The sequence below is a fragment of the Micromonospora sp. DT231 genome (assembly GCF_049847025.1).
Classification (GTDB): domain Bacteria; phylum Actinomycetota; class Actinomycetes; order Mycobacteriales; family Micromonosporaceae; genus Micromonospora.
Genome location: NZ_JBNCNO010000002.1, coordinates 55,785 through 111,566, shown reverse-complemented (window position 1 = coordinate 111,566; position 55,782 = coordinate 55,785). Strand labels below are relative to the sequence as shown.

At 71.7% G+C, this 55,782-nt stretch carries 60 protein-coding genes (2 of these 60 running past the window's edge); 22 read left to right on the top strand and 38 right to left on the bottom strand.

From position 1 onward, the window contains the following. Window positions 1-86, top strand: partial view of an arginine deiminase gene (locus ACPXBU_RS05320; protein WP_425756861.1) — the final stretch only. It extends 1,120 nt beyond the left edge of the window; the window shows 86 of its 1,206 coding nt (coding positions 1,121-1,206); the start codon falls outside the window, past its left edge; its stop codon occupies window positions 84-86. A 40-nt stretch (window positions 87-126) separates the two neighbouring features. Here the strand turns inward: ACPXBU_RS05320 and ACPXBU_RS05315 are convergent, their stop codons facing one another. The 14 genes from ACPXBU_RS05315 to ACPXBU_RS05250 all read right to left on the bottom strand — a co-directional run bounded on the left by ACPXBU_RS05315 (window position 127) and on the right by ACPXBU_RS05250 (window position 12,767). Then, window positions 127-1,014 (bottom strand): DUF5926 family protein, encoded by an 888-nt coding sequence (locus tag ACPXBU_RS05315; protein WP_393364869.1) that lies wholly within the window; start codon window positions 1,012-1,014, stop codon window positions 127-129. 132 nt (window positions 1,015-1,146) lie between these two features. Next, the gene (locus ACPXBU_RS05310; protein WP_425757532.1) at window positions 1,147-1,575 is read right to left on the bottom strand and encodes an ATP-binding protein; all 429 of its coding nucleotides are present in this window, start codon (window positions 1,573-1,575) and stop codon (window positions 1,147-1,149) included. A gap of 66 nt (window positions 1,576-1,641) precedes the next feature. Further along, the gene (locus ACPXBU_RS05305; RefSeq protein ID WP_425756859.1) at window positions 1,642-3,096 is read right to left on the bottom strand and encodes a PAS domain-containing sensor histidine kinase; all 1,455 of its coding nucleotides are present in this window, start codon (window positions 3,094-3,096) and stop codon (window positions 1,642-1,644) included. A gap of 45 nt (window positions 3,097-3,141) precedes the next feature. After that, window positions 3,142-3,930: a glycerophosphodiester phosphodiesterase gene (locus ACPXBU_RS05300; RefSeq protein ID WP_393364863.1), complete on the bottom strand. Its 789-nt coding sequence runs from the start codon at window positions 3,928-3,930 to the stop codon at window positions 3,142-3,144. A gap of 10 nt (window positions 3,931-3,940) precedes the next feature. Then, on the bottom strand, window positions 3,941-4,276 hold the full coding sequence (locus ACPXBU_RS05295) for a rhodanese-like domain-containing protein (protein ID WP_393364860.1): 336 nt from the start codon (window positions 4,274-4,276) through the stop codon (window positions 3,941-3,943). Between the two features lie 58 nt (window positions 4,277-4,334). Continuing rightward, entirely contained in the window at window positions 4,335-5,297 is a 963-nt protein-coding gene (locus ACPXBU_RS05290; RefSeq protein WP_425757530.1) for an LCP family protein, read from the bottom strand. A gap of 183 nt (window positions 5,298-5,480) precedes the next feature. Continuing rightward, window positions 5,481-6,743 (bottom strand): LCP family protein, encoded by a 1,263-nt coding sequence (locus ACPXBU_RS05285; RefSeq protein WP_425756856.1) that lies wholly within the window; start codon window positions 6,741-6,743, stop codon window positions 5,481-5,483. Window positions 6,744-6,925: 182 nt separating this feature from the next. Then, a complete protein-coding gene (locus ACPXBU_RS05280) occupies window positions 6,926-8,152 on the bottom strand; it encodes an LCP family protein (protein ID WP_425756854.1) in 1,227 nt (408 codons plus the stop codon). Window positions 8,153-8,228: 76 nt separating this feature from the next. Then, on the bottom strand, window positions 8,229-9,206 hold the full coding sequence (locus ACPXBU_RS05275; RefSeq protein ID WP_425756852.1) for an NAD-dependent epimerase/dehydratase family protein: 978 nt from the start codon (window positions 9,204-9,206) through the stop codon (window positions 8,229-8,231). 81 nt (window positions 9,207-9,287) lie between these two features. Further along, window positions 9,288-10,979, bottom strand: a complete 1,692-nt coding sequence (locus ACPXBU_RS05270; protein WP_393364848.1) for a solute symporter family protein — start codon at window positions 10,977-10,979, stop codon at window positions 9,288-9,290. Beyond that, entirely contained in the window at window positions 10,957-11,322 is a 366-nt protein-coding gene (locus ACPXBU_RS05265) for a DUF485 domain-containing protein (RefSeq protein ID WP_393364845.1), read from the bottom strand. The genes ACPXBU_RS05270 and ACPXBU_RS05265 overlap by 23 nt, the downstream gene beginning before the upstream one ends. Before the next feature lie 175 nt (window positions 11,323-11,497). Next, window positions 11,498-12,076, bottom strand: coding sequence for a flavin reductase family protein (locus tag ACPXBU_RS05260; protein WP_425757528.1), 579 nt, complete (start codon window positions 12,074-12,076; stop codon window positions 11,498-11,500). A 200-nt stretch (window positions 12,077-12,276) separates the two neighbouring features. Further along, entirely contained in the window at window positions 12,277-12,564 is a 288-nt protein-coding gene (locus tag ACPXBU_RS05255) for a hypothetical protein (RefSeq protein ID WP_425756850.1), read from the bottom strand. 35 nt (window positions 12,565-12,599) lie between these two features. Beyond that, a complete protein-coding gene (locus tag ACPXBU_RS05250; protein ID WP_425756849.1) occupies window positions 12,600-12,767 on the bottom strand; it encodes a hypothetical protein in 168 nt (55 codons plus the stop codon). A gap of 229 nt (window positions 12,768-12,996) precedes the next feature. On the opposite strand from ACPXBU_RS05250, the gene ACPXBU_RS05245 reads away from it, so the two are divergent. Beyond that, the gene (locus tag ACPXBU_RS05245) at window positions 12,997-13,746 is read left to right on the top strand and encodes a GntR family transcriptional regulator (RefSeq protein ID WP_425756847.1); all 750 of its coding nucleotides are present in this window, start codon (window positions 12,997-12,999) and stop codon (window positions 13,744-13,746) included. 10 nt (window positions 13,747-13,756) lie between these two features. On the opposite strand, the gene ACPXBU_RS05240 is transcribed toward ACPXBU_RS05245, so the two are convergent. Together ACPXBU_RS05240 and ACPXBU_RS05235 are read right to left on the bottom strand one after the other, a co-directional pair. Further along, entirely contained in the window at window positions 13,757-15,448 is a 1,692-nt protein-coding gene (locus ACPXBU_RS05240; protein ID WP_425757526.1) for an ABC transporter permease, read from the bottom strand. Continuing rightward, window positions 15,445-16,209, bottom strand: a complete 765-nt coding sequence (locus tag ACPXBU_RS05235; RefSeq protein ID WP_393364830.1) for an ABC transporter ATP-binding protein — start codon at window positions 16,207-16,209, stop codon at window positions 15,445-15,447. Before ACPXBU_RS05235 ends, ACPXBU_RS05240 begins: the two co-directional genes overlap by 4 nt. Before the next feature lie 115 nt (window positions 16,210-16,324). Between ACPXBU_RS05235 and ACPXBU_RS05230 the strand changes: the two genes are divergently transcribed. Both ACPXBU_RS05230 and ACPXBU_RS05225 read left to right on the top strand, forming a co-directional pair. Further along, window positions 16,325-16,792, top strand: a complete 468-nt coding sequence (locus tag ACPXBU_RS05230; RefSeq protein WP_425756845.1) for a hypothetical protein — start codon at window positions 16,325-16,327, stop codon at window positions 16,790-16,792. Continuing rightward, entirely contained in the window at window positions 16,789-17,142 is a 354-nt protein-coding gene (locus ACPXBU_RS05225; RefSeq protein WP_425756843.1) for a hypothetical protein, read from the top strand. The genes ACPXBU_RS05230 and ACPXBU_RS05225 overlap by 4 nt, the downstream gene beginning before the upstream one ends. A gap of 21 nt (window positions 17,143-17,163) precedes the next feature. Here ACPXBU_RS05225 and ACPXBU_RS05220 read toward each other — a convergent pair whose 3' ends face one another. Genes ACPXBU_RS05220 through ACPXBU_RS05210 form a run of 3 tightly spaced genes read right to left on the bottom strand, consistent with a single transcriptional unit; the run spans window position 17,164 to window position 20,574 of the window. Beyond that, window positions 17,164-18,804, bottom strand: a complete 1,641-nt coding sequence (locus ACPXBU_RS05220; protein ID WP_425756841.1) for a cation acetate symporter — start codon at window positions 18,802-18,804, stop codon at window positions 17,164-17,166. A 1-nt stretch (window position 18,805) separates the two neighbouring features. Next, a complete protein-coding gene (locus ACPXBU_RS05215; RefSeq protein ID WP_393364824.1) occupies window positions 18,806-19,219 on the bottom strand; it encodes a hypothetical protein in 414 nt (137 codons plus the stop codon). Window positions 19,220-19,263: 44 nt separating this feature from the next. Beyond that, on the bottom strand, window positions 19,264-20,574 hold the full coding sequence (locus ACPXBU_RS05210; RefSeq protein ID WP_425756840.1) for a DUF4153 domain-containing protein: 1,311 nt from the start codon (window positions 20,572-20,574) through the stop codon (window positions 19,264-19,266). Window positions 20,575-20,593: 19 nt separating this feature from the next. On the opposite strand from ACPXBU_RS05210, the gene ACPXBU_RS05205 reads away from it, so the two are divergent. Beyond that, a complete protein-coding gene (locus ACPXBU_RS05205) occupies window positions 20,594-21,049 on the top strand; it encodes a hypothetical protein (RefSeq protein ID WP_425756839.1) in 456 nt (151 codons plus the stop codon). Window positions 21,050-21,179: 130 nt separating this feature from the next. Here ACPXBU_RS05205 and ACPXBU_RS05200 read toward each other — a convergent pair whose 3' ends face one another. After that, a complete protein-coding gene (locus ACPXBU_RS05200) occupies window positions 21,180-22,253 on the bottom strand; it encodes a sensor histidine kinase (RefSeq protein WP_425756837.1) in 1,074 nt (357 codons plus the stop codon). Beyond that, entirely contained in the window at window positions 22,250-22,927 is a 678-nt protein-coding gene (locus ACPXBU_RS05195; protein ID WP_425756835.1) for a response regulator transcription factor, read from the bottom strand. Before ACPXBU_RS05195 ends, ACPXBU_RS05200 begins: the two co-directional genes overlap by 4 nt. A gap of 183 nt (window positions 22,928-23,110) precedes the next feature. Between ACPXBU_RS05195 and ACPXBU_RS05190 the strand changes: the two genes are divergently transcribed. Genes ACPXBU_RS05190 through ACPXBU_RS05180 form a run of 3 tightly spaced genes read left to right on the top strand, consistent with a single transcriptional unit; the run spans window position 23,111 to window position 25,490 of the window. Then, window positions 23,111-23,662, top strand: a complete 552-nt coding sequence (locus tag ACPXBU_RS05190; protein WP_425756833.1) for a Uma2 family endonuclease — start codon at window positions 23,111-23,113, stop codon at window positions 23,660-23,662. 60 nt (window positions 23,663-23,722) lie between these two features. Beyond that, complete coding sequence (locus ACPXBU_RS05185) at window positions 23,723-24,244, top strand: RNA polymerase sigma factor (RefSeq protein WP_425756831.1); 522 nt, start codon at window positions 23,723-23,725, stop codon at window positions 24,242-24,244. Beyond that, on the top strand, window positions 24,231-25,490 hold the full coding sequence (locus ACPXBU_RS05180) for a WD40/YVTN/BNR-like repeat-containing protein (protein ID WP_425756829.1): 1,260 nt from the start codon (window positions 24,231-24,233) through the stop codon (window positions 25,488-25,490). The genes ACPXBU_RS05185 and ACPXBU_RS05180 overlap by 14 nt, the downstream gene beginning before the upstream one ends. 103 nt (window positions 25,491-25,593) lie before the next feature. Here the strand turns inward: ACPXBU_RS05180 and ACPXBU_RS05175 are convergent, their stop codons facing one another. The 7 genes from ACPXBU_RS05175 to ACPXBU_RS05145 all read right to left on the bottom strand — a co-directional run bounded on the left by ACPXBU_RS05175 (window position 25,594) and on the right by ACPXBU_RS05145 (window position 32,480). Further along, window positions 25,594-26,346 (bottom strand): AraC family transcriptional regulator, encoded by a 753-nt coding sequence (locus tag ACPXBU_RS05175; RefSeq protein WP_425756827.1) that lies wholly within the window; start codon window positions 26,344-26,346, stop codon window positions 25,594-25,596. 45 nt (window positions 26,347-26,391) lie between these two features. Continuing rightward, complete coding sequence (locus ACPXBU_RS05170) at window positions 26,392-26,694, bottom strand: putative quinol monooxygenase (protein ID WP_425756825.1); 303 nt, start codon at window positions 26,692-26,694, stop codon at window positions 26,392-26,394. Window positions 26,695-27,028: 334 nt separating this feature from the next. After that, a complete protein-coding gene (locus ACPXBU_RS05165; protein WP_425756823.1) occupies window positions 27,029-27,679 on the bottom strand; it encodes a DUF5701 family protein in 651 nt (216 codons plus the stop codon). An 83-nt stretch (window positions 27,680-27,762) separates the two neighbouring features. Continuing rightward, a complete protein-coding gene (locus ACPXBU_RS05160; RefSeq protein WP_393364790.1) occupies window positions 27,763-28,521 on the bottom strand; it encodes a LytR/AlgR family response regulator transcription factor in 759 nt (252 codons plus the stop codon). Then, window positions 28,518-29,744 (bottom strand): sensor histidine kinase, encoded by a 1,227-nt coding sequence (locus tag ACPXBU_RS05155; RefSeq protein WP_425756821.1) that lies wholly within the window; start codon window positions 29,742-29,744, stop codon window positions 28,518-28,520. Before ACPXBU_RS05155 ends, ACPXBU_RS05160 begins: the two co-directional genes overlap by 4 nt. 39 nt (window positions 29,745-29,783) lie before the next feature. Next, window positions 29,784-31,355: a sugar transferase gene (locus ACPXBU_RS05150; RefSeq protein WP_357066531.1), complete on the bottom strand. Its 1,572-nt coding sequence runs from the start codon at window positions 31,353-31,355 to the stop codon at window positions 29,784-29,786. A gap of 264 nt (window positions 31,356-31,619) precedes the next feature. Continuing rightward, the gene (locus ACPXBU_RS05145; protein WP_393364784.1) at window positions 31,620-32,480 is read right to left on the bottom strand and encodes an Fpg/Nei family DNA glycosylase; all 861 of its coding nucleotides are present in this window, start codon (window positions 32,478-32,480) and stop codon (window positions 31,620-31,622) included. Window positions 32,481-32,504: 24 nt separating this feature from the next. On the opposite strand from ACPXBU_RS05145, the gene ACPXBU_RS05140 reads away from it, so the two are divergent. After that, a complete protein-coding gene (locus ACPXBU_RS05140; RefSeq protein WP_425756818.1) occupies window positions 32,505-33,770 on the top strand; it encodes a glycosyltransferase in 1,266 nt (421 codons plus the stop codon). A 308-nt stretch (window positions 33,771-34,078) separates the two neighbouring features. On the opposite strand, the gene ACPXBU_RS05135 is transcribed toward ACPXBU_RS05140, so the two are convergent. From ACPXBU_RS05135 to ACPXBU_RS05115, 5 genes are all read right to left on the bottom strand, one after another. Further along, the gene (locus ACPXBU_RS05135) at window positions 34,079-34,801 is read right to left on the bottom strand and encodes a CDP-alcohol phosphatidyltransferase family protein (protein ID WP_393364778.1); all 723 of its coding nucleotides are present in this window, start codon (window positions 34,799-34,801) and stop codon (window positions 34,079-34,081) included. Next, a complete protein-coding gene (locus ACPXBU_RS05130) occupies window positions 34,776-35,843 on the bottom strand; it encodes an iron-containing alcohol dehydrogenase family protein (RefSeq protein WP_393364776.1) in 1,068 nt (355 codons plus the stop codon). Before ACPXBU_RS05130 ends, ACPXBU_RS05135 begins: the two co-directional genes overlap by 26 nt. After that, window positions 35,831-36,562, bottom strand: a complete 732-nt coding sequence (locus tag ACPXBU_RS05125; protein WP_425756816.1) for a sugar phosphate nucleotidyltransferase — start codon at window positions 36,560-36,562, stop codon at window positions 35,831-35,833. The genes ACPXBU_RS05130 and ACPXBU_RS05125 overlap by 13 nt, the downstream gene beginning before the upstream one ends. 79 nt (window positions 36,563-36,641) lie before the next feature. Continuing rightward, window positions 36,642-37,409 carry a hypothetical protein gene (locus ACPXBU_RS05120; RefSeq protein ID WP_425756815.1) on the bottom strand — a complete coding sequence of 256 codons (768 nt, stop codon included), beginning with the start codon at window positions 37,407-37,409 and terminating at the stop codon, window positions 36,642-36,644. Further along, window positions 37,406-37,855: an NUDIX hydrolase gene (locus ACPXBU_RS05115; protein ID WP_393364767.1), complete on the bottom strand. Its 450-nt coding sequence runs from the start codon at window positions 37,853-37,855 to the stop codon at window positions 37,406-37,408. The genes ACPXBU_RS05120 and ACPXBU_RS05115 overlap by 4 nt, the downstream gene beginning before the upstream one ends. Before the next feature lie 113 nt (window positions 37,856-37,968). On the opposite strand from ACPXBU_RS05115, the gene ACPXBU_RS05110 reads away from it, so the two are divergent. From ACPXBU_RS05110 to corA, 4 genes are all read left to right on the top strand, one after another. Then, a complete protein-coding gene (locus tag ACPXBU_RS05110; protein WP_357808804.1) occupies window positions 37,969-38,361 on the top strand; it encodes a CBS domain-containing protein in 393 nt (130 codons plus the stop codon). Between the two features lie 83 nt (window positions 38,362-38,444). Further along, window positions 38,445-38,903, top strand: coding sequence for an ester cyclase (locus tag ACPXBU_RS05105; protein ID WP_393364764.1), 459 nt, complete (start codon window positions 38,445-38,447; stop codon window positions 38,901-38,903). A gap of 106 nt (window positions 38,904-39,009) precedes the next feature. Continuing rightward, window positions 39,010-40,104, top strand: a complete 1,095-nt coding sequence (locus ACPXBU_RS05100; protein WP_393364761.1) for a PLP-dependent aminotransferase family protein — start codon at window positions 39,010-39,012, stop codon at window positions 40,102-40,104. Window positions 40,105-40,423: 319 nt separating this feature from the next. Next, window positions 40,424-41,572, top strand: coding sequence for a magnesium/cobalt transporter CorA (gene corA, locus ACPXBU_RS05095; protein WP_393364758.1), 1,149 nt, complete (start codon window positions 40,424-40,426; stop codon window positions 41,570-41,572). A gap of 103 nt (window positions 41,573-41,675) precedes the next feature. Here corA and ACPXBU_RS05090 read toward each other — a convergent pair whose 3' ends face one another. Further along, entirely contained in the window at window positions 41,676-42,452 is a 777-nt protein-coding gene (locus tag ACPXBU_RS05090) for a hypothetical protein (RefSeq protein WP_393364755.1), read from the bottom strand. A gap of 84 nt (window positions 42,453-42,536) precedes the next feature. Between ACPXBU_RS05090 and ACPXBU_RS05085 the strand changes: the two genes are divergently transcribed. Then, window positions 42,537-43,067, top strand: coding sequence for a peptidylprolyl isomerase (locus ACPXBU_RS05085; RefSeq protein WP_203119037.1), 531 nt, complete (start codon window positions 42,537-42,539; stop codon window positions 43,065-43,067). 94 nt (window positions 43,068-43,161) lie between these two features. Then, complete coding sequence (locus ACPXBU_RS05080; protein ID WP_425756810.1) at window positions 43,162-44,070, top strand: rhomboid family intramembrane serine protease; 909 nt, start codon at window positions 43,162-43,164, stop codon at window positions 44,068-44,070. A 4-nt stretch (window positions 44,071-44,074) separates the two neighbouring features. Here the strand turns inward: ACPXBU_RS05080 and ACPXBU_RS05075 are convergent, their stop codons facing one another. Then, window positions 44,075-44,503 (bottom strand): PH domain-containing protein, encoded by a 429-nt coding sequence (locus ACPXBU_RS05075; RefSeq protein WP_393364749.1) that lies wholly within the window; start codon window positions 44,501-44,503, stop codon window positions 44,075-44,077. Window positions 44,504-44,620: 117 nt separating this feature from the next. Here ACPXBU_RS05075 and ACPXBU_RS05070 point away from each other — a divergent pair, with 117 nt between their 5' ends. The 6 genes from ACPXBU_RS05070 to ACPXBU_RS05045 all read left to right on the top strand — a co-directional run bounded on the left by ACPXBU_RS05070 (window position 44,621) and on the right by ACPXBU_RS05045 (window position 50,382). Continuing rightward, window positions 44,621-45,793, top strand: coding sequence for a thiolase family protein (locus ACPXBU_RS05070; protein ID WP_425756808.1), 1,173 nt, complete (start codon window positions 44,621-44,623; stop codon window positions 45,791-45,793). 60 nt (window positions 45,794-45,853) lie between these two features. Then, on the top strand, window positions 45,854-46,867 hold the full coding sequence (locus tag ACPXBU_RS05065) for an aminoglycoside phosphotransferase family protein (protein WP_425756806.1): 1,014 nt from the start codon (window positions 45,854-45,856) through the stop codon (window positions 46,865-46,867). Between the two features lie 111 nt (window positions 46,868-46,978). Then, complete coding sequence (locus ACPXBU_RS05060; RefSeq protein ID WP_393366995.1) at window positions 46,979-47,485, top strand: hypothetical protein; 507 nt, start codon at window positions 46,979-46,981, stop codon at window positions 47,483-47,485. A gap of 90 nt (window positions 47,486-47,575) precedes the next feature. Further along, window positions 47,576-48,268, top strand: a complete 693-nt coding sequence (locus ACPXBU_RS05055) for a response regulator transcription factor (RefSeq protein ID WP_393364741.1) — start codon at window positions 47,576-47,578, stop codon at window positions 48,266-48,268. Next, window positions 48,261-49,727, top strand: coding sequence for a histidine kinase dimerization/phospho-acceptor domain-containing protein (locus tag ACPXBU_RS05050; RefSeq protein WP_425756804.1), 1,467 nt, complete (start codon window positions 48,261-48,263; stop codon window positions 49,725-49,727). The genes ACPXBU_RS05055 and ACPXBU_RS05050 overlap by 8 nt, the downstream gene beginning before the upstream one ends. Before the next feature lie 55 nt (window positions 49,728-49,782). After that, complete coding sequence (locus ACPXBU_RS05045; protein WP_393364735.1) at window positions 49,783-50,382, top strand: hypothetical protein; 600 nt, start codon at window positions 49,783-49,785, stop codon at window positions 50,380-50,382. Window positions 50,383-50,421: 39 nt separating this feature from the next. Here ACPXBU_RS05045 and ACPXBU_RS05040 read toward each other — a convergent pair whose 3' ends face one another. After that, window positions 50,422-52,023: a ricin-type beta-trefoil lectin domain protein gene (locus tag ACPXBU_RS05040; protein ID WP_425756802.1), complete on the bottom strand. Its 1,602-nt coding sequence runs from the start codon at window positions 52,021-52,023 to the stop codon at window positions 50,422-50,424. Between the two features lie 139 nt (window positions 52,024-52,162). Further along, window positions 52,163-54,358 (bottom strand): ArnT family glycosyltransferase, encoded by a 2,196-nt coding sequence (locus tag ACPXBU_RS05035; RefSeq protein WP_425756800.1) that lies wholly within the window; start codon window positions 54,356-54,358, stop codon window positions 52,163-52,165. A gap of 125 nt (window positions 54,359-54,483) precedes the next feature. Here ACPXBU_RS05035 and ACPXBU_RS05030 point away from each other — a divergent pair, with 125 nt between their 5' ends. Beyond that, a complete protein-coding gene (locus ACPXBU_RS05030) occupies window positions 54,484-55,191 on the top strand; it encodes a glycosyltransferase family 2 protein (protein ID WP_425757523.1) in 708 nt (235 codons plus the stop codon). On the opposite strand, the gene ACPXBU_RS05025 is transcribed toward ACPXBU_RS05030, so the two are convergent. Then, window positions 55,177-55,782, bottom strand: partial view of a transketolase family protein gene (locus ACPXBU_RS05025; RefSeq protein ID WP_425756798.1) — the 3' portion only. Its footprint extends 288 nt past the window's final position; 606 of the gene's 894 nt are visible here — the last part of the coding sequence; the start codon falls outside the window, past its right edge; its stop codon occupies window positions 55,177-55,179. The two genes, ACPXBU_RS05030 and ACPXBU_RS05025, sit on opposite strands and share 15 nt — an antisense overlap.

Below are 55,782 nucleotides of genomic sequence, written 5' to 3'. Positions count from 1 at the left end.
TGATCCCGATCGCCGGGTCCGAGTTGGGCTCCGGTCGTGGCGGGCCGCGCTGCATGTCGTGCCCGATCACCCGCGACCCGTTGTGAGAGTGGGCGCCCTCTCCTCAAGAGGGCGCCCACGCACAGCTCAGCGCAGGGTGAGTTGCCGGCCGACCAGCCCCTGGCGGGAGCGCCGGCCGGCGGCGTCGAGCGGGTCGGTGGCGGCCAGCGCCTCGGCGTACCGCTTGGCGAACTGCGCCACCGGCTCCTCCCAGTCGGCGGCCGGAGTCGCCTCCGGCAGGTCCCAGACCGGCGCCAGGCGACCGTGCGCGCGGAACATGCCGGCGAACTTGGTCTGCTCGCCGAGCGTCAACGCGCCGGCCGCGCCGAGGCGGGCCAGCGCGTCCAGGGCGGCGTCCTCGTCGTCCGGCAGCACCCACCGCACGTGTGCCTTCTCCGGCACCCGACACCAGTACGCGGCCTTCGCCGCGGTCAGCCGCACGGTCGGGTAGATGGCCGCGTTCGCCCGCTCCAGCGACGCCTGGACGGTCGGATCGTCGGCGGCCCCGGGGTCGAGCCAGAACTCGAACCCCTCGTGCATGGTGATCTCCAGCGGGCCGTCCACGAGAACGTCCTGCAGGCGGGGCCCCGGGCCGGGCAGCGGCGGCACGGTCACCTCGCCACCCGGCTCGGTGCGCAGCGCGCTGAGCAGCGCCTCGGCCAGATCCCGCGAGACGTCGCCGGACTGCTGGTGGCGTTGGAGACCGATGAGCACCCGACCGTCCGGCTTGGTGATCGCCGGGGCGGCCATCGGCAGCACCGTGGCGAGCGTCGCCGGCCGGTCACCGAACTCCTCGACCAGGGCGGGTGCCAGCCGCAGCGGCGCGGAGGCGGCGGGCACCAACTCGCGCAGCGCGATCCATTCGGCCTCGTCGACCAGCCCGTCGAACGGACGCGGCACGAAGACGTCACGAACCTTGTCGCGGCGGGGGGCGGTGTCGGTGGCGGTGCGCTGGCTCTTTCGACGCTTACTCACGGCGTCAAAGCCTAGAGCCCCAGCGAGCCCGCCGTGGCCCGGACCCACCCACCCCGTGACATCGCTTCTTGATCATGGAGTTGTTGTCACCGCCCACGGCGTGTCGTGGCGATAACCTCATGATCAACGGGGTCAGCCGGCCGGCACCAGGTTGGGGCGGGGGGTTGGGGTTGGGGCCGGGGTTGGGTCGAACTCCGCCCAGACGCGCTGGCCCATGCCGTCCCGCTCGACACCCCAGCGGGTCGCCAGACCGGCCACGATGTGCAGCCCTCGCCCGTCCGCCGCGTCCGCGCTGGCCGTCCGGAGCCGTGGCGTGGTGCTCGCGCCGCCGTCGGTGACGCCGAGCTGGATCGAGGGGCCCAGCGCCGAGGGCCGCAACCGCCAGGCCACCCGGACCACCCCGCCGGGCAGCGGCTTGGCGTGCCGCACCGCGTTGCCCACCAGCTCCGCGAGCACCGCGATCAGGTCCGCGAGGACCATCGGGGGTACGACGCCCGCGAGTTCACCGGCGAGCCGGTGCCGGGCCAGCCGTGCCCCGGCGGGGTGATGGGGCACCACCACGCACCACGCCTGATCCCTCGCTGCCGCTGCCGCTGCCACCGTCGCCTCCACGTCGCGCCACCTCGGTCAACCGCGCGGTAGCCGCACCTCTGCGACCGTACCGCCGTCGGTCCTTGGACGTAGGGATACCCATCCATTCTGTTGTTCAACGATCCGGCGGACGAGGTAGAGGCCGAGCCCCGCACCCGGGTAGCCGCGCCGGTCGCCGGACTCGCCCTGCCAGAACCTGTCGAACGCCCGCTCCACATGCTCCGGTCGGATGCCGATGCCCCGGTCGCTGACCCGGAACGCCACCAGTTGACCGTCCACCGAGGCGGCGATCTCGATCGGCGACTCCGGTGGTGAGTACTTGCCGGCGTTCGTCGTCAGCTCGGTCAGCACGGTGGCCAGGCTGGGCCGGTGGCCGAGCGCCTTGGGCAGGTCGGCCGGGAGGCGGAGCACCAACCGGCGACGCAGCTCCGTCGGCAGGTCCAGGACCGCGGAGCGCAGCGCTTCGCCCAGGTCGAACGGGGTGGGCGGATCGTCGCCCGGCCCGGCCTCGGCCGCCGAGCTGAGGAGACGGTCGACAAGTCGGGCCAGCTCGTTGGCGCGTTGCCCGATCACCCGGGCAGCCTGCCGTCGGTCGACGTCGGTCAGCGAGTCCCAGTGGTCGGTGAGGGTGTCCGCGTATCCCTTGATCACGGTGACCGGGGTACGGAGTTCGTGGCTGGTCACCGCGACGAACAGCTCCCGGTCGTGGTCGCGGCGCTGCTGGTCGGTGATGTCGCGGAAGGTGACCACCCGCAGCGTGCCCGGACCGGGCAACTCGCCGGAGGTGATCCGCAGCCAGCGGCCGTCCGGCGTCCGGTGGTCCCGCACCTGACCGGAGGGCGGCAGCGGGAACGGCAGTGGTCTGCTCAGCGCCTGCTCGACCGGGCGGCCGGTGACCTGGGCGGCGGCCGGGTTCCAGAGTCGGACGTTCCCGTCCCGGTCGACGACGGCCAGCCCGTCGGCGAGGGCCGCCACCACCGGGCCGTCGCCGTGCACCGGCAGGCCGCTCTGGTCGCCGTACATGTGGGCGATGCAGGACGCGAGGTAGGCGACCACCCCCTGCCGTTCGGCGTCCGGCTCGTCGTCGCCGGGATAGAGCGCGTGCAGGCTGCCGACGGTGTGGCCGCCGATCTCGGCCCGCGAGACCGCCATCCAGCGCAGGTCACTGCCGGCCAGCTCGCCGGCCAACTTGCCGTTCAGGCTGCCCACCAGCACGTTGCGCACCCGTGGCCCGTTGAGCAGGCACACCGTGTCCGGGTCGTCGACCGCCAGGGGACGGCCGAGGGCCCATTCCGCCGCGCCGGTCGCGACGATCACCCGACCACCTGTGGGACCGAACTCGACGAACGCCATCCCGGTCGTGCCGAGGGCCGGCTGGGCCACCCGGAGCAGTTGGGTGAGGACCGGAAGACCCGCCTCCCCCGAGTTGATCATCTCGATGACGACGGTCTGACCGGTGAGGAGAGCGGGGAAATCGATACGCTCCGGCATGTGCCGAGTCTGCCCCGCCGGCCGGGTTTTGGCACCCTTACCTGGTCAGCGGGCCAGCCGGGCGAGGGCGTACCCCGGCCGGTCGGTGATGATCCCGTCCGCCCCGGCCGCCAGCACCAGCTCCAGGTCGGTCGGCTCGTTCACCGTCCAGACGTACACCTGGTTGCCGGCCGTGCGAAGCGCGGGCAGCAGTTGCGGGCGGGCCCGGACCAGGCCGATGCCCGGCCCCGCGATACGGGTGCCGAACGGCAGCCGACCCAACCTCGGCCAGCGCGGCAACACCTCCAGCAGCAGCACCGTGGGCAGCTTCGGGGCCAGTTCGTGCACCCGGCGGACCGCCAGCGGGGAGAACGACATGACGGTGACCTGCACCGGATCGTCAGGTGTCGGGTCGGCCAGGCCGTACCGACGCAGCAGGCTGACGAGTCGCCGTTCGACGGTCGAGCCGTAGCGGGACGGGTGTTTCGTCTCCACGAGCAACCGGACCGGCCGCCCGGCGGCGAGCACCGCGTCCAGCAGCCGGGCCAGGGTCAGCAGCCGGGTGTGTGAGTCGTCCGGCGGCAGGTCGCCGTTCGGCGCGCTGCCCGGATGCCACGAGCCGAAGTCCAGGGCGTCCAGTTCGGCGAGCGTACGCGCGCTGACCAGACCGCGACCGTTGCTGGTGCGGTCGAGTCGTCGGTCGTGCACACAGACCAGGTGCCCGTCGCGGGTCAGGCGGACGTCGCACTCCAGGCCGTCGGCGCCCTCGTCGAGAGCCCGCAGGTACGCGGCGAGGGTGTGCTCGGGAAGGTCGTACGAGGCGCCGCGGTGCGCGAAGACAAGTGGACCACCCATCCCGGCCGCCTCAGATGACCTGGCCGGGCTGCCCGTTCGCGTCGACCACCGGGCGGCCGACCGCAGCCCACTGGCGCATGCCGCCGTCGGCGTTACGCACCTGCTCCCAGCCGTTGTTGACCAGGTAGGCGACGACCTGGGCGGAACGCCCCCCGGAGCGGCAGACGACCGCCACCTCCCGGTCGGTGGGCACCTCCGCGATTCGAGCCGGCAGCTCCATCATCGGCAGGTGGTGGGCATTCGGCGCGTGGCCGGCCGCCCATTCGTCGTCCTCCCGCACATCCAGCAGGTAGGTCTCGTCGGCGATCTCGGTCACGGGCACGGTGGGAACCTGGGGTCCGAACACAGGAAGCAACACTAGATCCTCGTCGACCGGTTCGGCACCGACCTGGCCGTCGGCACCGTCACAACCGTGTCACCCAGCGCGGGTTGGCCTGCGCCCAGGACGGCATCTGTCGGCCGCGAACCGCCTCGAACAGCCCATTGCCCCCATTGTTCAGCACCACGTACGAGACCTCGTCGATGGTCTGCGGGGACGACGGCACCTGGACGCCGCGCATCCCGTCGGGCGGCAGCGCGCGGAGCGCGAGGAGCAGGTCGGACAGGGGTACGCCGTTGGTGTCGACGGTCAACGAGCCGCCCACCGCCCGGAGCACCTGATCCAACTTGACCGGGTTGCTCCGCAGATCGGCCCTGCCGGCGCTGTCCAGCATCGCCCGGAGCAGTTGCTGCTGGTGGTGCTGCCTGTCGTAGTCGCCCCCGGGCAGGTCGTAGCGCTGCCGGACGTAGTCCAGGGCCTGCGCGCCGTCCATCTGTTGGCAGCCGACGGGGAAGACCCGGTTGGTGTGGATGGAGCGGACCTCGGTGTCCACGCACATCCGCACGCCGCCGAGGAGGTCGATGACCTTCCGGAAGCCGGAGAAGTCGATGAGCGCGGCACCGTCGAACCGGATTCCGGTGAGCCGGTTGAGGGTGGCGGAGAGCAGTTGGGCCCCGGCCGGTCCACCGCCGCCGTGCTCGTACGCCGCATTGATCTTGTCTGGACCGCCTCCGAAGCCGTTCGCGGGCGGGATGGCGACCAGCAGGTCACGCGGGACGGAGACCAGGTAGGCCTCCCGCTGACCGGCGGGCACGTGCACGATGAGGATGGTGTCGGAGCGTTGGTCCGGTCCGCTGCCGCCGGGGCGGCGGTCGGAGCCGACCAGGAGATAGTTGAGCGGCCCGTCCAGGTCGGTGCGGCCCGTGCGGGCGCCGGGGTCGAGCAACTGTTCCTTGGTCACCGTGCGGTCGTACCTGTTGCTCAGCGTCTTGAGCCCGACCACGGCGAGCCCGGCCAACAGGACGAGGGCCAGGCCGATGCCGAGCATGATCCGCGGCCCTCGGGCGCGGCGTGCTCGGGTGGGCGGGGCCGCGTTGTCCCGGCCCGCCACGTTCCGTCCCCACCTGGACGTGACCGCCTCCCCGGAGCCGATACGCGAAACCTGCTCACGTCAGGCTACGGGCGGTGACGGGGTGGTCGCCGGCTTTCCGGGACTTCCGGCCACCGCACCTCACTTGCGGGTGGAGATCACCTCGGGGTGGGTGAAGACGAACTCGGCGAGCTTGTCCTGCTTGACCGCCTGGAACATGTCCTTCGTCACGTCGTTCAGCGCCTCGGTGCCGTTGCCGGCGGCGTTGTAGGTGCCGTTGTTGGTCTTGAGCATGGTCAGCTCGTTCGCGGTCACCCCGCGCATGGTGAAGATGAAGTTCTCGATCGACGCGCCGCCGGTGTCCAGCACGAACGCCTTGCCGGCCGCCTTGATCAGCTGCTGGAGCTTCGCCGGGTTGGTGAGCATCCCGCCGTCGGTCGCCTTCTTGGCCATCGCCTTGATGAGCTGCTGCTGGTTCTGCTGCCGGTCGTAGTCGCCACCGGGCAACCCGTAGCGCTGCCGGGAGTAGTCGAGCGCCGCCCAGCCCTCCATCTGCTGGCAGCCCTTCTTGTGCACCACAGCGGTGCGCGACTTGCCGGTCTTCTTGGCGTCGGCGTTCCACATCGGCTTGCCGTCGACCATCGACATGTGGTGCGACTTGACCTCGTGACTCACGCAGATCCGCACCGTGCCGAGGGTGTCGATGACGTTCTTGAAGCCGCCGAAGTTGATGATCGCCGCACCGTCGAAGCTGATGCCGGTGAGCCCCTTGATCGTCTGGGCCATCAACTGGGCGCCGCCCTCCCAGCCGCCGCCGTTGCGGGCGCCGGCCTCGAACGCGGCGTTGATCTTCTCGGTCCCACCGGCGTAACGGCTCTTCGGGAACGCCGGAATCCGCGCCTCGGTGTCCCGGGGAATGGAGATCAGGTACGCCTGGTCGTGCGTGGCCGGGATGTGCAGGATGATGATGCTGTCCGAGCGGACGTTGTCGGCGGCCCAGCGCTCCCGGGCGTCCACACCGAGCAGCAGCATGTCGATCGGGCCGTCCAGACTGGCCCCGCCCTCGGCGTCGGACTTGCTCGCGTCACCGAGCAGGTTTCGTTGCGCGATGTCACCTGTCGCCTGGCCGATCAGCACCTTGCCGCCGACGATGCCCACGCCGCTGCTGAGCATCAGCACCGCCCCGAACACCACGGTCAACCGGGCCCACAGCGGGTCCTTGCGCTTGGTCCGCTTCTTCGCCGACCCACCGCCACCCACCCGGCCGCCGCCGCCGTCGCCGGGCGGGCGCCCGCCCGGCCCGCCACGCGAGGGGTGCGCCTGCGCCGGTATGGCCGCGGAGACGCGGCCGCTGGGGGCGGCGGACCCGGGGGAAGGAGGGCGGCGACTGGCCTGAACCGGCATGCGTGCTCCAGCTCGTGATCAGGAGGGGGCGGCACCACTGTACGTACATCAAATCGACTTGGCGAGTTCATCCCGGGTCAATCCCGGCGCCGACTGACACGAATCGGGTCGATCGGTGCGTCTCGATGACCCGAACGGCCTGCTGACGGTCGGCCCGGCGGACCACCGGGCCGACCGGTGAGTCAGCCGCCGTCCCTGTTCTTCGGTGGGTTGGCCTTGACCCACTCCGCCATGGTGTCCGCCGTCATGGCCCGGTACATCGCGAGCGCCTTCTCCCGGTCCGACACCACCACCGACTCGCCGTTGATGGTGTCGCTGCCCGAGTTCGGGCTGGTCACAAACGTGAGGTTCTGGCCGCGCAGGTTGCGGAACTGCAGCGCCATATCAGTAACCGAGAAATCCTGGTCGACGGTTACGGCCGCGGTCACCGACTGGAGGAAGTTGTTGAGTTTGCCCGGGTTCGCCAGCGTGCCGCTGCTCGCCGCCTTGTCCATCAGCGCCCGGAGGAACTCCTGCTGGTGCCGCATCCGGGCGAAGTCCCCCTCCGGGAACTGCTTGCGCTGCCGGATCCAGTCCAGCGCCTCCGCGCCGTCCATGTGGTTGGTGCCCTTGGTGAACGTCCGGTACGGCTTGTGGATCGAGGTGATGGTCCGCTCCACCTTCAGGTCCACCCCGCCGAGGGCGTCGGTGACCTCCTTGAAACCGCCGAAGTCGATCGCCATCACGTGGTCGATCCGTACGTCGGTGAAGCACTCCACGGTGCGGACCGCCAGCGGCAGCCCGCCGAACGCGAACGCGGCGTTGATCTTCGCGCGCTGTCCGGAGTCGCAGGCCGCGCCGGCGCTCTCCGGGATCGGCACGTAGAGGTCACGCGGGATGGAGACCAGGTACGCCTCCTGGTGGTCGGCCGGGATGTGCATCACGATGACCGTGTCCGCGCGCCACTGGCTCTTGCTGTCGACGGGCGCGTCCGGGTCCCGGGAGTCGCTGCCGACAAGCAGGATGTTGAGCGCGCCGTCCACCGTCTTGGTCGGCCGGCCACCGGTGATCTCCGCGAACGGGTCGGTGCGGGCCAGGTCGCCGTTGAGGTTGCGGGCGTACAACCAGGCGCCCACGCCGCCGAGCAGCGCCAGCACCAGCACGGCGACCCCCGACACGAGGGCGATCCGACCCCACCGGGGTTGCGGCCCACGCCGCCCCGACCCGCCGAGGCCACCCGGTCCGCCGGGCCCCCGGGGCCCCGCCGGACCGCCGGGCTTGGGCTGCTCCTCGTCGTACGGCGGGTAGAAGCGCGCCTCGGTCGGACGGGCGCGCCCGGAGGCGGCCCGGTCGGGGCCGGGAACCGACGCGCGCCCGGCGCTGCGGTGCAGGTGCGGATGCGGGACGCCGGCAGACGAGGTCGCAGACATGTCACTCAGGGTACGTAGCGCAAGCCACCGCCGCCTTCAGCCGACACTCAGAGACCACCGGGCGTCGACGAACTGGTTACCCTAGCCGCGCCCGGAAGTACGCGATCGTGCGTCGCAGGCCGTCTTCGGGCGCCACCGTCGGCTCGTAGCCGAGCAGTTCGCGGGCGAGCGTGAGATCGGGCCGGCGCATCTCCGGGTCGTCCGAGCTGCGGGTGACATAGGTCACCGTCGAGGTGCTGTCGGAGAGTGACACGATCAACTCGGCGAGTTGCCGCATGGACAGCTCGTGCTCGGTGCCGCAGTTGACCGGGCCGGTCTCGGTCGAGTCGAGCAGCAGCAGGATGCCCCGCACCAGGTCCTCGACGAAGCAGATGGATCGGGTCTGGTCACCGGTGCCGTGCACGGTGATCGGCTCGCCGCGCAGCGCCTGGGAGATGAAGGTGGGGATGGCCCGGCCGTCGTCCGGTCGCATCCGCGGGCCGTACGTGTTGAAGATCCGGACGATCGCCGCGTCCAGCCCGCGGTAGCGGTGGTACGCCATCGTCGCGGCCTCGGAGAAGCGCTTCGCCTCGTCGTAGACGCTGCGGACCCCGATCGGGTTGACGTTGCCCCAGTAGGTCTCGCGCTGCGGGTGCTCCTTCGGGTCCCCGTACGCCTCGGAGGTGGAGGCCATCAGGAACCGGGCGCCGTCGGCGACCGCGCGCTCCAGCAGGTGCAGGGTGCCCACCGAGCCGACCCGGAGGATCTCCACCGGCAGTTGGGCGAAGTCGGTGGGGCTGGCCGGCGAGGCCATGTGCAGGATCGCGTCGAACCGCTCGGCCAGCGCCGGGTGGTGGGCCGGCAGACCCTCGGAGATGTCCGCTTCGACGAGCGTGAAGGTCGGCCGGTCCAGCAGGTGGGCGACGTTTTCCTTGGAGCCGGTCACGAAGTTGTCGAGCGCCACCACCGTGCAGCCCCGGGCGATCAGCGAATCCACCAGGTGCGACGGGACGAAACCGGCGCCGCCGGTGACGAGGACGCGGTGACCGGAACCGAAGCGCTCAGCAACCTTCATGCCGGTCAGCCTACCGACAGGCGTTTGCGCGAAGAGGCCCCCTGTTGCGCACAGGGGGCCTCCTCGTGACGAGCGTTCGGATCAGTGGGCGCCGGAACCCGTGAGGGCCCGCACCTCCAGCTCCGCGTACTTGTCCTCGTCGTGCTCCTTGGAGATGACGGTGCCGATCCATCCGCACAGGAAGCCGAACGGAATGGAGAGGATGCCCGGGTTGGACAGCGGGAACCACTGCCAGTCGTGATCCGGGAACATCGACGTCGCCGCGCCGGAGACCACCGGCGAGAAGAACACCAGCAGCACGGCCGAGACCAGACCGCCGTAGATCGACCACACCGCGCCGGAGGTGTTGAACCGCCGCCAGAAGAGGCTGTAGAGGATCGCCGGCAGGTTGCCCGAGGCGGCGACCGCGAAGGCCAGCGCCACCAGGAACGCCACGTTGAGGTTCTGTGCGTAGATCGACAACAGGATGGAGATCGCGCCGATCACCAGGGCGGAGATCCGGGCGACCCGGACCTCCTGCCGCTCCGACGTCTCACCCTTCTTCAGCACGTTCGCGTAGAAGTCGTGCGCGAGGCTGGAAGAGGACGCCAGGGTCAACCCGGCCACCACCGCGAGGATGGTGGCGAAGGCGACCGCCGCGATGATCGCCAGCAGGGCCGCCCCACCCAGGTCGCCGCCGAAGAAGTCGATACCCAACGCCTCGGCCAGCTGTGGTGCGGCCGTGTTGCCGGCCTTGTCCTGGGCGGTGATCGCCTTGCTGCCCACCAACGCCGCCGCACCGAAGCCGAGGGCCAGGGTGAGCAGGTAGAAGGTGCCGATGATGCCGATCGCCCAGAGCACGCTCTTGCGGGCCGCCTTCGCGGTCGGCACCGTGTAGAAGCGGATCAGGATGTGCGGCAGACCGGCCGTGCCGAGCACCAGGGCGATACCGAGCGACAGCAGATCCACCTTGTTGTAGAAGGTCTGCGTCGAGTTGCCGGCGACCTCGACGCCGTAGCGCAGCCCGGGTTCGAGGAACGCGCTGCCCTTGCCGGACGCCTCGGCCGCCTGGCCCAGGAGTGCCGACAGGTTGAAGTTGAACTTCGCCAGCACCAGGATGGTCATCAGCAGCGCGCCGGTCATCAGCAGGAACGCCTTGACGATCTGCACGTACGTGGTGCCCTTCATGCCACCCACGGTCACGTAGATGATCATCAGGGCGCCGACCATGACGATGGTGGCCACCTTCGCGGTGCCCGCGTCCATGCCGAGGAAGGTGGTGCCCGGCTTGATGCCGAGCAGCAGCGCGACGAGCGCGCCGGCACCCACCATCTGGGCGAGCAGGTAGAAGATCGACACCGTGATGGTGGAGACCGCCGCCGCCGTCCGCACCGGACGCTGACGCATCCGGAAGGCCAGCACGTCGGCCATCGTGTACCGGCCCGAGTTACGTAGCAACTCCGCGACCAGCAGCAGGGCCACCAGCCAGGCGACCAGGAAGCCGATCGAGTAGAGGAAGCCGTCGTAGCCGTAGAGCGCGATGATGCCGGCGATGCCGAGGAACGACGCGGCCGACATGTAGTCGCCGCCGATCGCCATGCCGTTCTGGAAACCGGAGAAGGACCGGCCGCCGGCGTAGAAGTCGGTCGCCGTCTTGGTCTGCCGGCTGGCCCAGATCGTGATGCCCAGGGTCACCGCCACGAAGACCAGGAACAGCGTGATGGTCAGGTTGCGGGCGGTGTGGTTGCCCGCCTCGGCCGCGAGGACCGTCTCAACCGCGTGGACCGTCTTCACGGGTCACCTCCCCCATCTCTTCGCGGATCCGGTCGGCGATGGGGTCGATCTTCCGGTCCGCGTACCGGGAGTAGAGCCAGGCGATCAGGAACGTGGAGACGAACTGGAGCAGGCCGAAGACAAGTGCGACGTTGATGTTGCTGCCGAACAGCTTCGTGCCCATGAAGTCCCGGGCGTACGCGGAGAGAATGACGTAGAGCGCGTACCACAGGAAGAACGCGACGGTCATCGGGAAGACGAAGCCGCGCAGCGCACGCCGCAGCCCGGCGAACTCGTCCGACCGTTGTACGGCCAGGTACTTGTCCGACTGGGAAGCGGCCGGAGCGGGTGTGTCCGTGGACATCTGTGGATCACCACCTTCACAGGCGTCAGAGGAGTTTCGCGCACCGTAGGAGCGCGCTCCCCCGACAGGGAAGGCTGAGATCGACGCCGGTAGACGAGTGCGCCGAGCGGTTGGTTGCGTGCGCCAAGTGACCCAGATCACCCCGGTGACCGGTCGGGCCGGGCGAGCCGCCCGTTCAGGCTGGCAGCTCGTGGTACCGACCGCGGTAGTGCAGCAGCGGAGCCGCCTCCCCGGTCAGCTCGACCGCCTCGATGGTGGCCTCCACCAGCAGGCCCCAGCCGTACTCGCGGGTGTTGTCCAGTCGGCAGCCGGCCCAGCCGCCGGCGTCGCCCGGCACCGGCCCGTACGGCGTGTCGATCCACTCGCCGCTGGCGAAGAGCCCGCCCGGAGCGGGGAAGAGGCCGGCGAACCGGTCCGCGAGCTGCCGGTGCGGCGGGCCGAGCGGCGTGACCGCGAACCGACCCGCCTCCTCCGCCGCCGCCCAGAGGTCCGACTCCGGGTCGATCAGCCCGAGCAGCCGGTCCGGTTCCCCCTCGGCGACAAGCGTGGACGACACCGTCAGCCCGGCCGGGCCGGGCGCCGTCCAGAGCGTCACCGGCGCGGCGAGCCGGCCGCGCAGTCGGCGGACCGGCGACCGCTGCCCGCTCGGCACCGCGAACGGATCGGTGGAATGGATCTCGGCACCCGGCTCATGATTCACGTGAAACATTGTGCCGCCCCGACCCCGCGCCCAGCCCACGAAGCGCTCGTGCAGGTCGGTGGGTCGGCCACCGAGACACCAACAACCCTGATGTTGCGCGGATCTTGGCGACGAGCGTCCGGCCCGACCCTCACCTTCGCTCCCGCCGCCTGGCGTGGCTTCGCCGTCAGCACCGCCCAGGCCCTCGGTCGGCGCGTCGGCTAACGGCGTGGCGTGACCATGGACAGCAGCTCCATCGTGAACGGGTTGCTGGGTTACGGCTCACGGATCCATCCGACGATCCGCTCGTACAGCTCGGCGGCGTCCTCGTCCGGGCGCTCGCCGACGGCAACGTAGTAGAGGCTGCCCACATTCATCGACAGGCCGATTCGGTCGTTGCGGTATTGCTCGGCCAGGCGTACCTGCGCCGGGACGCACGGCCAGGAAGTGTCGGGCTCGCATGACTGGCATGTCCGCTCGGGACGGCGCGGCACGTGCTCGTCCGCGAGGCGGGCTTCGACCGCGGCGATTTCCCGTAGAGCCTGCTCGTGTCGGCTGTTCATGGCCGCCTGGACTGTGGTGGGTTCCTCGACCACGGTCAGGCCGGCCTGTCGTCGTAGCGGTGCGCGGCCGATCGGCGCCGCGCCTGGTCGAGCAGTCGCTGGTGAGCGGCCAGGCGGTCGGCGGCTTCCCATGCCTCGTTGGCGGAGGGGCCGCGCCGCCGGCGGATCAGGCGGGAGGTGCGGTTGATCAGGTTGCGCCACATCGACTTCCCTTCCGGGTGGATGAGCCGCGGCGGGGCGAACTGCTGGTCGACTGCGCGGCGTCTGGGCCTCCCCGCTACCGCCAGCAGTGGTTGCTGACCGGAGCCGACCGATAGCGGGGAGCTACCCGAAAAGCTGGCGCACTAGGTTCGGCCCGGGCAAGGGTGTCGCGCAAACTTGGCACACCAGGTTGTCTGTGATCGACTGGGTGGGCTGACCGGAGGTTTACCCATGGCTAAGACGCCCGCCTATCTGGCGATCGCAGCGGAGCTGCGCGCGGCGATCCAGACCGGCACGCTGGCGGCCGGCGCGAAGCTTCCCAGCGAAACCACGCTCATGAATCAATTCGGCGTGAGCCGCACTGTCGCGAAGTGGGCGATTGCCGTGCTCAAGGGTGAGGGACTGGTCGAGGGGCGAGCCGGGTCGGGCGTCTACGTCCGGGCCGCCCGCCGACTGGTTCGACACGCTCACGGCCGCGATATGCGGGGCGGCCCGGGACCTACATCGCCGTTCGCCCGGGACGCGGCCCGCGCGGGTCAGCAGGCCACCTGGGAGCACGACAGCCGCCACGACCTGGCCGACGACCTGATCGCGGTGCGGCTCGGCGTGGAGCCGGGAGCGCCGGTGATGCGCACGGCATACCGGTTCCTCAGCGACGATGATCCGATCCAGCTGTCGACGTCGTATGAGCCGCTGGGCGTCACCGGTGGCACACCTGTGGAGTGGCCGGAGGCGGGAGCCGCCGTCGGTGTGGTCGCTCGGATGGACGCGATCGGAGTGCACGTCGACGAGTTCGAAGAGCGGATCAACTCCCGGCCCGCGTCGGACGCCGAGGCGGAAGCGCTGGGGCTGCCCGGCCGGCCGGCGGACGTGTACGAGATCAGTCGGACGTACTACGCCGCTGGCGTGCCGGTCGAGACGGCGGACATCGTGCTCCCACGCGGTCGGTACGAGTTGGTCTACCGGATCCGGGTGGAATGACGGCGGTCGGTTAACGGCGGGGCGTGACCGTGGACAGCAGTTCCGGCTGTCGCCGGTCCAGCACGTCGCCGGCCAGGTACGCGCCCAGCAGCGCCGCGCCCAACCCGTACGCCGCACCCAACGGAAGGGCCAACCAGAGCCAGGCATCGTCGAGCAGCGCCGCGGCCACCACCATCGGCAACGCCGCGACCACCGAGATGGCCATGGCCAGCACGGTGAGCAGGCCCTTCGCGACACCAGCGCCGCTGTTCATCGCGAACGGGTTGCTCGTCTCCGGCAGCGAGTACGCCCCGAGCACGGAGATGAAGCTGTTCACCGCCAACCCGGCGCCGTAGGTCGCGACCAGGCTGCCGAAGGTGAGCCCGAGCCATTCCGGCCGCCCGAGCACCACCGACAGCACCACCGCGACGAACGCCTGCATCGGCAGCACGTACAGCGAGAAGGCCACCATCCGCGCGCGCAACTCCACCCGGCCGGGCACGCCGGACACCACGTTCACCGCGTACGCGCTGCCGTCGAAGCCGAACTGGTTGGCCAGGGTGACCGCGGCGAGCACGCCCACGAGGAGCATGGAGATGGTGACCAGCACAGGTGAGGTGTCGGCGGCACCCGCCGTCAACCCGGCGCCGTCCTCGAGCGCGAAGTCCCCGCCCGTCACGTTGATCAACACGGGTACGAAGATGCCGACCACCGCGATCGTGATCAGGTTGGCCCGGCGGCGGGCATCCCGCCACCAGTAGCGGGTCTCCCGGGCGACAAGCGCGCCGAACCGGTCCCGCCGCGCCCAGCCGGCCAGTCGCGGAAACAGTTGACCGACCGCGCCGCCGGTGGCCGCGCGTTGTGCCGGCGCCTTGCCGGCGTTCGCCGCACCCACCATCGCCGACTCCAGCGACCGGGACCACCAGAGCAGCAGGGCGCCGATCGCCACCACCGTGATCAGCAACTTGACCGGGGCGGCCCAGACCCGGCCCTGCGCCACGTCGATGCCGACGGTCCACGGCGCCCCGAACGGAGTCCAGCCGACGACCGTCGCCAGCCCGGTCAGCCGGTCCCAGTCCGCGTCGCGTAGCGCCGCGAGACCGAACACCTGCAACGGCCCGAGCATCGCGGCGGTCACCGCCAGCAGCACGGCTGCCAGGTCACGCACCCGGCGTGACCGCAACATGCTGGCGAAGGCGCTTGTCACCGCCCGGCTCGCGGCCACACAGAGCAGCAGCCCACCCGCCACCCCGAGGAGAGCCACCAGGCCCGCGGACCAACCGCCCAACGCCCAGGCGGTGAGCACCAACCCGAACGACGCGACGAGAAGCGCCAGCACCGGCACGCTGACCAGAGCGGCGGCGAGCAGGCCGGTGACAAGCGTGCGCCGGGACAGCGGCAACAGCGCGAACCGGGCCGGATCCAGTGTCTCGTCCACGCCGAAGAAGACGAGCGGCAGCAGCAGCCAACCGAGCACCAGCAGCGCGCCGCCGGCCGCCGCGACCAGCACCGCGTACTGGCCGTTGTCGGCCAGGCCGGGCGCGGCGAAGAGGAAGAAACCGGTCACGGCGAACCAGAGCCCGATCAGGGCGCCGCCGATGAACAGGGCGATCCGCCAGCCCTGACCCCGGAAGTTGTTGCCCATCACCCGCAGCTTGAGCCGTACGAAGTGCCGGGCCGAGACCTGCCGCACCGGCGCGGACGGCTCGGCGGCCACGCTCACTGGGAGAGCCACGACAGCTCCTCACCGGTCGCGGTGCGACCCCCGACCACCTCGACGAAGACCTGCTCCAGCGAGCGCTCCCCGCGCACCTCGGAAAGCGTCCCGACCCGCTTGATGGTGCCGCCGGCGAGGATCGCCACGTGCGAGCAGAGTCGCTCCACGACCTCCATCACGTGGCTGGAGAAGACCACGGTGCCGCCGCCGGCCGCGTACCTGGTGAGGATGTCCCGGATCAGCGCGGCGGAGACCGGGTCGACCGCCTCGAACGGCTCGTCCAACACCAGCACCCGAGGCCCGTGCAACAGGGCGCAGGCCAGACCGATCTTCTTCTTCATACCCGCCGAGTAGTCCACCACGAGCGTCCGACCGGCGTCACCGAGCGCCAACACGTCGAGCAACTCCGCGGCCCGCTGGTCGACCACCGCCGGGTCCATCCCCCGCAACAACCCGTTGTACGCCAGCAGCTCCGCCCCGGTCAGCCGATCGAACAGGCGAACACCGTCGGGCATCACGCCGAGCAGCCTCTTGGCGGCCACCGGGTCCTGCCAGACGTCGTGCCCGAGCACCCACGCGGATCCCGCGTCCGGCCGCAACAGCCCGACCGCCATCGACAGGGTGGTGGTCTTGCCGGCGCCGTTCGGGCCGAGCAGGCCGTAGAAGGAGCCGGCGGGGACGTCCAGGTCGACACCGGCCACCGCGATCGTGCCGTCGAAGCGTTTGGCCAGGCCACGCAGTGCGAGCGCGGGGTGCGCAACAGTCATGGAGCTGACGTTATCCGCCGCCCGCCAGTTGTGCCTTCCGGCGGCAGGCGGATTCGCGACCATCCTGAAGGCGTACCGTGCCGTAATCGCCGACTTCTGAAGTAGTGTTGAGGTCATGTCCATGCCATCGGAGTCCGTGCCGTTCTCGGAGTTGCTACGCCAGCCCGCCGAGACGGCGGAGCGGCTCTCCCGTGCTCGCGCGGTGCGCCTGCGCCGCCGTGACGCGCCTGATCTGGTGCTGATGTCTGCCGATCGGGCAGCGGCCGAGGGCGAGGTGGTGGACCTGACGGCCCGGTTGCTGGCCAGCGTCGTACACCAGGATCCGACCCTGGTCCGTGCGGCGCTGCCGACCGTGCTGCCGTGGGTACGGTTCCTGCCGCCGGAAGACGTCGAGCAAATGGCCAGCGAGTTCGTCGCGACGGCGGAGGCGGCTGCCGCAATGGGCAACACCGCGGCGGTGTCGCAGTTGCTCACCGAGTGGCGGCACACCGCCGAGATCCACGCCGACCCGGACCTGCACCGAGTCCTGGCCGCGCCGAGCTCCGACGACTTCGGGCCGGTCGCGCGCCCGAGCGGCGAGTGAGCGCCAAGCGCGGCGACCGGGCTGCGCCGCCACCCCGCCCTGGCGGCTACGTCCTACGATTCGCCACCAACGACGCCGCCAAGGGTTGGGAGGATCTGTGCCGCCAGGCCGCAGCCAACACGCGGGCCGCATTCGACGCTATCGAGTCCAACCCCTGTCCCTCCCCGGCGACGAGCCGGCAGCACCCCCTGAAAGGCACTCTCGCCACCGCTGCGCACAACGGCAAGACGCTGCCGCAGTGGCAGTACGAAGTCACCTCGGGAGGTCGCATCTGGTATCTCCCCGACCACGACACCCGCACCTGCTGGGTCAGGCACGCCGGCACGGGCCACCCGAGGGCGACCGACTGACCGGGTTCAGCCGCCGATTAACTAGAGGCGGACGGTTTCGGGGGTGTGCAGGCGCAGCATGATGGCCGCGACGTCGGCCGGTGCCCGACGCCGGGTCGCCATCGACACCGCGACCATCACGGTGAAGGCCAGCGGCACCGTCCAGGCCGCCGGCTGGGTGGTGAGCGTGGCCGGCCAGCCGGACAGCGGTGGGCCGAGCACGGTGAGCAACACCGCCCCGATCGCCGCCCCGCCGCCCACCACCACGCCGGCTGCGGCGCCCACGTCGGTCAGCCCACGCCACCAGATGCCGAGCACCAGCAGCGGGCAGAAACTCGACGCGGCGACCGCGAAGGCCAATCCGACCACCTGTGACACGTCGAGTCCGGAGACGTGCAGCGCCAGCAGCGTCGGCACCGCTCCGGCGATCACCGTCGCCAACCGGAAGCCGCGCACCGAGCCCCGGCCGAGCACATCCGTCGAGATCACCCCGGCGACGCTTGTCAGCAGCCCGGACGAGGTGGAGAGGAAGGCCGCGAACGCGCCCGCCGAGACCAGCGCGGTGAGCAGTCGCCCGGTTGCGCCGTCGCCGAGGGCCGCACCGGGCAGCAACACCACCACGGCGTCGGTCTGCCCGCTGACCAGCAACTGCGGCGTGTAGATCCGCCCGAGCACCCCGTACAGGGTGGGTAGCAGGTAGAAGGCCCCGACCAGGGCCAGCACGACAAGTGTGGTCCGGCGGGCGGCCGCGCCGTCCGGGTTGGTGTAGAAGCGGACCAGTACGTGCGGCAGGCCCATGGTGCCCAGGAACGTGGCCAGGATCAGCGAGTACGTGGCGAACAGCCCTCGGTCGTCGTTGCCTGCGGCGCTGGGCAGCAACCAGTCGCTGGCGGCGGTGGCCACCCCGGACACGCCCGGCACCGGGTCGCCGGCCGCGAAGGTCAGCTCGTCGCCGGGGCGTACCTCGCGGATCTCGCCGTCGGGCAGGGTGAGGGTCGCGCGGTGCTCGACCACGACGGTGGTCGCGGCCCGGAACGTCGGCCCGTCGGGCGGCGTCACCGCCGGGCGGCCGTCGGCCTGCCACTGCAACGCCAGGAAGATCACCGGTACGGCGAGCGCGGTCAGCTTGAGCCAGTACTGGAACGCCTGCACGAAGGTGATGGCCCGCATCCCACCCAGCGCCACGTTCGCGGTGACCACGGCGGACACCAGCAGGGCGCCGACCGGGTACGGGGAGCCGGCGACCGTGGCCAGGGTCAGCCCCGCGCCCTGGAGCTGCGGCACCAGATAGAGCCAACCGATGAAGATCACAAATGCGGTGGCCAGGATGCGCAGCCGACGGGACCCCAGCCGCAGCTCGCAGAAGTCGGGCAGGGTGAACGCGCCGGAGCGGCGCAGCGGCGCCGCCACGAAGAGCAGCAGGGCCAGGTACCCGGCGGCGAAACCGACCGGGTACCAGAGCACGTCCACGCCGTACTTGAGGACCAGACCGGCGATGCCGAGGAAGCTCGCCGCCGACAGGTACTCGCCCCCGATGGCCGCGGCGTTCCACGTCGGGCTGATCGCCCGGGACGCCACCAGGAAGTCGGACGTGGTCCGGGCCAACCGCAGCCCGTAGAAGCCGATCCCGACGGTGACCAGGGTGACCGCGACGATGGCCGGGACCACGAACTCGTTGCCCACCTCAGCGCTCCGGCCGCTGCACCAGATCAGTGAAGTCCTGCTCGTTACGCTCGGCCAACCGCACGTACGCCCAGCCCACCCCGATCAGGAACGGGAACGAGGCCACCCCGAGCAGCAACCACGGCAGGTTGACGTCGGCGACCGTGGTCCGGCCGAGCGAGGGCGCGATGGCGAACAGCAGGGGCAGCCCACCCAACCCGATGGCCACCACGAGCGTGAGCCGCAGCGCCAGCGCGAGTTGCGCCCGGACCAGGCCGCGGACCAGCGCCTCGCCGACCTGGGTCTGCTGGGCCAGCTCGGCGCGGGTCCGCTCGGCACGGGTGTCCTGCCGGCTGATCTCGGCCAGCACGATCCGGGCCCGCCGGGGCGGCGGCGCCTTACCGCCCGACCCCACGTCAGGGAGTTGCTTGGCCACCCCGGCAGTCTGGCCCGCCGCGCCGGATTGTCAAGCGGTGTCGCTCACCAGCGTCGCGTACCGGGGCAGTCCGTCACCGCGCTGGTCGTCGGGATCCCGGCGAGGTCCCGGCGTGCCCTCTCCCGGCCGAGGTTCGCCTCCCAGAGACCGTCCCGGGGCAGCTCGGCGGCGATCTGCCCCAGTGCGCAGACGCGCATCGGCTCGGGCAGCCGGGTCAGGGCCGGTACGGCGTCCGCCGACAGCCCGGACAGGTAGCTGACGTCCAGGCGACCGGTCTCCAGGTACCTGTCGACGTTCCGGTCGGCGATCAGCCGGTCCGGGTTGACCAGGGCCAACCCGAGCAGCGCCAGCACCGCCGTGCCGACCACGAGCCGGGGCAGCCAGGCGGCCCGCAGCCGCACCACCGCCACCCCGACCAGGACGAAGAGCAGCCCGAGCCAGAGTTCGACTGTCGTCACGAAGAGCCGGAGGCGGGTCGCGCCGTACGCGTCGGCGTAGACCTGCATCCGGTAGAGCGCGGAGGCGACGACGACCAGGCTGAGCGCGGCGAGCGTGCCGAGCAGTGCGCGAACCAGCAGCCGGTCCACGCGTGTGGTCGTCGGCGCCCGGCGGGCGGCGACCGCGATCACCAGCAGGGTGAGCGCGGTGACGGCGAGCAACTGCCAGAAGCCGCCACGGGCGTACTGGGCGTAGGTGAGCCCGCCGGTGCGCAGCACGTGATCCGCGCCGCCGAAGAACACCGTGAGCTGGACCAGCACGAACGCCGCGAACAGGGCGTCCAGCAGCACCAGCGGCAGGGTCCACTCCAGCCGGTGGGCCGGGCGGGCCGGCCCCGGCCGCAGGCCCTCCAGGTCGAGTGGTCGGCTGACCAGGTACGCGGCGCCGAGCAGACCACCGCCGATCAGCCCCAGACGCAGCAGCCAGCCGACGACACCAGCCATCGAGATGTCGGGCAGGAGACCCGTGACCAGATCGGCGAAGATCGCGTCGGCGGAGGAGAAGAGCAGGCCGAACAGCAGCAGCAGGCCAGCGGAGATCGCCAGGCTCTTCAGGATGCGCCCGAGGCCGATCCCCGCCCCGGCCGGGCGGGTGTCGCCCAGTCCGCGTACCGCCCAGGGGAGCGCCCGTACCGTCGCGGCCGGCGGCAGCGTCGCGGCGACGAGCATCCCGAGCGGGCTTCGCCCGCCGGTCACCGCGAGTGTCCCGGTCACCGCGGCCGCGACGAGGCAGAGCGCGAAGAGCCAGCCGGCGGCCCGGACCGTGCCGACGGCGACCAACGCGATGGTCGCGACGGCCCAGGCGACCTGTGCCGCCCGCCCCGGTGCCCCCGTGGCACCGGGACGGACGGCCGCCACCGCAGGTGGCAGTGCTGGCGTGGTCGCCGTTGACGTGGTTGGCGGTGCTGGCGCGGTCGCCGTTGGCGGTGCTGGCGCGGCCACCGTTGGCGGTGCTGGCGCGCCTGCGGTCGCAGTTTGTGGTGTTGGCGCGGTCGCCGCCGCAGGTGGCGGTGCTGGCGCGGCCACCGTTGGCGTCGTCGGCTCGGCGGCTGCCGCGCTGGGCGCGGCCGGCGCGCTGACGCCCAGCGGCGGGGGCGATGGCCGGGAACGGACGACGCTGGCGGTGACCACGGCAGCCACGCCGGCCAGCGTGGCCACCAACCAACCGAGGCCGGGACGCACCATCGTGAGCGTGGCCGCGCCGACGACCGCCGCCGCCGTCAACACCGCCAGGACCAGCGGAGGGGCGGAACCGGACGGCCCCGGCCAGCGCCGAGCGATCGCCGACGGTGGCCTGGGTACGGCCGGCGTACCCGGCCACGCGTGGGGATGACCGGCGGCCGGACCCGGTCTGACGGTAGCGAGAACCTGCGGTCCGGTCGGTCCGGTCGGTCCGGTCGGTGCGCTCGGTGCGCTCGGTCCGGTCGGCACGGTCGCCGGAAGCGGGGTGGTGCCGGGGCTGGTCATGCGACCTCTTTCCGATGTGGCCCGTCGCTCGGGATGGTGACCTGGATGCGGCAGCCGGGCCGATCGACCCGGTGCGGTTTGACGGGGTCGAGGACAGCTATTCGGCCACCGTGCAGTTCGACGACCCAGCGGGCGATGGCCAGGCCGAGCCCCGTCCCGCCACCGGCGGACCGATCGCCGCGGGTGAACCGTTCGAAGACCCGGGACCGCTCGCCAGGTGAGATGCCCTGACCCTCGTCGCTGACCTCGAAGCGGAGCTGGTCGGCGTGTTCCTCGGCGCTCAGCCGCACCGTGCCGCCGGGTGGGCTGTGCCGTGCCGCGTTGTCGAGCAGGTTCGCGAAGACCTGGTGCAGCCGCCACGGGTCCGCGTGGACGGTCAGCGGTGCCGACAGTTCGCGAAGCTCGAAGCGCACGTCCAGCGCCGCCCCGGACGCGCTGGCGGTGGCGTGTTCCACCGCCTCGTCCAGGAAGTCGTTCACGTCGATGTGTACCCGGCGCAGCGGCACCACCCCGGCGTCGAGGCGGGACAGGTCGAGCAGGTCGGCGACGAGGTGCCCGAGCCGTTCGGTCTGGGACAGCGCCGAGCGCAGCGCCGCCGGTTCGGCATCGGCCACCCCGTCCACCATGTTCTCCAACACGCCCTGCAAGGCGGTGATCGGTGTCCGCAGCTCGTGCGAGACGTTGGCGATCAACTCACGTCGGCGCTGGTCGGCGGCGTGCAGATCCTCGGCCATCTTGTTGAACGCCTGAGCCAGCTCGCCGACCTCGTCCCGGGAGGTGGCGCGTACGCGCCGGGTGTAGTCGCCACGGGCCATCGCGCCGGCGGCCGCCGTCATCTCGCGCAGCGGCGAGGTCATCCCGTGGGCGAGCACCTGCGAGGTGACGAGCGCGATGCAGATCGCCGTGGTCGACGTACCGGTGGGAAGCCAACCGATGCCGTACCAGAAGTAGCCGAAGGCCACGGCCCAGGAGGCGACGAGCAGGACGCCGAGCTTCATCTTGATCGAGCGGACCGGGTCCAGTGGACGGGGTAACGCCCGATCCAACCAGTCCAACAGCCGGCCGGTCACGCGGGCACCTCCAGGGCGTACCCGACGCCGTGGACGGTCCGGATCAGGTCGGCGCCGAGCTTGCGGCGCAGCGCCTTGATGTGGCTGTCCACCGTGCGGGTGCCACTTCCGTCGACCCATCCCCACACGTCGGCGAGCAGCCGCTCCCTGGGGAGCACCGTGCGGGGCCGCCCGGCGAGGTGGACCAGCAGGTCGAACTCCGTCGGCGTGAGGTGCACGTCGACGCCGGCCCGGCGGACCCGCCGTTCGGCCTCGTTGATCTCGATGTCGCCGAGGCGGATCGCGGGCGGCGCCGGGGCCGCGGCCCGTTCCACCCGGCGCAGCAGGACGTGCACCCGAGCGGCCAGCTCTCGCATCGAGAAGGGCTTGGTGAGGTAGTCGTCCGCACCGACCGCGAGCCCCACCAGCAGGTCGGTCTCGTCGTCCCGGGCGGTGAGCATCAGCACCGGCACCGGCCGGTCGGCCTGGATCCGGCGGCACACCTCCAGGCCGTCGAAGCCGGGCAGCATCACGTCGAGGACGACGAGATCCGGCTGGCCGGTGCGGAACTGCGCGACGGCGCTGGGCCCGTCCGCCGCGACCTGCACCGTGAAACCCTCGGCCCGCAGACGGGCGGCGATGGAATCGGCGATGGTCCGCTCGTCCTCGACGACCAGTATCCGGCGTTCCTTCATGGGTCCCGACTGTAGGGAGCGGCCGTGGAGATCAGTGGGTCGCGTTGTGAACAACCTGTGGAGAACCGCTCACGCCTGTGGATAACTCCGCCACCAAGCCCGCTGGCGAGCGGGAACTCCCGAGGCTCGTTGTGGACGACCGACCGAGCTGTCAGGGTGGTTCGGTAGAGAGGAGGTGTGACGGTGACGAACCCTGCCCGGCCCGGCTGGGGCGACGCCTGGACGGTGGACGACCTCCAGAGCCTCCCCGCGGACGACCAGGTCTACGAGATCTTCGACGGGAGCCTGCTCGTGTCCCCCCATGCGGACGTCTTCCACGGCGCGGTCGCCAACCGCCTCCGCCGGATCCTCGACCGGCAGGCACCCGCCGGTGTGCTCGTCGGTCAGGACATCGGCGTCAGTGCCAAGCGCTCGTCGTACTTCGTGCCGGATCTCTTCGTGGCGAGGGAGAGCGCCCTGGACAGCGGCGGTGCCGCGCTCGACCCGGCCGACGTGTTCCTCGTCGTCGAAGTGATCTCACCGGGCAAGGCGGGCCGAGACCTGGTGCTCAAACGTCACGAGTACGCGGCCGCCGGCATTCCGCTCTACTGGCTGGTCGAGCCCCGCAAGCAGACTCTGACCGTGCTGACGAACGGCGCGGGTGGTTACCGCGAGCAGGCCGTTCTCCTCCTCGGCGAGGTCTACCGCGCCGAGCAGCCGTTCCCTCTCGCCCTGCCGCTGGCGGACATCTTCTGACCGTCGCCCGGAACCTTTCCCTCCGCCCAGGAGTGGGACAGGTGAAGAGGGGTGGTGAGGGTGTCCGACGCTGATCTGATTGCCGAGCTGTACGCGGGCTGTTTCCGACGACTCGTGGTGCAGCTCTACGCGGTGACCGGCGATCTGTGCGAGGCGCAGGAGGCGGTCCAGGAGGCGTTCACCAAGGCCCTGACGGCACCTGGCCGGCTCGCCCGCCTCGACAACCCGGAGGCGTGGTTGCGCCGGGTCGCGGTGAACGTCGCGCGTAGTCGTCACCGGCGGCGGCGGGTGCTGGACGGGCTGCTGCGTCGGATCGGCCCGCCTCCGACGGTCGCCGACCGCTCGCCCGAGCACCTGGCGCTGCTCGCCGCGTTGCGCGAACTGCCCCTGGGGCAGCGGCACGCGCTGGCCCTGCACTACCTGGTCGACCTGCCGATCGACGAGGTGGCGGCGACGCTCGGCGTCTCCGCCGGCACCGTCAAGTCCCGCCTCTCCCGGGGTCGACAGGCGCTGAAAGCGCTGCTCAGCGACTCAGAGATCAGCGAGAGCACGATCATCGGGAGGATCGATGTCCACACCTGAGTTCACCGGATTCGACGTCGACACCGTCGCCGACGCGGTCCGCCAGCCACCCCTGGACGACATGCGGACGGCAGCGCGGGCCCGACGTCGGCGGCGTACCAGCGGGGTGGCGCTTGTTGTGGTTGTCGCCGTGGCCGGCGTGGCGATGCTGCCGCTGTTCGGCAACACCGGCCGGGGTGGGTGGACCGGTCCGGACCAGCCGCCGGTCACACCGGACCGCGGCGGCCAGCTCTTCCTGACCGGGCCGGAGTCGGCAGTCGTCGCGGGGGTGTGGGACGCCGACGGCGGTTGCTTTACGGTCCGGTTCCGGCACACCGACGACGGCGGGCGGAGCTGGACCGATGACGAGATGACCCGGTACCGCACCAGCTTCTGCGGAAAGGACGCAGAGGGAAATCCGCTGAGCAACCCGGAGTTCTCGGTGCTGGGCCAGCGCTCCTACCTGGTCCGGGACGGTGACCAGCTCCGGCTCTCCACCGACTACGGCCGCACCTGGCGGGACGCCGAGCAGGCAATGGTGACGGTGTCGGCCTTTCCGGCGAAGGCGCAGCCGGTCTTCTGTCAGTGGAGCCAGGACTGCGGGGCGCTCCGTGAACCGGTGGCGGTCTCGTCGACGGGAACTGTCTACCGGCTCGGAGGCAAGCCGCCGTCGCCCTATCCACCCGCGAACATCTATCCGAGTGCGGACGGAACCATCTGGGCGACCTACTGGCCGGGTTACCGCAGCGCCTTTGTGGTGGCTCGGAGCGTGGACCGGGGGGCCACCTGGACGACCTGGCAGTCGACCCAGGGGGCGAACGTGATCGCGATAGCCGGGGTCAGCGCGCAGGAGGCGTACCTGTTGATCGCGCTGCCACCACCGGGTGGGCCCCAGCCGACGGAGGTCGAGGGCACGTCGCAGTTGCTGCGTACCACGGACGGGGGCCGGACCTGGGCGGACGTGGGCACCAACCTGCCCGACGCACTGGAGAACCGGTGCCTGGTTGTCGGCTCGGACGGCTCCCTGCTGCTCGTCGAGACGGGAAACAGGGAGCCCTCCAACAACAGGTCCACTGCCATGATCAGTTTCGATGACGGACGACACTTCAAGACCGTCCGCGAGTACGACCGACGCGACGGGCGCGTTGGTGCCGCGCCCGGATACGCCTGGCTCTACGGCCGGGACGACCTGGCGGTAGGCGGTGCGGACCACGTGCAGTTGACCCGCGACGGCACCGCCTGGACGCGCTTCCCGCTCCCGGACTGAGCGCGGGTACGCGGCGGGGCCGGTGGCGTCGTGCCACCGGCCCGCTGCGAGGCGGAGGTTGTACGGCCCGTCGGTCGGCCCGCGGCGGCGAATCCTGGTCTGCTCAGGGCCGGAAGCTGGCCCGGTACTCCGTTGGCGTGCGGCCGGTCAGCTCCCTGAACGCGGCGTTGAACGCCGACAGTGAGGTGTAGCCGACCATGAATGCGATCTTGGTTACCGGGGTGTCACCCGCTGCGAGTTCCTCGATGGCACCCAACACCCGCATCCGGCGCAGGACCGCCCGCCAGGTCATGCCGGTCTCCTCCTCGAAGCGTCGTGCCAGCGATCGCGGCGCGAGGCCAACGTCGACCGCCACGTCCTCGAAGCGGACCTCACCGCCGAGCCGCTGCTCGGTCAGCTCGAGGGCTCGGCGAAGTTCCGGTGATCGCCCCGCCGGCACGACGACCGGGCTCGGCTGCTCGGCGAGCTGCCAGGTCACCGCGGCGAGCGCGCCGAACAGCGTCTCCGCGTACGCCGTGAGGGGTTCGTCGGACTCGCCCCACGTGCGGCACTCGGTCAGCAGCGCGCGTGCCAGCGGGTTGAGGTCGAACACGGTCAAGGGTGCTGGTGGCGCCGGAGTGAATCGGGTGTCGAACAGGACCGACGCGGTCGTGACCGGCCGCGGGATGCTCACCCGGATCGGCCGGCCTGCCTCGATCAGGGCTGCCCGCGCCGGTGGCAACAACCACGCCTGACCCTGCGCCTCGAGCCGAAGGGTCCCGGCGGAGGCGCAGAGCAGGTAGTGGCGGTCCACACACAGGTCGCGAGCGAACTCCGGCGCGAACGTGCGGACGAAGCTGTATGTCCTGCGGGTCATCGACGGCCTCGCACACGTCATCCTAGAAGTCCGTCGCGACGCCGGTCAGGCCACCGTCTCCAGCAGGTCGGCACGAAACCGTCGGCTCACCGGCGCTCCGACCATCATCGGTCGAATCACTTCGCCGAATCGCGTGAACGAGTCGGACCTCAGGTAGCCGGCCAACGAAGCCTCGTCGTCCCACTCGTGGACCACGGCGATTGCGGTGTCGTCCTCACGCGCGGCGTAGACCCGGAAGGCGATGTTGCCCGGCATGGCGCGTACCCGATCAAGCTCCCCGTCGAAGTGGGCGAGGGCAGCGGGCCGGTCGGTGGCAGCAGTCCTGAAGTCGATGATCGCGATGATCACGAGAACCTCCTGAACGAGGCGGCGACGCCGCCGGATTGGATGCCTCGATCCTCCGGCAGAACGCGCCCGGTCCGCCGCTGTCAGCCGGACGCGTTCACGCTCCCAGCGGACACGACACTTTCCGACCGCAGCACGCGAAGCGGGGCCGGTGGCGTCGTGCCACCGGCCCCGCTGTGTCGAACCGTCAGCTGGTCGGTACGACCAGATCCACTGTCATGCTGCCGCTGGCCGGCACGGTGAACCGGGCCAGCTTGCGGGTGCCGTCCGGCTGGGTCGTCAGGTAGCGAGCCTCGAACTGCTTCTCGCCGACCGGTCATCCCTCCTCAGCGGACGGTCACTCCAGGCCGACGCGCTCCGGGCGGGCCGAGGCGGAGCCGAGCCAGGTGTGCGGGTTGCCGTACCAGCACCAGCCCAGCTTCGGTGCCCCCTGGCTGATCCAGATCGCCGGCACCCGCCGGTCGCCGCAGCGGGAACCGACGAGCGAGAAGCACCTGTTGCTGGCCAGCGCGGCCGGGTGCAGCGTGACGAGGGCGAGACCCTCGTCGATGCTGAGCGGCAGCCGGCCCTGGGCGGTGATCCCCTCCATGGCGGTGGCCGGGGCCAGGTTGCGGTACTCCTCCCCCCGGTCGACGTCGAAGAGCAGGTACGCCGGCCCGGTCGGCACCTCCAGCTCCTTGATCGGGTCGAAGCGGGGCAGGTCGTCGTCGGCGTAGTTGCGGTCGAGGACGCCGGGCTTGCGCTTGCCGGCCAGGGTGGTGAGCGCCAGCCGCTCCACCACCCCGACCAGGTCCCGGGTGATGACCAACAGGAACGGCACCCGGGCATCGGTGGGGGCGGGCAGGCCGGCGGCACCCTCGATCGCCCTGGCTCGCAGCGGTGCGACCAGCTCGCGGAAGGCACTCTCGGGCAGCCCTGCCAGCGCGGGGTAGCCGAGGTGCACCAGGCGGTCGAGTTGACTGTCGAACTCGGTGGCGGCGTCGAACACGGCGGCTCCATTCGTCGATAAGCAACGTACCGTACTACGTACGGGAGAGCGCGCTTATTCCCGGCACGACGAGGGAAGCCTGGTCAGCGGCCCCAGTCCTGCTTCGCCGCCCGGACCAGCTTGTCCTTCAGCTCCCGGGTGTGCCGCCGGCTCACCGGCAGCTCGGTGGCGTCGATCACCACGACGTAGCCGGAGTTGACGAGCCGCAGCTCCGCGATCAACTTCAACTGCACCAGGTACGACCGGTGCACCCGGACGAAGCCGGCATCGGCCCACCGTTCCGCGAGCGTGGCCAGCGAGACCCGCACCAGGTGCGACCCGTCCGAAGTGTGCAACCGGGCGTAGTCGCCCTGCGCCTCCACCCACCGCACCGCCGAGCGGGGCAACATCCGGGTGGTGCCGGCCAACTCGATGGGGATCGTCGGATCCTCCTCCGCGCGGGCCAGCGCCGCCGGGTGCGACGGCACCACCCGCGACCCGATCACCCGCCGCAGCGACTCGGCCAGCCGGTCGGCACGCACCGGTTTGCGTACGTAGTCGGTGGCACCCAGGTCGAAGGCGTCCACCGCGCCGTCGTCGTACGCGGTGACGAAGACGATCGCCGGTGGCCGGGCGAACCGGCGCAGCACCCGGGCCAACTCCATCCCGTCCAGGCCCGGCATCCGGATGTCCAGGAAGACCACGTCCACGTCACCGTCTCGCAGGAGCCGCAGCGCCTCGGTGGCGTCCCCCGCCGTGTGCAGCCGGGCCACCCGGGGATCGGCCCGCAGGTGGTACGCCAACTCGTCGAGCGCGGGCGGCTCGTCGTCCACCGCGAGCACCCGGAGAAAGCCAGTAGTCACGAGCCTGCCCGTACGCCCGGGTGGAACTTCGGGATCCGCATGCTCACCTTCGTGCCCGAGCCCAACCCGGTCTCCACCACCAGGCCGAACCGGTCCCCGAAGACCGACCGCAGCCGCTCGTCGACGTTGGAGAGGCCGACGTGCTGACCCGGGTCGTCGCCCGGGTCGCCGGTGCCCCGGGCCAGCTCGGCGATGCCGGCGGTCAGCGTGGTCGGGTCCATTCCCACTCCGTCGTCCTCCACCGTGATGTGGCATTCGGCGCCCGCGTCCCGAGCCTCGATGCTCACCATGCCCGTGCCCGGCTTGCGGGACAACCCGTGGCGGACGGCGTTCTCCACGAGCGGCTGAAGGCAGAGGAACGGCAGCGTCACCGGCAGCACCTCCGGGGCGATCTGCAACCGCACCTGCAACCTGTCGCCGAACCGGGCCCGCTCGATCGTCAGGTACCTGTCGATCGAGCGCAGCTCCTCGGCGAGGGTGGTGAACTCCCCGTGCGCCCGGAACGAGTAGCGGGTGAACTCCGCGAACTCCAGGATCAGCTCCCGGGCCCGCTCCGGGTCGGTGCGGACGAACGAGCCGATGGCGGTCAGCGCGTTGTAGATGAAGTGCGGGCTGATCTGCGCCCGCAACGCGCGGATCTCGGCGCGGGCCAGCCGCTCCCGCGACGAGTCCAGCTCGGCTAGGGCGAGCTGGTTGCCGGCCCAGTGTGCGGTCTCCAGGGTGGCCTGCACCAACCCGGGCGGGGGCGGGCTGTCGGCGATCGCCACCAGCGCGCCGACCACCCGGCCGTCCGCCCCCTGCAACGGCGCGACCACCGCGCCGCGGATCGGGCAGTCGACCCGGTCGCAGTGCAGTTCCTGCTCGCCGAGCACCGTCGACCGCCCGGTGCCCACCGTCCGCTGGGCCGCCGCGAGCAGTTGCTCACCGTGGTGCGTGCCGCGCCCGTCGAGGGCCAGCAGGTGGTCGGCGTCGGTGAGCGCCAGCCCGACCGCGCCCACCAGGGCCCGCAGATGACGTACGGCCTTCGCCGCGCCCGCCGCGCTCAGCCCCGCCCGCAGCGGCTCGGCGGCCAGGCCGGCGGTGTGCAGCACCTCGTAGGTGGCCCGTTGGGTGGCGGTGGCGATGCCACGGCGGGCCCGCAGCCGCAGCACCGCCAACAGGGCGGCAGTAAGCGCGGTGACGAGTGAGACGACGCCGACCACGGCGGAGAGGTTGGCAGCCACGCAGGGATCCTCGCCCCTGCGGGCCGGCGCGCCAAGACCCTAGTACGCGCCCTTGCGGGCGAGCACCACCCCGACGGTGCGCCACAGGATGCTCAGGTCGTACGCCAACGACCAGTTGTCGACGTAGTAGAGGTCCAGTCGGACCGACTCGTCCCAGGACAGGTCGGAGCGGCCGGAGACCTGCCAGAGACCCGTCATGCCGGGGCGGACCAGCAGGCGGCGGCGCACGTCACCCAGGAAGTCACCGTCGTCGGCCGGCAGCGGGCGGGGCCCGACAAGCGACATCTCGCCCCAGAGCACGTTTATCAGCTGCGGCAGCTCGTCGAGCGAGGTGGCCCGGAGGAAACGACCGACCGGGAAGACCCGAGGGTCCTGCTTCATCTTGAAGAGCATGCCGTCGGTCTCGTTGCGGTCGACAAGGCTGGCCAGCCGATCCTCCGCGTCGACGTACATGGTCCGGAACTTCCACACCCGGAACGTGCGCCCCTCGTGCCCCACCCGGGGCTGGCGGAAGAAGACCGGCCCACGGTCGGAGATCCGGATCGCCACGGCGATGGCCAGGAAGAGCGGGACCAGCAGCAGCAGGCCGAGGCCGGCGGCGACCCGGTCCATCAGGTTCTTGGCCAGCAGCGCCGGCCCGGAGAGGGTCGGTTCCTCGACGTGCAGCAGCGGCAGACCCTCGATCGGGCGGATGTGCACCCGAGGGCCGGCGATGTCGGTCAACTGCGGGGCGACCACCAGGTCGACGCCGGAGCCCTCCAACTGCCAGGCCAGCCGGCGCAACTCGCCCGGCTCGGCGCTCGCCGACCCGCAGACGGCGATGGTGTCCCCGCCGACCTCACGGACCAGGGCCAGGACGTCGCGGCCGGCGTACACCGGAACCGGGGTCGGCATGCCCCGGGCCGCCGCGTACCCGTCGGTGATGTGGATGGCGACGGGCATCAGCCCGGCGGCCGGGCTGCGGGTGACCGCCGCGTAGACCTCCAGGCACTCAGGCAGGGTGCCGACCAGCACCATCCGGTGCGCGGCCTGGCCGGCCCGCCGTCGGATGTAGTGCAGCGCCCAGCGGGCCACGAAACGACCCCACAGGATCAGCAGCAGCGCCCCGAGCAGGGCCGTGCCGACCGTCCAGCGGGACAACTCGGTCTTGGTGGCGAAGGCGAGGAACGAGACGCTCGCGGCGACCGTCACCCCGGCCCGGATCACCCGTTTGAACTCGTCCGGACCCAGCCCCAGGTAGCGCCGGTCGTACCCCCTGTTGCTCCAGAGGATGACCACCCAGCCGAGCGGCAGCAGCAGGTAGGAGACGGTGTGGAACCAGGTCGGGTCCTGCTGGGTGCCGGAGAACCCGGAGGCGGCCTGGTCGAACAGTTGGATCGCGATCCAACTGGCGAACGCCGCCGCGCCGAAGTCGAGCAACAGCAGGGTGGCGATGTACGGGCGGTGCCAGCGGGAGACCCGGCGACGCGACCTCGTCCACGCCGACCGAGGAACGCCGTTGTGAGACGGCGGCGTCGGCGGCTGGATCTCGAAGCTGTCGACGTGCCGCACGAGTCTGCTCCGGCCTTCGTTGGATACCGGGCGCTGGAGGCTTGCCGTCACCTCACCCATGTCCTCCCGCATGACACGGGCCGCTCACTCGGCGTGAGGGCCCGGGTCGCCCACCGTCCCAGTCTCCCACGCGGGCTCCGACCGGTCGCCGCCCCGAACGAGATTGGCGACCGATGGTGCCGGTGCGATCTGGCCGGCTCCGCACCATTTCAGAAGCCGGGGACCGGGCCACTATACCGATGGATGCGCGCATGGCCAGAACGGCGGACCGGAGGTTCCGCTCACTGTGGGCGATTCCGCTGCGTAGTCGTGGAGTGGGATTACTCACCGTACAAGGCGGGACAACCGACGGTCAGCGAGCGGTTTGCCGCCGGTCTGGCACGTCGCGCAGTACTGGAGGCTGGAGTCGGCGAACGACACCTCACGCACGGAATCCCCGCACACGGGGCAGGGCAGCCCGGTCCGGGCGTGCACCTTCAACCCGGAGCGCTTCTCGCCCTTCAGCTCGGCGGCCCGCTGACCGAGGGACCGTTCGACCGCGTCGCCGAGGACCTGCCGGGTGGCCGCGTGCAGGGTGGCGATCTGGGCGTCGGTGAGCCGATCGGTGATCGCGAACGGCGACAGCTTCGCGGCGTGCAGGATCTCGTCGGAGTACGCGTTGCCCACCCCGGACAGCACCGACTGGTCGGTCAGCACCCCCTTGACCTGCCCCCGCCGGCTGCGCAGGCGCTCAGCGAAGGTCGGCAGATCGGCGGCGAGCGCGTCCGGGCCCAGCTTGACCACGCCGGGCACCGCCGCCAGGTCGGTGACCAGGTACGCGGCCAGCTTCTTCTGGGTGCCGGCCTCGGTGAGGTCGAAGCCGGAGCCGTCGTCCAGGCGTACGCGCAGCGCGATCGGACCCTTGCCGGGGCGCAGCGGCGTGGTGGCCGGGAACGCCTCCCGGTAGTGCAGCCAGCCCGCCCGGGCCAGGTGCACCACCAGGTGCAGATCGCCCTCGAAGAGCACGTCGAGGAACTTGCCGTGTCGGCTGGCGTCGACCACCGCCCGGCCGGCCACGGCTGTCGGTGCCGGTTCGTACGTCTTCAGGGCGCTGATCGCGGCGATCTCCAGCCGATCGACGCGCCGGCCCACCGCGCGCTGTCGCAGATAACCCGCGAGCGCCTCAACCTCCGGTAGTTCGGGCACCGGTCAACGGTAGCCTTCTTTCCCGTGAGAATCGTGGTGGCGCACAACCGGTACCGGGAAGCCCAACCGTCCGGCGAGAACACCATCGTCGACTCGGAGATCGCTCAGCTCACCGCCGCCGGCGTCGAGGTGCTGCCCTTCATCCGCAGCTCGGACGAGATCCCGTCGATGTCGAAGGCGGCGAAGGCGCTGCTGCCGATCTCGCCAATCTGGGCGCCGCGTGCCCAGCACGACCTGAGCCGGCTGCTCACCGAGCACCGGCCGGACGTCCTGCACCTGCACAACCCGTACCCCCTGATCTCGCCCTGGGTGGTGCGGACCGCGCACCGCCACGGTGTGCCGGTGGTGCAGACGGTGCACAACTACCGGCAGGTCTGCTCGTCGGGGATCTACTTCCGCGACGGCGTGATCTGTCAGGACTGCAAGGGCCGGGCGCTGGGTGTGCCGGCGATCAAGCATCGCTGCTACCGCGACTCGGCGGCGCAGAGCGCGTTGATGGCGACCACCCTGGCCGTGCACCGGGGGACCTGGCGGTCGGTGGACCGGTACGTCGCGCTCACCTCGGCGATCGCCGACCACCTCCGCGACTACGGCATTCCGGACGAACGGATCGTGGTGAAGCCGAACTCCGTCCCGGACCCCGGTACGCCGGCACCGCTCGGCGACGGTTTCCTCTTCCTCGGTCGGCTCTCCCCGGAGAAGGGGCTGGGTCTGCTGCTGGAGTCCTGGCGGCGGCACCCCGACGGCGCGCTCGGCCCGCTGCGGATCGCCGGCGACGGCGAACTGCGCCCGCTGGTGGAGGCGGCAGCCGTCGAGCGGACGGACGTGACCTTCCTCGGGCCGCTGGACCGGGCCGGGGTACGCGCCGCCCTGGACGCGAGCGCGGTGGTACTCGCCACCTCCACCTGGCACGACGTGCTGCCGACGGTGATCATCGAGGCGCTGGCCAGCGGCCGTCCGGTGCTCGGCACGGCGCTCGGCGGCATCCCGTACCTGGTCGGAGCCGACGCTCCGCACGAGCCCGCCGGCACCGGCCCGGCCGAGGTCGCCTCCGCGGTCGTCGGCGGCGGGTCGCCCATGCCGGCCGGCATCGACGTGGGCGAGGCCGGCTGGGTCGTCGCACCGGAGCCGTCCGCCCTGGCCGCCGCCCTGCCGGTCGCCCGCGCCGGCGCGGCCGGACTGGCCGTGGCCGCCCGCGCCCGCTACGAGCGCACCTTCCACCCCGACGTGGTCACCAAGCAGCTCATCGACATCTACGCCGGGGTAGCCCGAACCCCCAACCGAGTCTGACCCCGTCCCGCCGCGCCGCCCGACGCGCGGGCGCCCCTCGCCGCCACCGCCCCTGCCTGGGCATGATCACGCTCGAACCAGGATGTAGTCCCATCCGGCTGCTCCGAGGCCACTAGATCCTGGATCGAGCGCGATCTTGGCGGCGGGTACTGCGCTGCCGCGCCGCCGCGGGCGGGCTGGCGCCCCCCGCTCGCAAGATCCGCGCAACATCAGGGTTGTTGGGGTCTCCCGCCGGCCGGAGGCAGCAACTTCGGGGAAGTTGGGCAGATCTTGCGTGGGCGGCCGGATCTTGCGGGGCGGGGGTGGGGTCAGCGGAGGGAGGCGCGGGCGGAGAAGGCGATGCTGGCCAGCAGGAAGCCGCCGTTGACGATCGTGAAGGCGACGAGCACCCAGAGGACCAGCGCGGGGGCCACGGCCAGCACCAGGGCGGCCACGAAGACCACCGCGCCGTAGTCGCGGACCAGCTTCACGAGGCGTACCGGCAGGGAGGTCGAGGTGACCATGCTGGCGGCGTTCGGGCCGGCCTGCATCACCGACGTCACCAGGTTGACCATCCAGGTCCCCGCGAACGTCGCCACCAGCCAGGTCGGGGTGGACGGTTCCTGCGCCACGGCGGTGGCGGCCAACGCGGCGACCAGGGCGATCTGCGCGGCCACGTCGCAGAGCACGTCGACCCGGGCCCCGGCCGCGCTGCCCTGGCCGGTCACCCGGGCGAGCTGCCCGTCGGCGCAGTCCAGGGAGTACGCGACCTGCCAGCCGACAAGGGCGAGCAGGCCGACCACCCAGGCCGGTACGTCCCCGTCCGCGACCGGGCCGGCGAGCGCCACCACGGTGACCGAGGTGGCCAGCCCGAGCACCAGGTTGGTGATGGTCAGCGCCGTGGGACGCAGGCCGAGGCGCTGGGCGACGAGTGCGAAGACGGCGCCCAGCCACTGGCTGATCGACTCGCTGAACAGGCCGCCGCCCCGGTTCACCCGGTGGAAGTCGGCGACGGTGGGACGGGGGTCAGCCAAGCTGGTCGCGGATTGCACCGGCGTAGTCTGCCAGCCGCTCCCGCGTCTCGGTAGGAGACAGCGCCAGGTGCTCGAGGATGGTGTACCGGTCCGGTCGGGTACGCGGCGCGAACTGCACCGCCTCCACGAACTGGTCGTCGGTGAGGCCCACCTCGGCGGGGAGCCGGGGCAGCCCGTGCCGGGCCAGGCAGGCCGACATCTCCCCGAAGCGGCGCAGGTCCCCGCGCAGCCAGGTGCAGAACAGCGCGCCGAGCCCGGCCAGCTCGCCGTGTGAGGCGGTGCCGGGGAAGAGCGCGTCGATGGCGTGCATGATCTCGTGACAGCCGCCACTGCACGGGCGGCTGGTGCCCTCGATGGCCATGGCCAGGCCGCTGGAGATCAACGCCTCGGCCAGCACGGTGACGAAGGCGTCGTCGGCCATGTCGCCCGGGTGGTTGAGCACCGCCTCGGCGCCCGCCCGGGACAGCGAGGCGGCGAGCCCGTCGAACGGTTCGACGCGTACCCGGCGGGCCAGCTCCCAGTCGGCGAGCGCGCTGATGTTGCTGATCACGTCGCCGATGCCGGCCCGGTTGTGCCGGTCCGGGCCGCTCTCCACGAAGTCCAGGTCGACGATCACCGCGATCGGGATGTGCACCCCGTAGGAGCCCTTGAGCCCGTCGGTGATGAGGCTGGCCACCGGGGAGGCGATCCCGTCGTTGGCGAGGCTCGTCGCCACCGACACCATCGGGAGCCCTCGGCGGGTCGCCGCGTACTTGGCCACGTCGATGGTCTTGCCGCCACCGATCCCGACGACCGCGTCGTACGACCGGGCGCGCAGCTTGCCGCCCAGGTCGTCGGCGGCGTCCAGGGTCCCCCCGGAGACGGTGAACACGTCGGCCGTCCGCAGTGACGGTCGGATCAGCTCCGCGATCTGGGTGCCCTGACCGGGGCCGACCACCACCGCGACGTCACCGCCGGCGGAGATCCGCCCGTCAGCCAGGATCGCCGCCAGGTCGGCCACCGCCCCCCGGCGCACGTCGATGTGCAGCGGGGTGAGGACGCTCCGAGCTAGTAGCGGCACGCGATCTCCCGCGCGCGGGCCAGGTCGGCGTGGTTGTCGACCTCGACCCACGGGACGTCACCGATGGGCGCCGCCCGCACCTCCCCGCCCCGGTCGGAGAACTCCTGGTAGCCGTCCTCGTAGTAGAGGTTCGGGTCCCGTCGCCAGGTCGCCTCCAGCGCGTCGGCGAGGGCGTCGGCGACCTGCGGCTCGATGAGCGTCGCGCCGATGTACTCCCCGTACGCCTCGCCCGGGTCCATCAGCTTGGTGATCCGGGTGAGCTGGCCGGCGGCGTCGAAGGTGGTCTTCATCTCCTCCTCGGCCAGCGGCTTCAGCGTGTCCACGGCGAGCAGGATGCCCGGCCCGCGCTCGGTGAGCAGCGTCTTCTCGATGCTCACCGGGTGCACGGTGTCCCCGTTGACGAGCAGCACCCCCCGGGCGAAGTACTCCCGGGCCAGCCAGAGCGAGTAGGCGTTGTTCCACTCCTCGGCCTTGTCGTTGTGCACCAGGGTGAGCGTGACCCCGTACCGCTTCTCCAGGTCGGCCTGCCGCTCGCGGACCGCGTCCGCCGCGTAGCCGACCACGATCACGATGTCGGTGAGCCCGACCTCGGCGAGGTTGCCCAGCGCGATGTCCAGGATCGTGGTCTCGCCGTCCACCTGCACCAACGCCTTGGGCAGGGTGTCGGTGTACGGCCGCAGCCGTCGTCCCGCTCCGGCCGCGAGCACCATTCCGATCATCGCGACATCCTCCCTCGTCCTGCTCCCCGTCACCGGTGGAGGATAGCCCCGGCTGGCCCCGCCGCTCCGGCCAACCGGGTCAGCCGGGCAGCGCGGCCAGGTCGGCGAGCATGGTCAGCCGCTCGTCGGCGCCGAGCACCGAGTACGGGCCGGCGGCCCGTCGGTCGGTCTCCAGCTCGATGGCGAGCCGTTCGGGACCGGCCGGCAGGGTGGCGATGCTGGACGCGGTGTGCCCGGCGGCGGCCCAGGCCTCGGCGTGCGCGTCGGCGCGGTGGTAGCGCAGCGTGCCGAGCCGGTTGAGCAGCAGCACGCCCGACGGGGTGCCGTCCGGCTCGTGGGGCGGGGCCATCGCGGCGAAGGCCGAGCCGCCCCGGTCACCCTCCTCGTCGGCGAGCACCAGGGCGTACGACAGCAGCCGGCCGAGCACCGCGACCAGCCGGGACACCCGTTCGTCGTGCCCGGCCCACAGCTCCTCGGTGACCTCGGCGTGCACCTGGTACAGCTCGGCGAGGAAGGCCGCGCCCCGCTCGGTGGCGGAGAGCGCGCCGTCCGGGCGGCGGTGGAGCATGCCGTGCGCCACCTGCTTGTCGACCGTCCGGCGGACGACGAGCGGATCTCCGTACCTGGTGATCGCCGCGAACCCAGGGGCGTCGACGGTGCCGCCCGGCGCGGCCAGGCGGGTGCGCAGGTCCACCAGGAAGCCGTTCGCGGTCGGCCCGCCGTACCGTTGGCTCAGCTCGGCGCCTCCGCCGTCGCGGCCGGCCAGCATGCCGGCGCGGAAGACCCGGTCCACGGCCGGGGCGAGCAGCCCGGCGACGCGGTGCGGCGCCAGTTCGACGGTGTTCACAGACCGATCGACCGCAGGAGCGCGAAGCCCTCCTCCGCGATCCGCCGGATCAGCCCGTCGTTGACGTCGCGGTGCTCGTCGAGGACGTCCACCTCGTGCTCGGCCAGCCAGCGGAACTCGGTGTGCTTGCCGGCCTCCAACGTCGGGCGGTCCAGGTCACCGTCGACCCGGACCAGGAAGTCGTACTCGATGCGGGCCAGGCCGTCGTCGCCCACGTAGCTGTACTCGCCGACCGGGCCGAGGACGTGGGAGAGGAACCAGCCGGTCTCCTCGGCGATCTCCCGGCGGAGCGCCTCGTCGATCTCCTCGCCCGGTTCGAGGTGGCCGCCGACGATGTCCCAGCAGTCGGGGAAGAGGCGTCGCTGCGGTGAGCGGCGCTGGAAGAAGATGCGGCCGTCGTGGTCGACGATCAGCGCGCCGGCGCAGCGCAGGGGCTCGGTGGACACAGTCCGACAGTAGCGAGCGGCCGCTGGTACGGCGATGTTCGGTCTTGTCCCGGAAACATCCACGGACGACCATGTCCGTACCGGAGGCCACCGTCCCAAGGGAGTGATGTGTGATGCAGGTACGGGATGCCATGTCCAGCCAGGTTCTCGTCGTCGGTCCGGAGCACACGCTCCGCCAGGCGGCCCGGATGATGTCGGCCCGTGGTGTCGGGTCGGCCGTCGTGATCGACCCGGATTCCGAGGGGGTCGGGATCATGACCGAACGCGACGTGTTGAAGGCGATCGGCGCGGGCCTGGACTGCGACGTGGAACGCACCGGCGCCCATCTGACCTGGGACGTGGTCTACGCGGGACCGGAATGGACGGTGGCCGAGGCGGCCGCAGCCATGGCCCGTGGTGGATTCCGGCACCTGGTGGTGCTGGACGGCCGCGAGGTCGCCGGGGTGATCTCCGTCCGGGACATCATGCGGGTCTGGGCGGAGAGCCAGGTGGCCGCCACGACCTGAGCCGGGCAGGTGTGCCGGGCCGGATAGACGGGTAAGGATCCCGTGCGGGCGCGGAGGTGCCGTGGTCCGCGAGGGAGGGCCCGATGCGTGACGCGGAGCGCCTGGTCGAGCAGCAGTACGCCATGCTCCTGCGTCGGGACGTGGCCCGTCTACCGGACCTCTACGCCCCGGAGGCGTTCTACGCCATGCCGGGTGTGACGGTCCGCCCGATCGAGTTGCCCGCGCTGCTGCGCACCTGGACCGGTGCCTTCGGTGACCTGCGGGTGGACCCGCTCGGCGCGGTCCGTACGGGTGGTGGGGCGGCCGTCGAGCTGCGCCTGACCGGCACCCACACCGGCACGCTGCACTCGCCGTACGGCACCGTCGCGCCCACCGGTCGGCTGGTGAGCTGGGAGGTGGCCGACGTGGTCCGGGCGCGTCACGGGCGGATCACCGCCTGGCGTTCCTACTTCGACTGGAGCCAGCTCCTCGACGCGCTGGGCGTGCAGTTTGAGGGACTGTCCCGGGTGGCGCACCACGACGCGCTCGCACTTCCGGTCTGATCTGTCGCCGACCGGTGGAGTCGGGTCACCCGTCCCGGTGGCTCAGGATGCGGACATCGCCGTGCCGTCCGCGCGTCCCCCGCCGCCGCCCGTACGCTCAACATCCATGACCGCCGAGCAGTTGATCTCCTTTGCCCGTGGGGCTCCCTCGCTGGACATCGTCGATGTCGAGGGGCTCAAGGCCGCAGCCGTCCGCGCCTTCGACGCCGACCCCGCGGGGGTCACGGCGTATGGCACCTCCGTCGGTTACCTTCCGCTGCGGAAGTGGATCGCCGACAAGCACGGCGTCCAGGCCGACCAGGTGCTGGTCACCAACGGGTCGCTTCAGGCCGACGCGTTCCTCTTCGACCACCTGGTCCGCCCCGGCGACGCGGTGGTGGTGGAACGCCCGACGTACGACCGCACGCTGCTCAATCTTCAGCGGATGGGCAGTGAGCTGCACGGCATCTCGGTCCAGCCGGATGGGCTCGACACCGCCGAGCTGCGCAAGCTGCTGGAGTCCGGGGTCCGGCCCCGGCTCGCGCACGTCATTCCGAACTACCAGAACCCGGCCGGCATGACCCTCTCGCTGGAGAAGCGTCGGGAGTTGCTCGACCTGGCCGCCGAGTACGAGTTCACGATCTTCGAGGACGACCCGTACGCGGACGTCCGGTTCCGGGGCGAGGCGTTGCCGTCGATGCTCTCGCTGGACACCCGCAACGTGGTGGTGCACGCGTCGAGCTTCACCAAGACGGTGTGCCCGGGTGTGCGGGTCGGTTACCTGGTCGGCCCGGCGGACCTGATCGCCGACATCGCCAAGAACGCGACGAGCCTCTACATCTCGCCGGGCATGGTGTCGCAGGCGATCGTGCACCAGTTCTGCGTCTCCGGTGACATCGACCGCTCCATCGAGACGGTCCGTGCGGCGCTGGGCGAGCGGGCCGGGGTGCTCGCCGAGTCGTTGCGCCGGCACCTGCCGCAGGCGCGCTTCGTGGAGCCCGACGGCGGCTATTTCCTCTGGGTGGAGTTCCCGGAGGACGTGCTTGTCGATCGGCTCGCCCCGGCGGCGGCCGAGCGCGGGGTAGCCGTGGTCAAGGGCAGCGACTTCGTGTTGGAGGGTGGGCGGCACGCTCTCCGGTTGGCCTTCTCGGCGGTGACCGCCGACAAGATCGACGAGGGTGTCCGCCGGCTCGCCGAGGCCGTCGAGGCAGTCCGTAGCTGAGCTGTCGGGTTCCCGACAGAACGACGACGCCGGTCGCCCCGGGACTCCCGCCCGGGGCGGCCGACGGCCCACAATGCTGCGAGCGTCACCCAGTAGCTGTTACGGAGGTCACTCGTGGCCTTCGACCCGGCGGCGAGCTGGGTGCCGCGGCAGCACAACCTCCCGCCCCCACAGGCGCCGGGTGGGCCGTGTCGTCCCCGCACACCCCCCGATGCGGCCCGGCCCGCCCGGCGCCGCCCCCACGCGACGGCCGTCACAGGTGTGCCGCGCCGCGGTCGGCGTAGCCTGCAAGCCGCAGCCGAGCGTGGGAGGTGACGCGATGACGGATCGGACAGAGCGGGACCGGACGGCAGCGCCGACCACAGGTCGGGTGCTGCGGCCTCGGGCGTGGCCCTCCCCGGTCCGGGCGATGACCCGGATCCTCAACGCCGACGGCTCGCCGCCCGCGCCGGCGCCCACCGGCACCGGCCGCAGTGCCGTTGTCGACTGCGCCCTCTACGTCGACGGCAAGCGGCAACCCGGCGACTGGACGTACGCGGACGCGCTGACCGCGGCCCGCCGCGAGGACCACGGCTTCGTGTGGATCGGTCTGCACCAGCCCGAGTTGGCCGAGATGACCGCCATCGCGGAGACCTACGGTCTGCACGAGCTGGCCGTCGAGGACGCGGTGAAGGCCGAGCAGCGCCCGAAGCTGGAGCGGTTCGGCGACGTCGTCTTCCTGGTGCTGCGTACCGCCCGGTACTGCGAGCACGCCGAGCTGACCGAGAACTCCGAGGTCGTGGAGACCGGGCAGGTGATGCTCTTCATCGGCCCGAACTTCGTGATCAGCGTCCGGCACGGGGACGCCTGCCGGCTGGCGCCGATCCGCGCCGACCTGGAGACCAAGCAGGATCTGCTGCTGCAGGGCCCGTGGGCGGTGGCGTACGGGGTGACCGACCGGGTGGTCGACCTCTATCTGGAGGTGGCCGAGCAGATCGAGGACGACCTCGACGTGCTGGAGGCGGAGGTCTTCGACCGGCAGGGCCACGGGCGGATCCAGCGGATCTATCAGATGAAGCGGGAGTTGGTGGAGTTCAAGCGGGCGGTGGTGCCGCTGCAACGGCCGCTGATGACGCTTACCTCCCAGGTCAACCGGGACGTGCCCAAGGAGATCCGCAAGTACTTCCGGGACGTGCAGGACCACCTGAGCCGCACCGTGGAGCAGGTGAACTCCTACGACGACCTGCTGAACTCGATCCTCCAGGCGCGGCTGGCCCAGGTCACCGTGGACCAGAACAACGACATGCGCAAGATCGCCGCCTGGGCCGCGATCGCCGCGGTCTGGACCTCCATCGCCGGCGTCGAGGGCATGAACTTCGACAACATGCCCGAGCTGAAGATGACGTACGGCTATCCGGTGGCCCTGGCCCTCATGCTCGGCGTGTCGCTGGCCCTCTACCGGTGGTTCCGCCGCAACGGCTGGCTCTGACCGCGCGGCGGCCCGCCGCGAGGCGCGCGGCAGGCCGATCCACGCCGAAGCGCCGGCGAACGGGGGCAGCCCGCTCGCCGGCGCCGGACGCGCTGTCGTGGGGTCAGCGGCGGCCGTTGGTGCGGGCGGTGTCCTTGCCCAGCGCCTTGGTGAGGTCGTCGGTCGGCCGACCGGAGACGTCCGTGGCGCCCTCGGCGACCGACGGGACCTTGTCCGTCGGCCGGACGCTCGTCTGCTTGGCCGGGCCGGTGGTGCTCGCGCTGGGGCCGCTGGCCACCGCCGAGCTGCCGGCGCCGGTCATCCCGGCCGCGCCGGTCATGGCCGCCCCGTCGGTCCCCTTGGGGGTGGACGGCGTGCGCACCTCGATCGAGTCGACCTCGTCGCGCATCGGTTCGAGGTTGCGGGTCGGGTCGTACTCGGCCCACTCCTGCTGCTCCCGGCGGCGGCGCATCGCCACCGCGCCGGCCAGGCCGGCGACGACACCCGCGGCCAACAGGCCGGTCATCATCGAGCCGCGACGGCGCGGCTGCTTCTTCTTACCGGTGATCCGCATGGTCTTCGACTTGGCCTTCCTGGTCAGCGGCCCTGCCTGCGCGGCGCCATCACGGGCCGCCGCGGCCAGCGGTGCCAGCGTGGTGAGTGTCGTCCCCCAGCCGGTCGACGCCTGGTCGCGAACCCTCGCCGCAGCCGGCCCGACGTAGCCCCGGGCCACCTGGACCCGCGGACCGACTGTCGCGCCGGCACCCTTCGCGGCGTGGTTGGCTGCCTGCATCAGGTGGCTGATGCTCTGGTTCAGTTCGGCCTTCGCCAACTGCCCCTGGGACTTACGCCGCCCGAATCCAAACACGGTCCTACCTCCTGGGAGTTGTTCCTTCGTCATCCTCCACCAACGGATGCCTCCGCGATGCCAGATCGGGCACATGGGAGGATCCGCATGGAACTGACCAACAAGTGAGGAGTACCCGTGGCCGAGGCTGTCTACGCCACCCTGCACACCAACGCTGGCCCGATCCGGCTGGAGCTCTTCCCCAACCACGCGCCGAAGACCGTCCGCAACTTCGTCGACCTGGCCGAGGGCAACCGTGAGTACACCGACCCGCGCACCGGTCAGCCGGGCAGTGGGCCGTACTACGACGGCACCATCTCGCACCGGGTGATCAGCGGTTTCATGGTCCAGATGGGCGACCCGACCGGGACCGGTCGGGGCGGACCGGGCTACAAGTTCGCCGACGAGTTCCACCCGGAGCTGCGCTTCGACCGGCCCTACCTGCTGGCGATGGCGAACGCCGGACCGGGCACCAACGGTTCGCAGTTCTTCATCACCGTGTCCCCGACGCCGCACCTGAACAACCGGCACACGATCTTCGGCCAGGTCGCCGACGAGCAGTCGGTGAAGGTCGTCGATTCGATCGCCAGCACCCCGACCGGCCCGAGCGACCGTCCGCTCCAGGACGTCGTCATCGAGCGGGTCGAGATCGAGCGGTCTGCTTCCTGACCGACCGGCGAGGTACCTTTGCTCGCATGATTGAGCGCTCCGGAGCACAGCCGACGCCGGTGGACTGTGCGATGGCGGACGGAGGGTCGGCCCGGTGAGCGAGTCTCCGCCGACCACCCCGGTCTGCTACCGGCACCCCGGCCGGGAGACCTACGTCAGGTGCACCCGCTGTGACCGGCCGATCTGCCCGGACTGCATGCGGGAGGCGTCCGTCGGGCACCAGTGCCCGGAGTGCGTCGACCAGGGGCGCCGCAGTGTCCGGCCGGCGCGTACCGCCTTCGGTGGCGGTACGGCCGGCCGGCACGGCTACGTCACCAAGGGGCTCATCGCCCTGAACGTGCTGTTCTTCCTGCTCTCCGTCGCCTCCTCCGGAAGCCTCAGGGCGGTGGCGGGCGGCTCTGGCTTCGGTGGGCTGATGGGCGACGGCACGCCGCTCACCGCCTGGGGTTCGGTGTACGGCCTCTCGCTGCCCGGCTATCTCCCGGACGGCATCGCCGACGGCGACTACTACCGTCTGCTGACCGCGATGTTCCTGCACTACGGCGTGCTCCATCTGCTCGTCAACATGTGGTCGCTGTGGGTGCTCGGCCGGTCGTTGGAGGCCAACCTCGGGCCGCTGCGCTTCGGCGCCCTCTATCTGTTGGCGGGTCTCGGCGGCAACGTCGCGGCCTACGCGTTCAGCGAGCAGGACGCGGCCACGGCCGGCGCGTCGGTGGCGATCTTCGGGCTCTTCGCCGCGCTGATCATCATCGAGCGCAGGCTGGGCCGGGACATCTCCCAGATCATTCCGATCCTGGTGGTCAACGTCGTGTTCACGCTCACTGTGCGGGGCATCTCGATCCCCGGGCACTTCGGTGGCCTGGTGGTCGGTGCGTTGACGGCGCTGGTGCTCGCGTACGCGCCACGTGGTCGACGCACGTTGGTGCAGGTCGTGGGCGGGGCGATCATCCTGCTGGTCCTGCTCGCTCTGGTCCTCGTCCGCACCGCCGTCCTGCTCGGCTGACCCGTCAGGGGTTCGGGCGGGCGGCCTCCAGTTCGGCGGCCACCTCCTCCGGGGTCGTTCCCAGGTCGTACCGGCCGAAGAGGTGCAGCGAGTCGCCCGCGTCGATCTCCAACGTCTCGCTGGCCAGCCCCATCCGGGCGCGACGGTCCACGGCGATCGCCGCGACCGTCGACCAGGGCAGCAACCGGCGGCCCGCGAACCCGTGGATGACGGTGAGCCCCGCCGCGTCCACCGCCAACCGGACCGGCGCGACCAGGTCGCGTACCGCCCAGCCAACCACGATGGCGGCGGCCAGGACGGCCACCACCAACCGGACCGGGTCGCCGTCGGCGAAGAGCAGCCCGAGCGCGACAAGCAGGGCCGCGCCGACAAGCTTCACCGCGGGCAGGGTCGCCGGCACCCGCCACTGCCGCACCGGGGGATTCTCGTCCACCCGCCCAGCATGCCAGCGGCGGCCGAAAGCCGGGAGTACGGCATCTCGACGGCTGGTCGACTGACCGGTCCACGGACGACGTAGGATCGGGACAGCCCACGTTACCGGGGAGTAAACATGAGTGACGCGGTCATCGTCGGCGCGGTGCGGACCCCGGTCGGACGGCGGCGGGGCAGCCTCGCCGGCGTCCACCCGGTCGACCTCTCCGCGCACGTGCTGCGCGCCCTCGCCGAGCGCACCGGGATCGACCCGGTCCAGGTCGACGACGTCTTCTGGGGCTGCGTGTCCCAGGTCGGCGAGCAGTCCTGGAACATCGCCCGCAACGCCGTACTCGCCGCCGGCTGGCCCGAGACGGTGCCCGGCACCACCCTGGACCGGCAGTGCGGCTCCAGCCAGCAGGCCCTGCACTTCGCCGCCGCGACGGTGCTCTCCGGCCAGGCCGACCTGGTGGTCGCCGGCGGCGTCGAGTCGATGACCCGGGTGCCGATGGGTTCCAGCGTGGCCGGCGGCATGCCGTTCAGTGACCAGCTACGCGCCCGGTACCGGGGTGTCGAGGGCTTCGCCGACGACGCGCCGCTGCCGTTCAACCAGGGGGTCGGGGCCGAGCTGATCGCCCAACGGTGGCGCCTCTCGCGTACCCAACTGGACGAGTTCGCGCTGGCCAGCCACGAGAAGGCGGCCGCCGCGCAGGACGCTGGCGCGTTCGACCCGGAGTTGACCCTGGTGCCGCTCGCCGACGGTGGCAAGTTCGCCGTCGACGAGGGCATCCGCCGGGAGACCTCCCTGGAGAAGCTGGGTGAGCTGGCCACCCCGTTCCGCGCCGACGGCGTCGTGACCGCCGGTTCCGCGTCCCAGATCTCCGACGGCGCCGCGGCCCTCGCGGTGACCACCTCCGAGTGGGCCAGCCGACACGGCCTGCGCCCGCTGGCCCGGATCCACACCGCAGTGGTCGCCGCCGACGACCCGGTCGCCATGCTCACCGCCCCCATCCCGGCCACCGCGAAGGCGCTGCGCCGCGCGGGGCTGGGCATCGAGGAGATCGGGGTGTACGAGGTGAACGAGGCGTTCGCGTCGGTGCCGCTGGCGTGGCTGGCCGAGACCGAGGCGGACCCGGAGCGGCTCAACCCGCGCGGTGGGGCGATCGCCCTCGGTCACCCGCTCGGCGGTTCCGGCGCCCGGATCATGACCACAATGCTCCAGCACATGCGGGACAACGGGATTCGGTACGGCCTGCAGACCATGTGCGAGGGCGGCGGCATGGCCAACGCGACGATCGTCGAGCTGGTCTGACTCTCCCGAGGCCGCAAACGCGCTCGCGTCGGCGCGGGCGGGCCGCCTAGGGTGCCCAGCGTGACGACGAACGCTGACCCGCACGCCGCGCCCTGGTCCACCGAGCGGTGGCAGGCAGGGGCCCGGTCCTGGGTCGACGCGCAGTTGAGCCGTGTCGGCCGGCGGGTGACCGGGCCGGTGGAGCCTCGGGCGCGCCCGTGGTCGTTGGTCTGGCGGGTGCCGACCGACGACGGCCCGGTCTGGTTCAAGGCCAACAACCGGGGCACCGTGCACGAGGCGGTGCTGATCGCGACGCTCGCCGGGCTGACTCCGGAACGGGTGCTGACCCCGATCGCGGTGGACGCGGCGCAGGGCTGGTCGCTGTTGCCCGACGGCGGCGAGTCGTTGCGCGACGTGCTGGCGCGTGACCCCGATCTGGCCCACTGGGAGCGGGCCCTGCCCGGGTACGCGGCGCTCCAACTGGCCACCGCGCCGCGCGCCGACGAGTTGGTCGCCCTGGGTGTGCCGGACCATCGCCCCGAGGTGCTGGCCAGGCTGCTCGCCGAGCTGCTCGACGATCGCGGGTCGCTGCTGATCGGTGCCGAGGGCGGTCTCGGCCCGGACCTGCACGAGCGGCTGTGGGCGGAGCTGCCGTCGTACGCCGAGCGGTGCCGGCGACTCGCCGACCTCGGCATCCCGGCCACCGTGCAACACGACGACCTGCACGACGGCAACGTCTTCGCGGGCCCGGACGGCTACCGCTACTTCGACTGGGGCGACGCCTCGGTGGCGCACCCGTTCGGCACGTTGCTGGTGACCCTGCGTTCCATCCGGTACGCCACGGAGTTGGCGGCCGACGACGCCCGGTTGGCTCGGTTGCGGGACGCCTACCTGGAGGCGTGGACCGACAGGTACGACCGCGGGACCCTGGTCGAGGCCGTCGACCTCGCGATCAACCTGGGCGCGGTGAGCCGGTCGCTGTCCTGGCGTCGCGCCCTGGACACCGTCGACGCGTCCCGCGCCGAGTACGCCGACGCGGTCCCCGGTTGGTTGGCTGAGCTGTTCTCCGCCAGTCCGCTTCAGCCCGATCACTGACCATGATCCGTCCACGTCGGAAATCGGACAGCCAGTGCGACCTGCGGCATGGAACTTCCAAAAAGCCATCGTGACCCACGTCACCTCGCCAGGGTGGTCGTTGGGCAGGTCATGGACGTCTTCTCCCGAACGTTCCTTCCGGCCGCCGCCGAGGCTGGCCTGGCCGTGCAGACCGTGAGCCGGCACATGCCGGTCTTCCGGCGCTGTGTCGGCTCCGGTGACGCCACCATCCTGGTCACCCGCTGCAGCCGCCCCGACCGCCCGGTCACCGGCGACTACCTGCTCCTTCTCACCCATCGTCGGCTCGTGGTGACCCAGCAGACCCGGCTGCTGCACCGACTGCGCCTGCACCTCAACACCGAGCTACGCGAGCTGAGCAACGTCACCTGGAGCCCCGACCCCCGACTGCACTCGGTCGAGATGGCGGCCACCGCGATCGACGGGATCCGTGAGCGGTTCCTGATCCGCACCAGCCACCCGAAGCAGGTCTGGCAGCTCGACGCGCTGCTCAACCAGGCGTTCCGGACCCGCCTGCGGCCGCCCGGCGCGCGGGTCGTCGCCAGCATCGGCGACGCGCCGGCCGTCGCACGGCCCGGGTTGTTCGCTCCGTCCTGGTGAGCTGACACCCGACCGGCCCTTGCCGCACCTTTACCGAACTCGAACACACACCGATCGCCCCGAGCGTTCGCCGTCGGCAATCATGGGCCGGTGACCGTCGAACCGCCGCACCGCGGGCTCGTCCTCGTGGTCGAGGACGAACCGGCCATCGCCGACCTGGTCCGGCTCTACCTCGCCCGGGACGGCTTCGGCGTCCACCTGGAACGCGACGGCGAGGCCGGCCTGCACGCGGCTCGCCGGTTACGCCCGGTGGCCTGCGTCCTGGACATCGCGTTGCCGGGCCTCCCCGGCACCGAGATCTGCCGCCGGCTACGCGAGGCCGGCGACTGGACCCCTGTCATCTTCCTCACCGCCCGCGACGACGAGGTGGATCGGATCGTCGGCCTGGAGTTGGGTGCCGACGACTACGTCACCAAGCCGTTCAGCCCTCGGGAGTTGGTCGCCCGGGTACGCGCGGTGCTGCGCCGGGCCGCCGGCGGCCCGGCGGGCGCGGACCGACCGCGCGTCGTCGGCCCGGTGACGCTCGACCCGGGCCGCCGCACGGTCACCGTCGCGGGCGCTGCGGTGCAGCTCACCTCCACCGAGTTCGACCTGCTGGCCCACCTGATGGCCCGGCCTGGCCGGGTCTTCACCCGGGAGGAGTTGCTGGCCGGGGTCTGGGGTTACGCGGCGCACGCCGGCACCCGCACGGTCGACGTGCACGTCGCCCAGGTACGGGCGAAACTCGGCCCGTCCAGCGTCATCCGGACCCACCGTGGCGTCGGGTACGCGGTCGATGCCTGACCAGCCCACGCCCGTCGAGTCGCCGACCATGACCCTGCCGGTGGTCGGCGCCGGCCCGCCCGCCGCACCCCGACGAGGCCGGTTCGGCCGCACCCTGACCGCCCGCGCGGTGCTCGTCACCTGCGCGGTCGCGCTGGTGTCGGTGCTGGTCACCGCGATCGTCGCGGTGCCGTTGGCGATTCGCGGCGCGGAGCGACGCGATCAGGACGCACTCGCCGCGCAGGCCCGGCTCGCCGCCGAGGTGCTGCGGACCCGCCTGGACCGGGGGCGTGCCGCCGACGAGGAGCGGCTCGTCCAGCAACTGCGCGACCAGGGCATCGACGCGTACCTGATCCGGCGCGGGGCGGCCGACCGGCCGGGTCTGCCACCTCGGGTGGTGCAGCGGATCGGTCAGGGCCGCAACGTGTCGGTGCGGCGCGTCGTCAACGGCGAGCGTGCCCTTGTCGAAGGCCGGGCGCTGCCCAACGGCAACGGGGTGGTGCTCTCCCGTGGCGCGTCCAACGGGCTGTGGGCAAAGGTGCTGCTCAGCCTCTGGATGCCGCTGCTGGCCGGGTTGGCCGCCGGTGTGGTGGCCGGGCTGCTGCTGGCCCGCCGGCTGGCCCGGCCGATCCGCGTCGCGGCCACCGCCGCCGCCCGGCTCCGCGCCGGCGACCGCGCGGTCCGGATACCCGTCGAGTCACCTGACGAGGTCGCCGACCTGGCCGAGGCGTTGAACGGTCTGGCCGGCGCGCTCGCCACGAGTGAGGGGCGGCAGCGGGAGTTCCTGCTGTCCGTCTCCCACGAGCTGCGCACCCCGCTGACCGCGATCCGGGGGTACGCCGAGGCGCTCGCCGACGGGGTCCTCGGCGCGGACGACACCGTCGACACCGGTCGGACGATGCTGACCGAGGCCCAACACCTGGACCGGCTGATCGGCGACCTGCTGGCGCTGGCCCGGTTGGAGGCCGCCGACTTCCCGCTCGAACCGGTGCCGGTGGACCTGACCGGGTTGGCCGTGGGCGCGGAGCCGACCTGGGCCGCCCGGTGCGCGGCGGTGGGCGTCCCGTTCCGGTTGGAGACGCCCGGTCGGCCGGTGCCCGCGTACACCGATCCGGGGCGGATCCGGCAGGTGCTGGACGGGTTGCTGGAGAACGCGCTGCGGGTCGTACCCCCGGGGTCGCCCGTGGTGCTCGCGGTCCGGCCGGCCGGCGCGGACCCGGCCTCCGGCGGTGAGCTGGAGGTCCGCGACGGCGGGCCCGGCTTCACCGACGACGACCTGGCGGTGGCGTTCGAACGCGGTGCGCTGCACGAGCGCTACCGGGGGGTGCGCAAGGTGGGCAGTGGGCTGGGGTTGGCGCTGGCCGCCGGCCTGGTCCGTCGGCTGGGCGGGGAGATCGCCGCGGGGCACGCGCCGGAGGGCGGCGCGGCCTTCACGGTCCGGCTGCCCGCTGATCCTTACCTGACTCGAACATCGGCCTGACGCTCCGCTCGTCCTCGGCCGGAATGCTGGGGACTCCACGGACGAAGGGAACGTCATGCCACGTTGGGGATTCGCCACCGGCGCCACGGCACTGCTCGCGGCGGTCACGCTCGGCGTCACTGGCTGCGGTGCGGCCGAGGTGGCCAGCCAGCCCGCCCAGGAGGCCGCCGTCGAGGTCGCCGCCGCGCTGGGCGTGGAGGGTCAGGCGCTCACCGCCATGGGCTTCGACGCGGACGACCTGGACGTGCGGACCATCGCCGCGCCGGCCACCCCGACGCCCGGTGCCTCGCCCACCGCAAAGGACAAGGCCCGGGAGAAGCGGGGCGAGGAGCTGCGCAAGCGCCACCAGGCCCGCGTGCAGTTGCGCAAGAACACCCTGCACGGCGAGGCCGTGGTGAAGAACAAGGACGGCGGTACGCGGACCGTCGCCGTGCAGCGCGGCGAGGTGACCGCGATCGACGGTGACTCGATGACCGTCAAGTCCACCGACGGCTTCACCCTGACCTGGACCTTCGGCGACGACCTGCGAGTCGTCGAGCGCCGCGCCACGGTGCAGCCGAGCGAGGTGAAGGTCGGCACGACTGTCGGTGTCGCCGGCGCGAAGGACGGCGACAAGAGCGTGGCCCGGCTGATCCTCGTCCCCCGCGCCAAGTGAACGAGGGGTCCCCGATCGACTCGGGGACCCCTCCATCCGTCAGTAGACCCGGGAGCCGATGAAGTCGTCGTGACCGTAGCCGACCGGGTTGGTGGCGGTACGGGCCTCGAACGACCACTGCTGGCGGGTGCTGCTGGAACAACTCGCCAACCGCAGGCGGGAGCTGCCCAGCAACGGGTTGTCGAACGCCACGCAGAGGTTGCTCGCCGCCGCCGGCCTGAGCTGGTTGCCGGCGAAGACGAACTGCTGCGCGGCGGTGCCGTTGCAGTCGTAGATGTTGACCGCCGTGCCCGAGGTCATCGAGCTGTTGGCGACGTCCAGGCAGCGGTCGTGGGACAGCTCCGAGTGCAGTGACTGTCGAGTCGAGTCGTACCAGAAGCCCTGGTTACGCCCACCGTGGCAGGCGTGTGGCTGCTGCACCGTGCCGTTGCGGGAGTCGTATCCCCTGCCGTCGACGCAGGTGCCGGTGGCCAGGTTGCGCAGTTGCCTGAAGTCCAGCAGCCCGGGGTGGAGCACGGCGCTGCCGGTGCTGGCCGGGTCGACGCAGCTGGCCCGCTCCTGCCCGGAGTTCCAGAACTGGGTGATGCACTGGGCGAACATGCCGTGGCCCCGGGCGTTGGGGTGGAACGACTGCCGGGCGGCGTTCTCGTTCCAGATCCCCACCTCGATGAAGAGGCCACGGACCGAGGTGTTGTCGGTGCACACCTCGTGGCCGTGGAAGAGTCGGCTGGCGTCCAGGTATCGGGTGCCGGTGGTCGCGGCGGCCGACCGCAGCGCCGACTCGAACATCGGCACGGCCTTGTTCCGGGCGAACGCCGCGTCGGCCAGGTAGAGCAGGCAGCCACCGGAGTACCAGCCGGGGAAGTTCGGGTTGTCCTCCACGTCTGGGCTGCCCGGGCTCGGGTACGACATGAGCACCAGCTCGTAGTCCGAGCGCAGGTAGCCGGCGTCGGTCATGGTCTGCCGGATGTCGGTGAGCGCCTCGGTCACGGCCTGCCGGCTGCCGTCGGTGCGGATCGTCCACTGGTCGGTGTAGGTGGGGTAGCAGGGCCCCTGGAAGAGGACCCGACGGACGGCGCAGTCGGTGGCGACCGGGCCGAACTGGATGGTGCCGTCGCCGTTCGCGCCGACCACCACCCAGATCAGCTTCACGTGTGTGTTGCGCGCCTTGATGCCCAGGTAGTCACCCTGGTTCAGCTCGTTGTGCTGGGTCGGTCCGCCGGCGACGAGGTTCCACGGGGTGGCGCCGGAACAGGCCAGGTTGTACTGCGCGTCCGACGGAATGCCGGTCCGGAAGACCGCCTGGTCGTACGAGCGGTCGCACCAGTTGCCGTCCTGGTGGGTGCCGGGGACGTAGTTGCCGACTCCCTCGCCGGAGATCTCGCTGTCGCCCATGGTGATCAGGGCGGTGCGGCGTTGCTCGATCGGACGGATCGTGGGGCTGCCGTAGAGGGCGGTGGCTTCGGCGGCCCGGACGGCTTCGAGGTTGGCGGGGAGCGGCTGGACGGCCGGCCGGTCGGCGGCGGTGGCGGGGGTGGCCGGTCCGGCGAGCATCGGTAGGACGAGAGCAGCGACGGCGACGACGACGGTGCTGACCCGTCGTCGGGTCGCGCGTTCGGGCCTGGCGGGGATTGCAGGCATCGACGCACTCCTTTCGGCTCAGTCGCGGGACGTCGACCGAGTTACCAGACGGTAACGTGCGGATCAATGGATGTGAATGCGCCTCGGATCCTTGCGCGCGAGCTGCAGAACCGCCCGGATCGGACGATCCGGGCGCGGGTCAGCGGCCGGGTGGCAGCGCGTAACCGACGTAGCCGCGAAACTCCAACCGCCAACCCGCCGGAACCAGCTTGGCGCAGGCCGGCCGACTGCCGGTGCAGACGATCGCGTCCACCGAGGTGGGGTCGGCCGGCGGCCGTTTCGGCAGGACCGACTGCAACGACACCAACTCCGGCGAGCGGCCGTCCGGCTGGCGCAGCGCCAACCACCACGGGTACTCCCAGTTGTCGTTCTGCTCCACCAGCCCGATCCGCCGGGCATCGCTGTCCCGGACCGCCGCCGCGGCCCAGCGGAACTCGTCCGCCCACTGCGGGCGGCGCAGGAACCGGGTGTCCCAGTCCGAGGTGGTGAAGACCGAGCCGGCACCGACGAGCCGGCGCGGGAAGCCGTACGACAGTGCCAGCGCCCCGGCCAGCGCGGACGTGGCCAACACGACGACCACCGACAGGGTGGCCACCGAACGCCGCCGACCGCCGACCGTGCCCGTTGTGCGGCCGGCCCGGCGGCGCAGGAGCGCGTCCACCCACAGTCCGGCCAGCGGCACGGCGAGCACGAGCGCGTACAGCAGCAGTCGGTTGCCCCACGGCTGCCACTTGAGCATCGAGGTGTGCAGCAGAACGGTGGCCAGCACCACCACCGCGTACGCGCGCAGCGGCCCGACCTGCCCGCCGTCGATCCGGCGCGGCCGGGCCAGCGCGACCACCGCGCCGATCAACGCCAACGCCCCGGCGATCGGGAACGCCACCCGGTCCTCGTCCGGGTACCAGGCGGGTTCCGGGAAGTTCTCCCGGCCGAAGGTGGTCGCCCGGTCCTGGGGATCGACGCCGATCGCCTCCGCACCGCCGATGATCGCCTCCCCGCCGAGCTGACGCAGCGGCGCCAGCGGCGTGTCGAAGGCGGTGTGCCCGATCCGCAGCGCGTTGATCAGGATCGACGGCGGATCGTGCCGTTCCATCGGAATCGACTCCCGCAACCGGGGCGGGCCCAGCGGATGCCCGAACTCGGCCGTCACCCGAGCCAGGAACGGACCGACCACCACGGCCGCCACCAGCATGATCAGCACCGAACCGGAGAGGACGCGCGCCACGCCGGCGACCGGGCGGGCCGCCGACCCCCCGGCGGCGGGCGCCCGGGCGGCCAGGGCCAGCCGGAGCTGCGCCAACCCCCAGAGCACCAGCAACGGACCCACGGCGATCAGGCCGTTCGTCTTCGTCACCGCGGTCAGCCCGGTGGCCGCGCCCAATCCGAGCAGGGTGCCCCAGTCGGTCCGCCGACGCAGCCCGTCCAGCACCAGTGTCGCCGCGCAGACCACCCATGCCGCACAGACCAGGTCGGTCTGCGTGCTCGTCGCCTGGAGCACCACCATCGGCGTGGTCGCCAGCACGAACACGGTGATCAACTGAGCCCGCCGGCCGCCGCCGAGCTGTGCCGTGATCCGTGCGGCCACCAGCAGACAGAGCACCCCGGCGGCCCACTGCACCAGGTTGTGCAGGTGGTCCCCGCCGGTCAGCAGGCGCAGGTGCAGCAGCAGGTACTCGGCTCCGGGCGGGATGGTCACCTGCCGGTGGATGGCGGTCGGCCAGAAGTCCAGGTCGCCCTGGGCGACCCAGTGCTCCACCTTCGGCAGGTGGTAGGTCTGCGAGTCGAAGTTGTTCGGCTCGGCCAGCAGCGCGACAAGCAGCTCCACCAGGACCAGGCCGCCGACAGTGCCGGCGAGCAGGCGCTCGCCCCGACCCGCCGTCCGCCAGGTGTCGACGGCCCGGGCGAGCAGGCCACCGCGTACCGGACCGGCAGGGACCGGACGGCGGTCGGGCTCGGCCCGGCCGCCGTCGGCGCTCGGCGCGGGCAGCTCCCCGCCGGCGCCGGTGGAGACCGCCGCGCCGACCGGTACCGGCCGGGGTGCCGCGGCGGGCCGTCGCGCGGGAACGGCGTCCCGACGCCGGCGCAGCCACGCCGCCGTCGCGCAGGCGAGCAGGAAGAGCAGCCAGGCGGTGACGAACGCCGGTCGGGTCAGCGCGTGCGCCGCGCCGAGCACCTCGACGACGAGCACCGCGTACGCCCCGCTGACCAGCGCGGCACGTACCACGGCGAGCCGCGACGGCGCCCCCTCGGCGGCCCTGCGCGGCCTCGTCGCCACGGTGAGCAGGAGCACCGCGGCGGCGGGTATCACCGCGAACAGGGAGCCGGCAGCCGACATGGCCGGAAGTAAACACCATCGACCTGAGGCCGCCACGTCGACTGCCCGTCGGTGCTGGCATACGTCGTGCTGACCGGCCAGGCTAGGCTATGCCCGACGTGTCGTCGCCACCGTGGAGAATTCCCGTGAAGCTTTCGATCCTCATGCCGGTCTTCAACGAGGAAGAACGCATCGCGGACGCCCTCAAGCAGGCATTGGCAGTGGACTATCCGTGCGAGATCGAGCTGCTCGTCGTCGACGACGGGAGCCGGGACGGCACCGGTGAGGTCCTCGGTCGCGCCGACGACGCGCGCCTGCGGGTCATCACCCACCAGCGCAACGCCGGCAAGGGTGCCGCCATCAAGACGGCCGTCGACTGCGCGTCGGGCGACTACATGGTCATCCTCGACGCCGACCTGGAGTACGACCCGCAGGACATCCCCAAGCTGCTCGACCCGGTGCTCGACGGGCGGGCCGAAGTCGTCTACGGCAACCGCACCTTCGGTAGCCACAGCGCCTACAGCTTCTGGTACGTGATGGGCAACAAGGGCGTCACGATGGCGGCCAACGTGCTGTTTAACTCGTACATCGGCGACCTGGAGACCTGCTTCAAGTTGATGCCGGTGGCGCTCTACCGGTCGCTGGCGGTGCGCTCGCGCGGCTTCGGCATGGAGGCCGAGGTGACCGGCAAGCTGCTGCGCCGCCGCATCCGGCCGTACGAGGTGCCGATCAGCTACCGGGCGCGTGGCCGCGAAGAGGGCAAGAAGATCACCTGGAAGGACGGCGTCGAGGCGATCTGGATCCTCGGTCGCGAGCGCGCACGCCGCCGTCCCGCCATATCAGCCGCGCGTTGAGCCCAGGAACGCGCTGATCGACCGCCGCAGACCGGCGGCGTCCAGGCCGTGCCACCGGGTGTGGTCGGCCGGGCTGCCGTACCGGCGCAGGTCGGTCTGACCCACCCCGAGCGCGAGCAGCCGATGTGGCACGTCCGCCATCGCCCGGCTGATGACCGCGCTCGACGTGCCCGCCAGGTACGGCTCGACGAGCACCACCTCTGTCCCGGCGAGCACCCGTAGCCCCTGGCTGTCGAACGGCCGGGGCGTGTGGGTGTACGCGACGGTCACGTCCATCGCCTCGGTCGCCGCCAACGTGGCGTCGAGCGTCGGCCCGACGGCCACCACGAGCGGCGCGTCCGCCCCGCCCTGCCGCAGCACCCGCAGCCGGTCCGCGTCCGGGTACGCCTCGGCGTTGCGCTGCTCACTGAGCCGCAGGTAGACCGGGTCGTCGCCGGTCGCGGCGTGCCGGAGCAGCGGCGCCACCTCGTCCGGGTGGCCGGGCACCCGTACCGTCCAGCCGTCGCCGAGAGAGTCGAAGAGCGCCACGTCCCCGGGCGACTGGTGCGTCCGGCCCTCCGCCGACCCGTCGTAGGACGCGCCGATGCTGAC

Coding starts and splice junctions, on each gene's coding strand:
- ACPXBU_RS05305 (WP_425756859.1), bottom strand. CDS start 3,096: ATGCCGGAGCGTATCGATTTCCCCGCTCTCCTCACCGGTCAGACCGTC.
- ACPXBU_RS05300 (WP_393364863.1), bottom strand. CDS start 3,930: ATGGGTGGTCCACTTGTCTTCGCGCACCGCGGCGCCTCGTACGACCTT.
- ACPXBU_RS05290 (WP_425757530.1), bottom strand. CDS start 5,297: ATGCTCGGCATCGGCCTGGCCCTCGTCCTGTTGGCCGGGCTCGCCGTG.
- ACPXBU_RS05285 (WP_425756856.1), bottom strand. CDS start 6,743: ATGCCGGTTCAGGCCAGTCGCCGCCCTCCTTCCCCCGGGTCCGCCGCC.
- ACPXBU_RS05280 (WP_425756854.1), bottom strand. CDS start 8,152: ATGTCTGCGACCTCGTCTGCCGGCGTCCCGCATCCGCACCTGCACCGC.
- ACPXBU_RS05275 (WP_425756852.1), bottom strand. CDS start 9,206: ATGAAGGTTGCTGAGCGCTTCGGTTCCGGTCACCGCGTCCTCGTCACC.
- ACPXBU_RS05265 (WP_393364845.1), bottom strand. CDS start 11,322: ATGTCCACGGACACACCCGCTCCGGCCGCTTCCCAGTCGGACAAGTAC.
- ACPXBU_RS05255 (WP_425756850.1), bottom strand. CDS start 12,564: ATGAACAGCCGACACGAGCAGGCTCTACGGGAAATCGCCGCGGTCGAA.
- ACPXBU_RS05250 (WP_425756849.1), bottom strand. CDS start 12,767: ATGTGGCGCAACCTGATCAACCGCACCTCCCGCCTGATCCGCCGGCGG.
- ACPXBU_RS05245 (WP_425756847.1), top strand. CDS start 12,997: ATGGCTAAGACGCCCGCCTATCTGGCGATCGCAGCGGAGCTGCGCGCG.
- ACPXBU_RS05235 (WP_393364830.1), bottom strand. CDS start 16,209: ATGACTGTTGCGCACCCCGCGCTCGCACTGCGTGGCCTGGCCAAACGC.
- ACPXBU_RS05230 (WP_425756845.1), top strand. CDS start 16,325: ATGTCCATGCCATCGGAGTCCGTGCCGTTCTCGGAGTTGCTACGCCAG.
- ACPXBU_RS05195 (WP_425756835.1), bottom strand. CDS start 22,927: ATGAAGGAACGCCGGATACTGGTCGTCGAGGACGAGCGGACCATCGCC.
- ACPXBU_RS05180 (WP_425756829.1), top strand. CDS start 24,231: ATGTCCACACCTGAGTTCACCGGATTCGACGTCGACACCGTCGCCGAC.
- ACPXBU_RS05175 (WP_425756827.1), bottom strand. CDS start 26,346: ATGACCCGCAGGACATACAGCTTCGTCCGCACGTTCGCGCCGGAGTTC.
- ACPXBU_RS05150 (WP_357066531.1), bottom strand. CDS start 31,355: ATGGGTGAGGTGACGGCAAGCCTCCAGCGCCCGGTATCCAACGAAGGC.
- ACPXBU_RS05125 (WP_425756816.1), bottom strand. CDS start 36,562: ATGATCGGAATGGTGCTCGCGGCCGGAGCGGGACGACGGCTGCGGCCG.
- ACPXBU_RS05110 (WP_357808804.1), top strand. CDS start 37,969: ATGCAGGTACGGGATGCCATGTCCAGCCAGGTTCTCGTCGTCGGTCCG.
- ACPXBU_RS05105 (WP_393364764.1), top strand. CDS start 38,445: ATGCGTGACGCGGAGCGCCTGGTCGAGCAGCAGTACGCCATGCTCCTG.
- ACPXBU_RS05100 (WP_393364761.1), top strand. CDS start 39,010: ATGACCGCCGAGCAGTTGATCTCCTTTGCCCGTGGGGCTCCCTCGCTG.
- corA (WP_393364758.1), top strand. CDS start 40,424: ATGACGGATCGGACAGAGCGGGACCGGACGGCAGCGCCGACCACAGGT.
- ACPXBU_RS05090 (WP_393364755.1), bottom strand. CDS start 42,452: ATGACGAAGGAACAACTCCCAGGAGGTAGGACCGTGTTTGGATTCGGG.
- ACPXBU_RS05070 (WP_425756808.1), top strand. CDS start 44,621: ATGAGTGACGCGGTCATCGTCGGCGCGGTGCGGACCCCGGTCGGACGG.
- ACPXBU_RS05060 (WP_393366995.1), top strand. CDS start 46,979: ATGGACGTCTTCTCCCGAACGTTCCTTCCGGCCGCCGCCGAGGCTGGC.
- ACPXBU_RS05050 (WP_425756804.1), top strand. CDS start 48,261: ATGCCTGACCAGCCCACGCCCGTCGAGTCGCCGACCATGACCCTGCCG.
- ACPXBU_RS05045 (WP_393364735.1), top strand. CDS start 49,783: ATGCCACGTTGGGGATTCGCCACCGGCGCCACGGCACTGCTCGCGGCG.
- ACPXBU_RS05040 (WP_425756802.1), bottom strand. CDS start 52,023: ATGCCTGCAATCCCCGCCAGGCCCGAACGCGCGACCCGACGACGGGTC.
- ACPXBU_RS05035 (WP_425756800.1), bottom strand. CDS start 54,358: ATGTCGGCTGCCGGCTCCCTGTTCGCGGTGATACCCGCCGCCGCGGTG.